This is a genomic window from Mycobacterium sp. 852002-40037_SCH5390672, assembly GCF_001665875.1.
Taxonomy (GTDB): Bacteria; Actinomycetota; Actinomycetes; order Mycobacteriales; family Mycobacteriaceae; genus Mycobacterium.
This window is the reverse complement of record NZ_LZTA01000101.1, coordinates 1-57,671: the sequence shown is the minus strand read 5'-3', so window position 1 is coordinate 57,671 and position 57,671 is coordinate 1. Positions and strand designations below refer to the sequence as shown.

The following is a 57,671-nucleotide window of genomic DNA, read 5'->3' as shown; positions in this document are numbered from 1 at the left end:
GAGCTCTGCCGGGTGATGTCCAGCGCTCCGTAGCGACCCTGACGATCAATTTCGTCAGACGGGACGAGCAGATGTACAGCGGCGGTTGGTTTTCGCAGCGGCTGTCATCGAATTGACGCATCGAGCGACTTTCAGATAAGGGAGGATCGCGGCGCGCGGTGAATTGCCTGCCGTCCGGTTGGCTGCTCCACTATTGGAGGAGGCAAAGGCGTCATGACAGCGTGCAAGCTGCCGCACCGAGTTTGCGGAGCAAAGGAGGACACATGGTGGGAGACCTGCCTTCGGGCCATGGTGAGGGGCTGTCCGCCCAGCCGGCCGCTGGAAGTTGGCCGCCACCACATTTCCCGCAGCTTGTATCTCGTCCACGCCCATGGTTGGCGATCGCAGTAGTTGTGACTGCCGCAGTGGCTGTCGCTGCGTTAGTCGTAGCACTGATGCGACCGACGTCGCCACACACTTCCGTGCATTCTGCGGCGCCGACGCATACCACTTCGGAGCTTGCAACGGCGCAACAGCGGCTCTGTGAGACCTACAAGCTGGCGGCCCGAGCCGTGCAAGTCGATACAAATGGGAGCGACAAAGCGTTCGCACGTATCGCGCTTACAAATTCCGCCATCTTGCTTTTCAGCGTTTCTAATGACCCGGCCCTGGACGAGCAGCACCGTAGCGCGGCTCAGGCTCTTGCGACCGCATACCTGACGGACACGGCGAAAAGCAGCGAGGGGGCCGCTACCGAGGCCGAATTCCAAGAGGCGGTCGCCGACGTAAACGCCAAGGATGCTGCAATGAAAAAGGTATGCGGTGGCGGTTGATCTTCCACCTGGTACCTGGACAGCCGCGCTGATCGGGCCCTGGTGGCCAGCACCATCGGCGGGTTTACGCGCGGGCGCCCAACACTGGAGCCAAGAGTGCGCGGAACAGCAGCTATATTCGCAGAACTTGCGCACCCAGTGGACAGCTTTTGCTGCAAATAATAAGGGGCATACCGCAGATGATCTCATAACGAGATTCCAGCAAGGAGAAAAACTCCATCTGGATCTTGCCGAAAAGTATCAGACAAAGACGTCGGCGTTTAATTCGGGCGCCGATGCCATCGACTATCTACGAAGTCGCTTGTCGGACATAGCTAATACCGGCAACAAAGAAATCAATGAAATCCTCGCATCAAAAAAGCTACCTCCGGAGAAGTTGGCTGAGATACAGGCTGTTCAGGCGCGCTGCAACGCCGACGCCGCGAATGCCAGTCGGGACGCGGCCGACAAGATGATGGCTGCGACGCAAAAGATTCTCGATGCTGAAGGCATTGGTGGTAACGCCCGGAGCTGGGCGCAGGCAAACGGGTTCGATGTTGGCGATGCCAAGCCGCCGAAACCGATCAGCGAGCATGACTTGAATTCGGCAGCCGGCGGTGTGGGTGGTTCCAATCGCGGTGGTGGCGGTGGTGGCGGTGGTGGCGGGGGGTCTCAGCCAGCGCCGGCGGCAGCCACCGTCAATAGGGGAGGCGGTGGAACCAACCCAGGTGGCGTCCACGGTGCGGGGGAGCAACAGGCGCTTCCCGCGGCAGGCGGTTCTAACTGGAATAGTGGCGGCTCGGTGCCAGGCGCACAACCAGCAGCGCCGACTGGCGTGCACATACCCAGCGGTGGCGGAACCGTGTCGCCCGGAATGCCAGGCGTACACGGAGGCGGAATGCCGATGTCACCGGCTGGGCTGGGCCCAGGCAGCCAGCCCGGTTTAGGACAGGCCTTCACGTCCGGCTTAGCGACTGGCCAGGCGACGGGCCCTGGCGGGCAAGCGTTTACGGCCGGGCCGATCCAAGCGATGGAGGCCGGGGGACCTCAAACGCCTCAGGCGACACCCGGAGTGACGCCGACAGTACCCAGTGCGGGAGCGTTCATCCCGACAGGCACTCCGGTGGACGCACCCCCGGCGGCGTCTCCCGCGCCATCGACCACCGGGGGAGGCACTTCAGTTGCGCCGGTGATGACCAGTGGTTCATGGTCGTCGCCCGCACCGAGCCTAGGTGGCGGCTCGTCCATACCCTCTGGATCGTTGCCTGCCTACGGTTCTGACCTGCGTCCGCCTGTGGTGGCGCCCCCATCCGTGCCTTCAACCCCGGCGGGTCCCGTGTCGGGTGCACCGGTAGCTTCTTCGCCGGCATCATCCCCATCCGCGGGCGGCCCACTTGTCTCTCCAGTTGAGCGGACGGCCTCGGGGGCCGCCGCGGGTCAGGCCGGTGCAGGTTCGTCGACGATGGTCGGCGCCTCGGCAGCCTCTGCGGCAACGGGCGCGACCGCCGGCGCGGTATCCGCCAGGACGGCCGAACAACAGCGGCTACAGCGGCTCGTAGACGCGGTGGCCCGTCAGGAACCGCGGTTGTCGTGGGCGGCGGGCCTGCGCGACGACGGAACCACCACGCTGCTGGTCACCGACCTCGCCGGCGGCTGGATTCCGCCCCACGTTCGGTTGCCCGCCCACGTGACCCTGCTTGAGCCGACGGCACGACGCCATGACGCCAACGTGGTGGATTTGCTTGGCGCCATCACGGTCGCGGCCGCCCATCACGCCAACACGTACGTCGCCGAGCCGGGTCCCGACGAGCCCGCACTCAGTGGTGACCGGCCGGCCCGCTCGGCCGCGCCGGAAGTCGATGAGCTTGGGCCCACTCTGGTGGATGCCGTGCGCCGCCGGGACGGCCTTCCTCGTATTGCGCAAGCTGTCGCGGCGCCTGCGGTGCGAAAAACGGGTGTCCTCGAGAGCGAATCCGACCTGTTGCGCGAATGCGTCGCGGAAATTCAGCACTCGGTGCTGACCGCATATCCCAATCACGACCCAGCGGCCGTCGGGGATTGGATGCTTTTAGCGGCGATCGAGGCGCTCATCGACGGACACGGGTACCTCGCGAATTATCACCTGGCCTGGTTTGACGCAATCAGCCACCGAAGCGGTTCGTAACCACCCTCAATTGTTGGGTGAATAGCATTACCGGCGTCTTATGCCAAACTAGGTACTAACGCTCAGCTGCGCCAGCATCAGATGCTCTCGGGCATTGCTAGTGGGATGGAGGTGAGATCGTGGGTCACGGTGCTCCCATCAGCAGTGATCTGAACACTACTACCGGGCTAGCCAACGGAGCGCCGGCGCCGGCGCCGACACCCGGCCCCGGTCATTTGCCCGACAACTCGCCTGCGGGCGGCGGCGGTGGGGGCGCGCTAACAGGCGCCGGCAACGCTAACGTTCCGAAAGACGCAGCCGACGCAGCCGCAGCCGACGCTGACCGCCGCGCCCACGCTGCCGACGCCGCGGCCAAATTCCCGGCGAACGAGGCGAATAGCCAGCAGGACATGCAGATGATCCAACAGATGCTGCAGAGCGTTACGGGTGCGGTCGGCGGCGCGATCGGTGGCGTCATGGGGCCGCTGACTCAGCTTCCGCAACAGGCGATGCAGGCCGGTCAGAGCGCCCTTCAGCCGCTGATGAGCGCGATGCAGGGCGCGCACGGTGCCGGGCTCGCCAGCGACGCGCACCTGGTCGACAGCGTCGGCAGTGGCGGCGGCGCCGGACTGGGCGGCGGTTCCGGTGGCGGTGGCGCCGGCCTCGGCGGTGGCGGCACGACCCCGGCGAGCTCGCTGGGTCCGCCGCCGGTGCCCACGTCGTCCCCGCCGACCACACCCGCGGGCGCGAAGGCGGCCATGATGCCGCCAACCGGTGGCATGCCCGCCATGCCCGGGCAATCCGGAATGACCGGTATGCCGATGATGCCGCCGGGCGCGATGGGCGCCGGAGGCGAAGGCGGCAAGAAAGACAGCCCGGTGGAGAAGCGGGTGGCGGCCCCGGGTGTGCCCAACGGCCAGCCGGTCAAGGGCCGCTTGACGATCCCGCCGAGCGCTCCGGGCACCAAATCCGGCGAAGCCAAGCCGACCGTGGTAACCAACAGGCCCAATCGCCGGATCGTGATCATGCCGTCCGAGGACGAGCCGAAGGAATAGCCCAACCGGATTCCCAGCCCATCTAAAGGTGAGTGGTCGGGTAGTTCGCCGGGCAGTAGGGTCGCTACGTAATCGCGGCCGGCCGATCCCAATGTGCGGGTCAAATTGGGTTGCCCGTTATTGACAGCAGAACTGTCGATACGTGCATGCTATTGGTACGTCTGCAGCGACCGCGGAATACGCGGCCAGGAGGGTGTGGGAGTACTAGCGCGAAGTGCCGGGCATGGATGCGGCGCCCCAAAGGCGCACAGGTGAATCGAGGCGGGGAAGCCGGTGACCGATCCCCTCAAAATGCAAGCGGTCACGGCGTTGTCTCGCGCCCACAATCTGTTCGGAGGAGCCACCACTGGCGACGGCATCGGTGACGCGCCGGCTCAGCTGCAGGCGCGCGCCGAGGCGCTGCCACACCGCACCGGTGGTCTGCCACGCGCGGCGGCGACGCGGTCGGGCGCCTCGATAACGCAATTGAGTCGGCTGGCCCATTCCGACCGGGCGCTGGGACAGATCATCACCGCGGCGAGGGCCGATCACGCGTACGGCCACGCGGCGACGCGGACAGTCCTCGACGCCGCGTTAACCGACGCGACGCCGGCCGCGGATACGCCGATGGGCCGACGCGAGGCCGTCGCCCGCATGGCGACTCGGCTGCGGACCCAACATCGGCATGTCGTCGGATCCCGGCGGCGGGCAAGACTGCTCGCGCTGCGGCTGCGACGCTTGCACTATCTGCAAAGGCGGTCGATGCACAGCAACCAGGGCAGCGGACGCCCGGCAGTACTCGCGGCCATCCGTAAAGCCCTGGACATCAAAGGTATTCACGACCCGGCTGCCCGGGCTCGATGGGAGCGCGGCATGGACCTGGTGGCCCGCCGCGAGTCCAACTACAACGCAAACGCCGTCAACGACTGGGATTCCAACGCGGCACGCGGTACCCCGAGCAAGGGTGCCTGGCAATTCATCGCGCCGACGTTCGCGGCCTATCACCAGCCGGGAACCTCGCGCGACATGCACAACCTGGTGGCGCAGGCATGCGCGTTCATCAACTATGCGATGGGCCGCTACGGCGTATCCGTCGACGCGTCGAATTTGGCTGATCGGATTCAGCAGGCCGATCCTCACCGAGCACCCAAGGGGTACTGAGCATGCCGCTGAGTTTGTCTAACCGCGACCAGAACTCTGGGCACCTCTTCTATAACCGTCGGCTGCGCGCGGCGACCACCCGCTTCTCGGTGCGCATGAAACACGATGACCGCAAGCAGACCGCCGCGCTGGTGTTGTCGATACTCCTGGTGGCCATCGCCTCGGGCTGGATGCTGCTGCTGAACGTCCTGAAACCCACTGGGATCGTGGGTGATTCGGCGATCATCGGCGACCGTGATTCCGGGGCGCTGTACGCCAGGATCGACGGTCGGCTCTACCCGGTGCTGAACTTGACGTCCGCGCGGCTGGCGACCGGGACGGCGAATCAGCCGACGTGGGTGAAACCCGCTGAGATAGCTAAATATCCGACGGGGCCGCTGGTTGGTATTCCGGGAGCGCCGGCGGCGATGCCGGTCCACCGGGGTGCGACGTCGGCCTGGGCGGTGTGCGACACGGCTGGACGCCCGCGCAGCCCGGAACGGCCGGTGGTGACCTCGATCGCCGGCCAACTCAATGGTTTCGACCGCGCCACACCGCTGAGCGATGACGCCGGGCTGCTGGTCACGTTCGAAGGCAACACCTTTGTGATCTGGGGCGGCAAACGCTCCCAGATCGATCCGTCCAACAGGGCGATCACGCTGAGCCTGGGACTCGACCCGGGAGTGACGCTGCCGGTGGAGATTTCGCGGGCGCTGTACGACGCCCTGCCGGCGACCGAACCACTCGGCGTCCCCGCGGTGCCCCTGGCGGGCACCCCGTCGACCTGGGTCTCGGGCTCACAGGTCGGCGCGGTGTTACAGGCCCAAACCTCCAGCGGCGGCAAGCAGTTCTACGTGCTGCTGCCCGACGGCGTCCAGAAGATCACCAGCTTCGTCGCCGACCTGCTGCGCAGTGCCAACTCCTACGGGTCGACAGCACCGCGCGTGGTCGCTCCCGACGTGTTGGTCAACATCCCCGAGGTGAACTCGCTGGCGGTGGACTACTACCCGACCAAGCGCCTGAATTTCATTGATACCGCGGCCGATCCCACCACCTGTGTGGGGTGGGAGAAGGGCTCGACGGACCCGCAGGCGCGCGTCGTGGTGTACAACGGACGCGGACTTCCCACGCCGTCGTACCTGGACAACCGCATCGTCCACCTGGTGCGTGACGACCGCGACCCGGCCTCGGTGGTCGCCAATCAGGTGCTGGTGTTGCCGGGTGCGGCGAACTTCGTGACGTCGACGAGCGGCGTGGTCACCTCCGACTCCCGGGAATCGTTGTTCTGGGTTTCCGACAACGGGGTGCGGTTCGGCATCACCAACGACGACACGACGTTGCACGCGCTGGGACTTGATGCGGGATCGGCGGTGCAGGCACCCTGGCCGTTGTTGCGGACCTTCGCCGCCGGCCCGGCACTGTCAAGGGAGGCAGCGCTTTTGGCGCGGGACACCGTCCCGGCGCTCGGCAAGGTGGCTGTGGTGACGACGTCGGCAAAGCCGGGAGGCTAGAGAATGTCCAAGAAAGCGTTCCCCATCAACCGCGTCAAAATCGAGCCGCCGAAACCGGTTCGGGTGGCGCCCGGCGCGCCGATCGCCCTGCCCGAACGCGAGCCGCGCAACATCTGGGTGATGATCGGCGTCCCGGCGCTGATCGTGGCCCTCATCGGCACCATCGTCATGCTCTACGTCTCCGGTGTGCGCAGCCTCACCACGGGGTTCTTCCCGCTGATGGGCATCGGCGCGTTCAGCATGTTGGCGTTTTCCGGCCGCTTCGGCCGGGCCCGCAAGATCACTTGGGGCGAAATGGAAAAGGGTCGTCGCCGCTATCTTCGCGACCTCGACGGCAACCGCGACGAGATCCAGACCGCGGTGTGTGCGCAACGCGAATGGCAGAACTCCGTGCACGCCGACCCCCGGGGGTTGGGCGCCATCATCGGCGGTCCGCGGATGTGGGAACGCGGCCGCGGCGACGCGGACTTCCTGGAGGTGCGGCTCGGCACGGGTGTGCAGCACGCACCGGACTCGGTGCTGTCGGTGACCTGGCCCGACATCGCCTCCGATGAGGAACTCGAACCCGTCACCGGGCAGGCGCTGCGCGATTTCATCTTGGAGCAGCGCAAGATTCGCGATATCGCCAAGGTGGTGAACCTGCGCTCGGCGCCCGGCTTCAGCTTCGTCGGCGAGGACCTGGACCGGCTGCGGTCGCTGATGCGTTCGGTGCTGTGCTCGCTGGCGGTTTTCCACAACCCTCGCGACGTCAAGCTGATGGTGGTGACCCGCAATCCCGAGGTGTGGTCGTGGATCGTGTGGTTGCCGCACAACCTGCATGACGAATTGTTCGACGCGTGCGGGTTTCGGCGCCTGGTCTTCGCCACGCCCGAAGAACTCGAAGAAACCCTTGGCGCCGAGCTGCACATGAAGGGCAAGCGCGGCGCCTGGACGCCGCTGGCAGCGGCCAGCCCTACCGCGATGGGCTCGGCGCTGGAAAGCGGCACGGACACGGTCGATCTGGGCCCGCACCTGGTGATCGTCGACGACAACACCGGCAGCCCCGACGCGTGGGAGAGCGTGGTCGGGCAGGTCGGTAAGGCGGGAATCACCTTGCTGCGCATCGCCTCACGGGTCGGCACCGGCGTGGGCTTCGCCAATGACCAGGTGTTCGATCTCAGCGAACGCCACAGCTCGCCCAACGGCTCGGTCAACGGCGAAGTAATCCTGCACCGGAACGGCTCCGACGCCGACGACGAAGACAACCGTCCGGCTCCGCTGCTGCGGGTGCGCAACAAGTTCTTCGCCCACGCCGACCAGCTCTCCGTGCACCGGGCCTATCGCTACGCGCGGGCGATGGCCCGTTGGTCACCGACCAGCCGCAGCGAGATCGCCGATTCGGTTAGCGGCGCAACCGAACTGCTGCGAGCCCTGGGCATCAGCGACCCTCGGGATTTGGACGTCGACCGGTTGTGGGCCGAGCGGCGGGGTCGCGGCGACGAGCGCTGGTGCGAGGTCCCGGTGGGCGCCAAGCCCAACGGCGAGCTGCAGAACATCACCATCCGCGCCAAAGACTTCGGCGGCTTCGGGTTCCACTCCGTCGTCATCGGTACCAGTGGCTCGGGTAAGTCAGAGTTCTTCTTGTCGTTGGTCTACGGCATCGCGCTGACCCATTCCCCGGAGACGTTCAACGTCATCTTCGTCGACATGAAGTTCGAGTCGGCGGCACAAGATATCCTGGGCATCCCGCACGTGGTGGCCGCGCTGTCGAACCTCGGTAAGGACGAGCGGCACCTGGCCGAACGGATGCGCAGGGTGATCGACGGTGAGATCAAACAGCGTTACGAGCTGTTCACCTCGGTGGGCGCCCGCGACGCCAACGACTACGAAGAGATCCGGCTTGCCGGGCGCGACTTGCCTCCGGTGCCGGTCCTGCTCGTCATCGTCGACGAGTACCTGGAACTGTTCGCCAACCACGAGAAGTGGATCAACCTCATCATCCACATCGGTCAGGAAGGCCGCGGCGCCAACGTCTTCTTCATGCTGGGCGGGCAGCGCCTGGATCTGTCCTCGCTGCAAAAGGTCAAGTCCAACATCGCCTTCCGCATCGCGTTGCGCGCCGAGTCCGGCGACGACAGCCGCGAGGTGATCGGTTCGGACGCCGCGTACCACCTGCCGTCGAAGGAAAACGGTTTCGGTCTGCTGAAGGTGGGACCGCGTGACCTCGAGCCCTTCCGCTGCTTCTACCTCTCCGCCCCGTTCGTGGTGCCGAAGACCAAGGAGGTCGCCACCACCGTCGACATGACGTTGACCAAGCCGCGGTTGTACAACTGGCAGTACCAGCCGCTGGACGCCTCGGATGCCACGGCATTGGAGGCCGCCGCCGCCGTCGATGCCGAACCCGACGAATTCCTGTACTACGACGACGGTTACAAGAGGAAGAAGGTCGTCGACGTGCTGCGGGAGTCGTTGCACGAGGTGCCGCACCGTTCACCGCGCCGGCCCTGGCTGGAACCGCTGGAGGAACCCGAGTCCATCGACGCTCTGGTCGCCGGATACCGGGGCAAGCCATGGCACGTCGACTACGGGCGCAACGCGGGCCTGATGTTTCCGGTGGGGGTGATGGACATCCCCGAGGAGTCGAAGCAGATCGTGCATGCGGTGGACGCGTTGCGCAGCAACGTGATCGTGGTGGGCGCCAAGCAAAAAGGCAAGACGACCACGCTGATGACGCTGATGTGTTCGGCGGCAGCAATGTACAGCCCGGCGCGGGTGACGTTCTTCTGCATCGGCGGGGCAACCCTGGCCCAGGCCACGTCGCTGCCCCACGTCACCGACATCGTTTCCCCGAAAGACGCCGAGGGCATCGAGCGCATTTTGAGCAGTATGGACGCATTGATCGATGCCCGCGAGGATTCGTTCCGGCGCCTCAAGATCGACCTCGACGGTTTCCGGGAGCGCCGGTTCGCACCGGGCAGCGACGGCCTGGGCGGCACCGATCCCAACGACCCGTTCGGCGATGTGTTCGTGGTGGTCGATGACTACGACGACCTCTACTCGAAAGACACCGTGCTGGGTGACCGCATCATCTCGCTGAGCAGCCGCGGTCCCGAATACGGGGTGCACGTGATGTGCAGCGCCGGTGGTTGGATCCACGGGCAGCGCCAGAGCCTGTTGCAAAATGCCACGGCGCGAATCCAGTTGCGGTTGGCCGACCCGAGCGAAAGCCAGATGGGGCACTCGTCGCTCGAGTCACGCGACGCCGCCCGGCGAACCCTGAACCGACCCGGCTTCGGCCTGACCGACAGCCTGCACGAGCTGCGGATCGGTATGCCGGCGCTGACCGATCCAACCACCGGCGCGATCGTCAGCATCATCGACGTCGGCGCCCGCATCGCGGACGTCGCCGGCGTCACCAAGCACGCCACCCTGCAGCGACTGCCGCAACGGGTGGCGCTGAAGGCGATTCTGGAGTACGAGGCCGCTCATCCCACGGGTGACGACCTCTCGCTCAGCTTCGCCATCGGCGAGCGTCACGAACTGGGGCCGGTCCCCATCAAGCTGCGCGAGAGTCCCGGACTGATGGTCTTGGGACGACAAGGCTGCGGAAAGACGTTGTCGCTGGTCGCCATTGGCGAGGCGATCATGAACCGATTCAGCCCCGAGGAAGCGCAGCTGACGCTGATCGACCCGAAGACCGCGCCGCACGGTCTGCGCGATTTGCACGGACCCGGTTACGTGCGCGCGTACGCCTACGACCAGGACGAGATCGACGAGATGGTCACCGCTTTGGCGCAGCAGGTCCTGTTGCCCAGGCTGCCTCCGAAAGGCCTGAGCCAGGAGGAGCTGCGCGAGCTCAAGCCGTGGCAAGGTCCGCGGCACTTCGTGCTGATCGACGACATCCAGGACCTGCGCCCGGATCAGAGCTATCCACCCAAACCGCCGGTGGGTGCTGCGCTGTGGAAGCTGATGGAACGTGCGCGGCAGATCGGCTTGCACGTCTTCACCACGCGCAACAGTGCGAACTGGGCGACGCTGCAAATGGATCCGTGGATGCGGTTCCAGAACTCGGCGAAAGTGGCCCAGCTTTATATGGATAACGATCCGCAGAACAGGATCAACCGAAACGTCCGGGCCCAAACGCTGCCGCCGGGGCGTGGCCTGCTGGTGAGCGTCGACGGCGACGTTGAAGGCGTCCTGGTCGGGCTGCCGTCGTCGGTCATACCGCCGCAGCAGTAACCGGCTGCGGCTCAGCCGTTTTCACCGTCGACGTGACGGCGCGGCGGGCGAGCGGACGCGGCCACCAGAACCACCGGCCCAGCAGCGCCACGATGGATGGCACGATGAATGCCCGCACCACCAGGGTGTCCAGCAACAGTCCGACCGCGACGGTCGTGCCGATCTGGGCGACGCTGAGCACGCTGCTGGTCAACAGCGCCAGCATGGTCAGCCCGAAGACAATGCCGGCGACGGTGACCACCCCGCCGGTGCCGCCGAAGGCCCGAATGATTCCCGTCTTCAGGCCCGCCGCCGCTTCCTGTTTGATGCGCAACGCCAGCAGCAGGTTGTAGTCCGCGCCGACGGCGATCAGTGCGATAAAGGCGAAAGGTGCGACGGCCCAGTGCAGGTCCTGATGAAGCAGGTGTTGCCAGATCAGCACGCTGGCGCCCAGGGCCGAGGCGTAGGAGGTGACGACGGTCCCGACGACGACCAGCCCCGCGACCGGGCTGCGCAGCATGGTGGTGACGATCAAGAAGATGAGAACCAGTGCGGCGCCTGCCAATAGCGTGGCATCGCTGGCGACGAAGCGCTGCAGATCGGCGGTCACCGGGCCCACTCCGGCCAGGTTGACTTCGGTCGGCATCAGAGTGCCCTCCTTGGTGGCCTCCTTGATGGCGGCGCGCACCTGGTCCGCCCGCTTCGCGCCATCGGCCCCCCACTCCGACCCGTCGCCATAGGCCAGCAGGTAAGCGGCCCGGCCATTCTCTGAGATCAGGTGGCTCAACGCGGTGGTGTACCGCGGGTCGGTCAATGCCCGCTGCGGCATGTAGAAGTCCGCCGCGGCGCTGCCCTGGAATTGCGTGGCGATCTCGTTCATGTAATCGGTCAGCTGACGCATTTGGGGTCCGAGTGTGTCGGACAGACTCAGCAAGTCATGCGTGGCCGAACGAGCCCGTCCCAACGCGTCTTTCATCGACGCCACGTTCTGCGGCAGCGTGGCCATCGCGGTGGCTGCGGTGCTCGAGCCGCTGGTCAGCTTCGTGGCGCCGGAATCCAGGCGCTCGGACGTCTGCACCAGGCTGTCGACGGGTTGCAGCACCCGGTCCACCGTCGAACAGATCGGGTTGGTGGCGCAGTCGGGCGTTCGCCCCACGAAGTCCCGCAATGGGTCGAGGTAACCCGATACCGTCGTGACATTGCGCTGCAGTCCATCCATCCCGGCCCGCATGTCTTCGGCGGCGCCGGACATGTCCGCCAATCCCGCACTGCCACCATGCAATCCGCTTCCCAGCCCGTCAACGGCCCGCTGCGTCTGCGCCAGCGCACTGTCCAGCTCGGAAACCCGCTTGAGGCGCTGCGTCAGCGAATCCACGGTTTCCCCGAACTGGCGGCCGAGCACACCGGCCTGATAGGTCAACGTTGCCTGTTCGGGAACCTTGCCGTCGGGGCGGCTGGCGGACTGCACCGCACGGACCCCCGGAACGGCCATGATGTGGCGCGTGATCCGCTCGATGGCGATCAGACCGGCCGGGTTGCGCAGGTCGTGATCCGCCTGGATCGCGATGACGTCGGGTAGCAGCGAGTTGGCCGCGAAATGCCGGCCGGCACTGGCATAGCCACGGTTGGAGTCGGTGGACGACGGCGTGGCGGCGGGTTCGTTGAAACCGACCCGCATGCCGGTCAACGGCAGCGCGACAAGCAGGCACAACCCCAGCGCGGCCACCAGGATCGGCCCGGGCCAGCGCGCCACGGCCGTCCCGACGCGGCGCCAGCGCCGCGCGGTTCTCGACGGTCGAGGTTCGAGATACCCGCGGCGTATCGCCACGCTCATAAGCGCGGGAGTCACGGTCAACGCCGCGACCATGGTCGCCAGAATGCCGATGGCGCAGGGCAACCCGGCGCTGCGGAACGAACCGACCTTAGCGAACACCAGGCACGCCAGTGCCACCGACACCGTCAGCGCCGATCCGATCACCACGGGTGCGATGGAACGGTAGGCCTGTGTCAACGCCTGGGCCGGCGCGACACCGCGGCGCCGGCCTTCGTGGTAGCGGCCGACCAGGAAGATCGCGTAGTCGGTTCCGGCACCCAGCGTCATGGCAGCCATGAGCGCCACCGAAAACAGCGACACCTCAACCACATTGGTCTGCCCCAGCGCGGCGACGATGGCACGGGCCACGGCCAGGGCGAGCCCCACCGAGATCAAGGGAATCGCTGCCGCGATCGGCGACCGGTACACCATCAGCAACAACAGCAGAATGAGGCCGATGGTGGCCGCCGTGATTCCGAGCATCTGCCGGTCGATCGCGGAGAATTCGTCCACGATCGTGGCGCCGGGGCCGGTGACATGGACCGCCAGGCCAGCCGGCGGGGAGAGTTTTTGGACGGTGCCCCGCACGGCATTCACCGAATCGCGCGCCTGCGCGGTTCCGAGCATTCCGGCGAGCCGCACCATCACGCTGACCGCCTTGCCGTCCGCACTCTGTGCGCCGGCGGCCGTGGCCGGCTGCGACCACAGGTCGGTCACCGCATACACGTGGCGCTGATCCGAACCCAGCGATGTCGTCAATGCGTCGTAAAACTGGCGGTCCCGCGGGGTCAACCGCTGATCGCGTTCCAGCACAACGTAAACGAAGTTATTGCTGGGCGTCTGGTTGAACAACTGGGCTGCCCGGGCCGCTGCGGCCGCGCTGGGCGCGCCGGGCGGCATGAAGGACCGGGCATGGGAGTCGACGACCCGCTCCAGTTGTGGGACGGCCACATTGGCGATCGCCGCCGCCATGACCCAGAGGCCGATGACCAGCACCGCGTACCGAGCGGTCAGGCGCGCAAAGCTTCCCATTCGGTCATGCAACGGTCTGCCGTTCGCTGCTGGGCCCGCCGAACAGCCCCACGGCGACATGCTCACCGCGCGTAAGGGATCGCACTCGCAGCGACCGGCGGGTGCCGATCTTGACCAACGCGTGCAGTCCGGGCTCGGCGGCCTCGAGATCGGCACGCACCTGTTCGGCCGACGCGCCCTCGTGCGCCGCCTGATCCAGCTTGGCCACCAGCATGGTGATCCATCGCTGGCCGAGCGAAAGCATCAAGCCCTCCTCGTCGCCGAACAGCGCGGACACCTCGGATGACTTGTCGATCAATGCAAGTGCCGCCTCGGGGTCCAGATCGGCGGCCTTTATCACTCGGGCCATGAAGGCCATGCGGTCGTGCAGCAGTGTCCATGTCATGGCTCGACGTTAGGAAAACTACCGTCCGTTGCGCGTCGTGCCGAAGTGCAGTCTTTGTGTCCTACCACGGGCGGAGACGGGTGCCGCCCGCAGCAGGATGTGACGAGGCACCGGGCTCTTCTAGGATTGGACGATGTTGCGCGCCGCAGCGGATCACCTGCGGGAACTGCTTCGCCGGCGAAGCGAGCTGATTCCCGTCGGTATCACCTGGGCTGCGCTGATCTCCGTCGATGTCGCCCTGGTGCTCGGCGGCGTGATCGGGACGCTGCAGCGGCCCGTCTCCGACCTGCCCGTGTCGCTGACCGCGTTCGCCCTCGCGTTGTCGCCGTCGTTGGCGTTTTTGGCCTTCAACATGAAGATGACCCCGGGGCCGTTGTGGGCCACCTGGTCGGCCTCCACCGCGATGACGCTGTTCGGTACCTCGGCGCCCATTCACGCCGATTTCGCCCCGGCGTTGTTGGTCTTGATGGTCTTGGTCGTCGCGACATTGGCGTCGGTGTGGGGCGGGATCCTGGCGGCCGTCTCGGCGGCGGCGCTGTTGGTCACCGCCTCCGCGCTGCACCGCCTCGACACCGTGGTGTTGTACCTCGGTTTCATCGCGGTGGGGTGGCTGCTCGGCTACCTGATGCGCACCCAGCGGCTGTTGCTTGCCGAACAGATCGAGGCGCAGGAGATGCTGGCCGAGCACGCCGCCGCCGACGAGCGGCGGCGCATCGCGCGCGAAGTGCACGACGTCATCGCCCATTCGCTGAGCATCACGCTGTTGCATGTGACCGGTGCGCGCCGCGCGTTGCAGCAGGATCGCGACGTCGACGACGCGGTCGAGGCCCTGGAGCAGGCCGAGCGACTCGGCCGCCAGGCGATGGCCGACATCCGTCGCACCGTCGGGTTGCTCGACAACTGGCCGACCAAAACCGCGCAAACCGCGCCCGAACCCGGTATCGACGACGTCGCCGTGCTCGTCGAGGGTTTCCGGCGGGCCGGCCTGGCCGTCGCGCTGTGCGTCGAAGGGCCCACCGATCACGTGTCGGCCACGGTCGGACTGGCGCTGTATCGCCTCACCCAGGAATCGCTGGCCAACATCGCCAAGCACGCGCCCGAATCGAAAGCCGGTGTAGTGCTGGATATTTCGCTGACGTCGGCGCGGCTCGCCGTCACCAACCTGCTTCCGGCGGCGGTGATCGCCGCGCAATCACCCGAAGGGCGCGGCGTGCGCGGCATGCGCCAGCGGGTCGAGCTGCTCGGCGGGGCCATCGACGTCGGCCCCACCCGGGACGGGTGGTCGGTGTGCGCCGAGATACCGCTGCAAGAAGGCGATACCTCCTGGAGGCCCTGGTGGTGCAAGGGGTGATCCCAAATATCCCAGCGACGCCGGAGATCAACGTGCTGCTCGTCGACGACCAGGACCTGGTGCGCTCGGGCCTGCGGCGGATCCTGCGCCGCAAGGACGGTTTCGTCATCGTCGCCGAGTGCGCCGACGGTGACGAGGTGCCCGCCGCGGTGTCCGAGCACCGGCCCGATGTCGTCGTGATGGACCTGCGGATGCGTCGCGTCGACGGCATCGAGGCGACGCGCAGGCTGGGCGGCAGGCCGCCGGTGCTCGCGCTGACCACCTTTAACGAGGACGAGTTGTTATCGGGGGCACTGCGTGCCGGTGCGTCCGGCTTCGTGCTCAAGGACTCGTCCGCCGAGGAGCTGATCCGCGCGGTGCGGGCGGTCGCCAGGGGCGACAGCTATCTCGATCCCGCGGTGACCTCGCGCGTGCTGACCACCTACCGCAAGGCCGCGCCCGGACCCCGCGGCACCGCGATCGGCGAGCTGACCACCCGTGAGCTCGACGTTCTGACGTTGATCGGGCAGGGCCTTTCCAATACGGAGATCGCCGGCCAACTGTGCATCTCGGGCGTCACGGTCAAGAGCCACATCGGACGGATCTTCGGAAAGCTCGACCTGCGCGACCGCGCCGCCGCGATCGTCTACGCATACGACAACGGCATCGTCGCGCCGCGCTGAAGAACTACAGGGGCGCGGATTGCTCCGCCAGGTTGAGCAGAACGTATGCCATGCACATGAGAAAGTTCAGCACCACCATGATCAGGCCCGCGAGCATCAGCGACCGGGTACCACGTTGTTTGATCCGCTTGTATCGCGCGGCGCGAGACTCGCGGTCGAGCCGGATCGCGATCAATGCGAAGTTCACATTGATCACTTCATGAGCGGCCAGCGGTGCGCCCGCCAACATCTCCCGTAGCCGCTCCGGTGCCGTTCGAACACCCACCCGTTCGAAACTCTGGCACAGACGTCGCGCCCGCCGTCGGCGGAGCGTGTGATACGGCAGTCGAAGCTGCCGCGCAAGTTGCCCTCGATCGTCCCCCCAGGGGTAAGACGGGGTCATCACAAGCGGGATTCTAAATCGTCCGGCGCCACTTTCGCCTTCTGAACACGAATTATGTTGCGAGAGATCACGTCGGCGTTCCGCCGCTCATTTGCTGGGATGTGGGCAACTCGAGATAGCGCTCCAGGTTGCGATGCATGTTGATCACGCGGCGTTCCTCGCTGGACAACACCATGTGCGTGAAGCCCGGTTGGTGCAGGCCGCGTTGCAAGCCGGGGAGCACGGCGATGTCTTGGGTGAGCACAACGCCTGGTCCCGACCCGGGCTCGGCCGCATCGGCGGCCACGCGGACGTCCGTTGGCTTGGTGCGCGGCGCACCCGGCGGCGTCCGGGTCATCAGGAACATGACCAACTCACCCTTGTCGGGGCTGGGGTCGGGGGCCGGGCGCGAGCACATGACGGTCAGGTGATCGGCATTGGTCAGAAGCGTCATGTTGGGAAACACGTTGTACTGGTGCAATCGGGTCATCCGGTCGGTGTCGGCCCAACTGAGGTCGACGCCGCGGCCCGCGGCGAATGCCCGGGTTCGATCCGCGATCAGGTCGGCAACCGTCTGCCCGGGCCGGCGTTCATCGGCGGGGAAGGGCGTCCCTTCGGCGGCGCCCATCAGCGCTCCCTGTGTGTAGACGTAGGCGTCCCACACCTCTTCGTCGCTCAGTGCACCGTCAAAGCGTGGGCTCTGCACGCCGTAGGGTTGGTCCGATTTTCCCGTGTGACCCCAAATCTGTTGCGGTGCATGGATATCGTCGACGCAGCGCAGAAGTTCGGGATGCAGGGTCGCGATGTGGTAGGTCTCGCTGTACCCGTCGGCGATGGTTTTCCAGTTGGCGTCGACCTCGACGGTGAGCGTGGCATAGCAGTGGAAATCTTCCAGGTGGCACCAGGCGATGTCGTCGGGCACCGCCTCGAGGTATTCGATCAACGACACCGCGCCCGGATCGAGGTTGACGAAGACGAATCCCGCCCAGGTGTCGACCCGCGCCGGTATCAACGGGAAGTCGGACATCCGCAGCCCGCCGAAGCCCTTGCGATTGGGCACCCGTTTGAGAGCGCCGGCTAGGTCCCAGGTCCAGCCGTGATAGCCGCATTTGAGTTCGCGCAGCCCCGAACCCGATCCGGTGCACAGCGAATTGCCGCGGTGCCGGCAGACGTTCTGGAACGCCCGGAGCACCCCGTCGTCGTCCCGGACGATCAGCACCCCGTACGGGCCGCACCGGTACTCGAAGTAGTCGCCGGGCGCCGCGAGATGGTCGACCATGCAGGCCAGCTGCCACACCCTGGGCCACATCCGCTGCGCCTCGAGCGCGGCGAAGTCGGGGGAGTAGTAGCGGTCGGCGGGCACCAGCGTCGGGTTTTCCGGCGGGGTGCCGATGGCATCCTCGTCGCGGGTCCGCGCCGGATTGCCGGCCGCCGTTGCCATCGAGGGGAGCTCTTAACGCGCTCCGCGGACCAGCCGGCCGGGCCGGGCGCCGGTGTCGACGTCGTTGCGGCGGGTCACTGCTCCGCTGACGATGGTCGCGGCATAACCGCTGGCCCCCTGCAGGATTCGGTTCCCGCCGGCGGGCAGGTCGAACGCCATCGCCGCCGGATGCAGGGTTAGAGCGTCCATGTCGATGACGTTGATGTCGGCCTTCTTGCCGGGCTCGATGGTGCCGCGGTCGGTGAGGCCGAACAGGTGAGCAGTGTCGCGAGACTGCTTGCGGATCACGTACTCCAGCGACAGCTTCTCGCCCCGGTGCCGGTCCCGCGCCCAGTGCGTGAGCAGGAACGTCGGATAGGAAGCGTCGCAGATCATCCCGCAGTGGGCGCCACCGTCGGATAGTCCGAGCACGCCGGCGGGGTGCAGCATCATCTCGCGGATCGCGTCGTGGTTGCCGTCGGCGTAGTTGAACAACGGCAGCATCAGCATGGAGGTCGCATTGGACTCCAGCATGAGGTCGTACAGCGTGGACAACGGGTCGTCGCCGCGGGCCTTGGCGATGGCCGCGACGGTGCGGTCCGGCGTGGGCTCGTAGTCCGGCGGATTGCCGAGCGAATACAGCCGTCCGAGCGAGTGCTGCACCAGGGCGAACATGGCGTCGAACAACAACGTGGGGTCGGCGGGCAGGTCATCCTCGGACAGGATCGCCGCTTTGACCGCGGGGTCGGCCAATTGCTGCACCAGCTCGTCGCGGCTGCACTCGGCCTTCAGCCGGCGGTAGGTGGGCCGGTGGCTGAAAGCGTGATGGCCTTGGAAGCCGATCATCATGCCGAAGGGGCGCGCCGCGATCTGCGGGTACAGCCGGGCGCCCGCGGCGTGCGCGTCCGCGGACAGGTCCAGCATCTCGCGCCACAATTTCGGATCGGCGTCTACCTGAATCAGCGCGAAGGACACCGGCCGGTCGATCTCGCCGCTGAGTCGCCGCATCCAGTCCAATTCCTTTTTGGGCCCGATGATGTCCTCACCCGCGGCCCCCTGCGGGGCCAGCTCGAACACCGCCTGACCGCCGGCCGCCATGGCGCGGCCGAGGCCGAACAGCTCTTCCTCGGCGGCAAACGTGCCCGGGACCGGTTCGCCGTCCATCGCGCGGTGGCCCATCGTGCGCGACGTGGAAAATCCGAGCGCGCCGGCCTCGATCGCCTCGCGAACCAGCCGGCCCATCGCGTCGATGTCCTCGGGGGTGGCCGGTGCATTGCGCGCGCCGCGCTCGCCCATCGCGTAGGCGCGGACCGCGCCGTGAGCGACCTGGCTACCCACGTCGACGGCGAACTTCTGCTTGCCGACCGCGTCGAGGTATTCGGGATAGGTTTCCCAGCCCCAGGTGATGCCCTCGGTCAGCGCGGTGCCGGGGATGTCCTCGACGCCCTCCATCAGCTCGATCAGCCACTGCTCGCTGCCGGGCCGCACGGGCGCGAAGCCGACGCCGCAGTTGCCGGTCACGATCGTGGTCACGCCATGGCCGCTGGAGGGCTCCAGCAGGCTGTCCCAGCTGACCTGGCCGTCGTAGTGGGTGTGGATGTCGACGAAACCGGGGGCCACCACATGCCCTGTCGCATCGATGGTTTCGGCCGCCTCCCCGCTCATCGCGGGGGCGTCGGCGCGGCGGCGCACGACGTCGACGATCTTGCCGTCCAAGATGGCGATGTCCGCGGGATAGCGTTCCGCGCCCGTGCCGTCGACGACCGTGCCACCGATGATCTTCAGGTCGAACATGAGACTCCTCTTCGCCATCGTGGGCTGTCTCTGGAGTGCTGAGCGGTAAGGCGCGCAGCATTTCGCTACGGTAGGTAGCGTAACTCCTGGCGCGCCGAAGGCAATAGCCTCAGCCGAATTCGACCGGCCCTACAGCGAGGCCTGCAGGGCGGCGACGGTTTCCAGGTCATCGAGCGCGGTGACACCGCGACGCAGGCCCTCCATGACGATCTCTTCGACCTGCATCCCACCCATTCCGGCGGTGATCAGCGGGGCGACGTAGGCATACAGCGCGCCCTGGCGGTACCGCAGCCACAGGTCGTCGCGGTCCAACTCGGGTCCGCCGGCCGCCACCAGCGCCCGCCGGTAGTCGTCGAGCAGTTCGCGCTGGGTGGCCTGGCGGTCCTGCGGCGTCAGGCTGGTGATCAGGGTGTAAGCCAGTTCGCGGGAGGGGTGTCCCCGGCGCAGCGCCTGCCAGTCCAGCAGTCCGGCCTTGCCGCCGTGGAAGTACATGTTGCCCGGGTGGGCGTCACCGTGCATGACGGTGTGCGGCGGCGTGTCGATGAGTGCCGCGACGGCGCGGTAGTTGTCGGCGATGAAGCTGCCGTTGTCCGCCGGGATCGCGGTGCGGTCGGCGAGGCGGTTGATCGATGCGTGCATGAGAGAACCGGTCAGCAACGACGTGACGTCACCCGACGGTGTGTACAGCCAGTCCATCGCGCCGCGCCCGCCGCGTGGGAGCAGCCCCCAGAAGGTGGCGTGCAGTTCGGCCAGCAGCTCGATGATCAGGCTGGCCTGGTCGGCCGAGAGCGGATGCAACGTGTCCGGGAACTCGCACGACTCGGCCGGCAGGTCCTCCAGCACCAGCAGGTACCGGCCCGTCCAGGCGTCGAACGCCGCGCCGTAGCAGTAGGGGACGCCGATGACCTGCGGTGCGAGCTCACGGTAGAACCGCACCTCGGTGTGTCCGAGGCGGCCCAGTTCGCCGATCAGCCGGGTGCCGGCGGTCGGTGCGGCGATCTTGACGAACACCGAGTCGGGGACGTTCTTGCCGGTCAGCACCAGCCGGCCACGCGAGGAGGTCCCCGCATCCCTGCTCAGGACGCGGATCGACCGAACCGTGGTTCCCATGACCCGGGACAGCACCGCGGGGTCGATGTCCTCGACCGTCCGTGGCAGGCCGAACCGGCCTCCCACCACCGCGTCGGCGGCCACCCGGCCTGCACCGCGGCCCAGGTGGGCGGCCAGCCCGAGAATAGAGAAAGCGTGTCCCACAGAAGTTTTCATGTCCATCCATCCTGATTTGCCAGCCGGCCGCAGTGCTGTGCTCTTAACACCAGCGGCGTCGGGCAAACCGATCGAACGTCTGGACATCAGACAATATACGATTATTGTCTGATCTGTGGCACCAGGGCCCTCACCACGAACTGCTCGACGAATTCTCGTTTGTCCGCTGCGGGGCGATATCGCCACGACGGCGCCAGCAAAAACAGGGTCGCGGTGTGCAACCACTGGACGATCGAGCGGAAATCCATATCGGGGTAGAGCGACCCCGCCGCTTTCCACCGGTTCAGCAGCGGCCCGTAATGCCGCAGCAGCAGCTCCACAATCGGTTCGGAACCCTTCGCGAGCGCCGAGGCCATCGCGGTGCTCTCGGCGGCGAACAACGCTTCGTTCAGCGCGTTACCGTCCACCGATTCCACCCGGGCCAGCACCATCTCGGGCACCGATCGAATGGGGTCGTCGGGGTCGGGCAGCGAGCGCACCAACTCAGCAAGCGCACTGTCCACCCGCGTCAGCATCAGGCCCAGCAGCACGTCGTCGCGCCCGGGGAAGTACCGGTACACCGTCGACCGTGACACCCCGGCCTCGTCGGCCACTTCGCCCATCCGGAACTGGGTGTTGCCGCGCCGGACGATGCAGCGGCCCGCGGCCTCCAGGATCCGCCTACGGGCCTCCTCGTCGTCGAGGATCGCGCGGTCATCGCCCCAGCGCCGGCTCGGTTCCATGGCGGCGATGTTACGGGATGCGTTGTGCTGCTTTGCTATCGGACATGAACAGATCCGGCGCTGTCCGGATCGGTAACGAATCCCGTTGCAGCACAGAGTCTTAACCAGCCAGAAAGGGCGATCGATGGGGTACTCCGCAGCGGACGAGTCCTTCACCCACCAGCTTCCGACGACGTTCGACCAGGTGCACGACTCCGATCCGACGTGGTCGGATCGGTGTTACTTCTTCGCCGCGTCGCCGGATGGCACCATCCTGCTGGCCAGCGGGTACGGCAACAACCCCAACACCGCCAGCGGGCTGGGTTACGCCAAGGTCAGCCTCGCCGACGGCCGGCACTGGGACCTGTTGTCCGGGCGGCCGGTCACCGGCGACGACCGTGGCGACCTGAGCGCGGGGCCGATGCGCTGGACCTGCGTCGAACCCCTGAAGAAGTGGCGGTTGGACATCGAGCCCAACAACTCCGGAATCGAGTGGGAGCTCTACTACGAACCCACCGCCCCGATGTGGGAACTGTTGCCCATGAAAGTGCATGGAAAGGGCGGTGAATTGCTCGCCGACATGTACCACATGAAGGAGCCGGGACGATGGAGCGGTTGGGTGCAGATCGACGGGGAACGCAGCAGTGTCGATGGGTTCCACGGCGGTCGTGACCGAACCTTCGGGGTGCGGATCTCCGACAAGATCGACTTCTGGTTATGGCTCGACGCCGGCTTCGGTAACCATGCCATCGAAGCCTGGATCATCGAATCGTCCGACGGCACGATCAATTACGTCGACGGTGGTATCACGCACGCCGACGGGACCTTGTCGAAACGATTCGTCAAGATCGAGCACGAGGTCGAATTCGACGGCGACCGCAAGCGGCCCACCCGTGCGGTGCTCGTCTTCACCGACGAGGACGGCAAGGCCCACCGGGTGATCGCCGAGGCGCCGCATCTGGAAGTCAACGCCTATTACGGGCTACCCATGGCACACTGCCAATACGAAGATCTGGGTGGTGGCGCGTACTTCATCCATTTCGCTTGGGACAGCTGCGATCCCGAACAGCTGGCCGAGACCGAGGGTAAATCGATGGCCCTCGACCAGCTGATGCGGTTCGAGCGTGACGGTGAGACCGGCTGGGGCGTCTTCGAATTGCTGCTCGGCGGGCAGGGCTATCGCCGCTACCCCAACTGGACGGCGATGGATATGTCCGCCTTCACCCAGGACAAGACCCCGGTCGACCGACTGCCCGCGGACGGCGAGGGGGTTCGCCAATGACGCTGGGCGCCGAGCTGGAACAACGGTTGAGCGGATGGCTGCGTACGCAGGTGCCCGACGCCGACGACGCCCACCTCGAGGACATCGACCGGGTGAGCTTCGGGCACTCGGCCGAGATGATGACGCTGCGCGTCGTCACCCGGCGCGGCGCTCGAGACGACCACCACGACATCGTGTTGCGTCTGCGTCCCCCACCACCGGCACTGCTGGAGCCCTACGACCTCGCGCGCCAGTTCACGATCTTGCGGGCGTTGGCCGACACGCCGGTCCGCGTCCCGCGGGCGCTGTGGCTCGAACCGACCGGCGACGTCCTCGGCAGGCCGTTCTTCGTCATGGAACGGGTCGCCGGCGACGTCTACGAGATGGAACCCCCGGCCGACGCCGCAGACCACACGGTGGTGCGGATGTGTCAGAGCCTGGTCGAACAACTGGCCGCCATCCACGCCGTCGACCTCGACCGGATCGGACTGGACACGCTCGATGACGGCGCCGACCACCTCGACCGCGAACTCGACCACTGGGCCGCGGAGATGAACCGGGTCAAGCGCGACCGCCTGCCCGCCCTGGAGCGGCTGCACCGCGAACTGCTTGCCGGCAAGCCCGCGCCGTGCCCCAAGATCACGCTGGTGCACGGCGACGCCAAACCGGGCAACTTCGCCTTCACCGGCGGCGAGGTCAGCGCGGTCTTCGACTGGGAGATGACGACGGTCGGTGACCCGCTCACCGACATCGGCTGGCTCGAGATGCTGTGGATGCAGCCGGTCGGGATCAACAGCCACCCCGCGGCCCTTTCCATCGATGCCCTGCTTGCGCATTACGAGTCGGCCAGCGGGATCACGGTCACGAACCGGCCCTGGTACCGGGCTTTCAACGCCTTCAAGATGGCCGTCATCTGCCTGATCGGCGCGATGCTCGTCGAGGACGGCCACAGCGACGATCAGAAACTCGTGCTGGCCGCCTACGGCACCTCGTTGCTGACCAGCGCCGGGCTCGGCGAGCTCGGAATCGACGAATCCCTCGACGACGGTCCGGTGCTGCCGCGCGAGGAACGCATCCAGCAGGTGCTGGCGCAGTCGGGCTGAATCAGGCGGTACAGCCGGGGGGCGTCAGGCCGCGCCAGGTCAATGTCACGCGGGTGCCCCGCGGCGTGCGGTCGATGGCGACTTCGTCGGCGAGCGCCTCCATCAGCGGGATGCCGAGGCCGCGCATCTGCTGTCGGTACTGGACCGGCTTCTTTTGCCGCCACCGTCCGCGGTCGTCGACGATCACCGAGAGGGTGTCCGAATCGCCGTCGTAGGCCGCTCGCACGTCGACCGTCCCGCGCTCCGCGGCACCGACGTAGGCGAATTCCGCGGCATTGGCGATCGCCTCGTTCACCGCCAGCAGCAGATCATTGAAGCGGTCGTGGTCAAGAGAGAAATACCGCTCGAGCCACACCCCGAACTCGGCGCGGGTCCGGGCGGCGCTGGGCGCGTCGGCGGCCACTCGCGTCCGCACGAAGCGGGATGGGTCATCGATGTTCAACACGTGCTGCGGCTGGTCAGAGCGTCCTGTCGTCCCCGGTTGCGTCCCCACCCTGTCGAGGCTCACTCACCGGAAATACCGCTCAGCGCACCGTCAAGGCTGCTGTAGAGCGAGAGCACGCTGTCAATCCCCATGAGTTTGATCGGCCGGCTGGTGGCCGAGCCCTTGGCGACCACCGCGAATTGCGTAGGGGGCTCCACCTCGGCCTGCGCGGTCACCAGGACGGTCATCCCGGCCGAGGCCAGAAAACCGACTTTGGACAGATCAACGATCAGCGCCGCGGGCTTGGTGGCCAGCGCGGTCTGAATGGCGTCGGCCAGCAGCGGCGAGCTGAGCATGTCGATTTCGCCGGAGACGGTGAGCACAACCGCCTGATCTACCTGGTGTTTGCCCACTTCAAAAGCGGTTGGATCAACGAGATCGCCGGATTGTTCGCCCATGGTCTACCACTCACATTCGGTCCCCTGCGGGACACTGCTAGCTTTCGAAAACAGTCACTGCCATATCCGGGGGCTGTTGATTCAACCCCGCGGGAACACGCTTGCCTACGGAGGAGATGCACCCCGTCGATCGGCGCTATCAAATGCAGATACCGCTACAAGTGTTTAGCCAATGGTAGGACACGCGGCGTACCACGCTCAAAACGCTGAACGATTTCGGGCGCCGTGACGTACTCCGGGTGTGCGTGACGGGCAGCGCAGAAGTTGCACAGGGCAGCGGCCCATGCGTGAATTGCTTTCGCCGACTTCGCTGTCAGCCCGCGCGGCGTGGCCTGCACAAACGGGAAGGACGGTGGGCCGTGGAGCCCGGTGATCACGGCTGGCAGCAGCACGGTGGCGAGCAGCCCGGTGACCCCGCAAAAAGCGCAGCCACGCCGTCGCATTCCCTGGCGCTGAACCGGCGCCTGCTGCTCGGCATGGGCGCGGTAGCCGGTGTCGCCGCACTCGAGGTGGGCGGCTTCGCCTATGCCGGCGGCTGGCTGCGGCCCGGGGCGCTGACTCCGCCCCGGTTCACGGACCGTTTCGAGCACGTCTACGGCCGTCATGACGGTTTCCGGCGAAACCACGCCAAGGGCCTCAGCGCCACCGGAACGTTTGTCAGCACGGGGGCGGCCGCCGCGATATGCCGCGCCGCGGTCTTTCGGCGCGGGAGCGTTCCGGTGATCGGCCGGTTCTCGCTGTCCGGCGGCCTACCCGACCAGGCCGACAAGCTCGACACCGTCCGGGGGCTGGGGCTGCTGTTCGACGGACCCGACGGCCGGCAGTGGCGCACCGCGATGATCAACATCCCGGTCTTTCCCGACAGCACGCCCCAGGGCTTCTACGACCGGTTGCTCGCATCCAAACCGGTGCCGGGCACGGGCAAGCCCGACCCGCAGCAGATGGCCGCTTTCCTGCAGCGCCATCCCGAGACCGCCGCGGCCATGCGCATCATCAAGCAGGCACCGCCGAGCACGGGGTTCGCCGACAGCGCGTTCCACGCGCTGAACGCCTTCCGGTTCACCAACGGTGCCGGTGCGACGGTGCCGGTGCGCTGGTCCGCGATCCCCCAGCAAGGTGCCGACGTGACCGCCCCGCCATCCGGGCCAGCGGCCAAGGACTACCTGTTCGACACGCTCATCCGCGCGGTGGCGCGCACCCCGCTGAGCTGGCGCCTGATGCTCACCGTCGGCGAGCCGGGCGATCCGACCCATGACGCCACCAAACCCTGGCCGCCGGAGCGGCGCACCATCGACGCCGGCACCATCACCATCTCCGCGGTCCAGACGGAAGAGGCCGGCAACGCACGCGACATCAACTTCGACCCGCTGGTGCTACCCGACGGCATCGCCGCCTCCGACGATCCCCTGCTCGCGGCGCGATCGGCGGTGTACGCCCGTTCATTCACTCGCCGCGCCGAGGAGCCCAAAGCGCCCAGCGCGGTCGACGTAGGACCGGTGCTCCGGTGAGGGACGAGGCGGCCGGCACGGCGCGGTTCACCCTGCCGTCGCGCGTTCTGCACTGGCTGATGGCGCCGATGGTCATCGCGCAGTTGCTCATCGGCGTGACCATGGTCGCCGCCCTGAGCTACTACCCGCTGTTGCTGGCCATCCATCGGCCGTTGGGTGTGTTGATCCTCGCCGTGGCCCTGGTCCGGCTGGCGAACCGGCTCCGCCACCGGCCACCACCGTTCCTGGCCACCATGAGCAAAATCGAACGCCGCATAGCGACGTGGTCGGAGTACCTTCTCTACGCCTTGCTGCTCGCCCAGCCCCTGACCGGGTGGGCCATGGTGTCGGCGGCGCGTTTGCCGATCACCCTGCTCGGGCCCCTTGCGCTGCCCGGCATCGCGCCGCACAACATCGACCTTTTCGCGGTGCTTCGGGAGTGCCACGGCGCCTTCGCCCTCCTGCTTTTCCTCGCGTTTACCGCGCATATGACGGCGGTACTCTTCCACACGCTCGTCTTGCGCGACAGGCTCCTTGACCGCATGGCGCTGTGGCGCATCAAACCCGGCGCGCCGCAGCCAGACCGGGCCTGAGACCAAAATCGCAGTCCGACGACCTGCCTGCTCGGGCTCGAAGTGGCCGAATATGATCGGCACGATTCAGACTTGAGCGCGCGGTCAGCGGCCGGGCGTGCTGAGCCCCTGAGGGCCATGAGGAAACTGGGAGAGTTCAATGTCGAACCAGCAGCAAGCGGACCGGATGTCGTCGGGGAAGGGATTCATCGCGGCGCTCGACCAAAGTGGCGGTTCGACGCCCAAGGCGCTGCGCCTCTACGGCATCGAGGACAACGCGTACTCCTCGGAGGAGGAGATGTTCGACCTCATTCACCAGATGCGCTCGCGGATCATCACGTCTCCGGCGTTCACCGGTGACCGCGTGCTGGCCGCGATCCTGTTCGAGCAGACCATGGACCGTGAGATCGCGGGCAAACCGTCGACCACCTACCTCTGGGAGACCAAGGGCGTGGTGCCCATCCTCAAGATCGACAAGGGTTTGGCGGACGCGTCCGACGACGTCCAGCTGATGAAGCCGATCCCGGGCCTCGACGAGCTGCTGGACCGGGCCGGCGGCTTGGGTGTCTTCGGCACCAAGGAGCGGTCGGTCATCGGCGGTGCCAACCCTAAGGGCATCGCGGCCGTGGTCGCCCAGCAGTTCGAGCTGGGCCATCAGGTGCTCTCGCACGGGTTGGTGCCCATCATCGAGCCCGAGGTCACCATCTCGATTTCGGACAAAGCCGAGGCCGAAGGCATTCTGCGCGACGAGATCACCAAGCAGCTCGACGCCGTGCCCGACGGCCAGCGCGTCATGCTCAAGCTGAGCCTGCCCACCGAGGTCAACTTCTACCGTCCCCTGATCGAGCACCCGAAGGTGATGCGGGTGGTCGCGCTGTCCGGTGGCTACTCGCGCGAGGAGGCCAACGAATTGCTGGCGAAGAACAGCGGGTTGATCGCCAGCTTCAGCCGGGCGCTGACCGAGGGGCTGACCGCCGACCAGTCCGACGAGCAGTTCAACGCCACCCTGGACAAGGCGATCCAGTCGATCTACGACGCCTCGGTCGCGGGCTGAGCTAGTAGCGGTGCTGGGCCATGCGTGGCGGCCCGGCGTCGCCGTCATCGGAGACCAACGCGGGCACCAGTTCACTGGTCACCAAGCCCTCGTCTCGGGTCAATTCGTCGATGATGTCGAAGGATGCGGCGATGGCGCCCGGGGTATCGATCACGACGGTGATGACGGGCACCCGGCGGGTCAGTGCGAAGAATCCATCGCCGCGGGGCGGGTGGTCGCCGTGAAAGCCCCAGACGCCACGAAGCACCGTCGCGCCGTCGGCGGTTTTGGCTTGGCGCAGCCGCTGGACAATCGCGCGGTGAATCGGCACGCCGCCGTGGTGTGCCGACTCCGAGGTGTAGATCGTCAGCTGCTGGAACAGCGGCAAGCCCCGTTCGTCGACGCCGGGCAGCGCGTGCGGCCGTTCCAGGAATTCGCCGTCGCGCTTGCACACCCGAACCCGTTCGAGGGTGAACAGGGGCCTGCGCAGCAGCTCACCGATCTCCGGTAGCACCCGGCCGATTCGCTCACCGGATCCGACGACCACGATCATCATCGGTACGTCGGCGTTGCGGCCAAAGAAGTTCGCGCGCTGGCGTTCTCCGTGTGCGACGCCGTCCACCCCGAGCAGCACCGTGGCGCCGGCCAGGCCGCGCCGGTACATCAAATCGCAGAGCGCGATATAGGCGGGCGAGCCGTTGACGCGTTGCTTGCGGCCGACGTAAATCGTCAATTTGACGGCGTCGCGCAGCTCCTCGGGCAGCTGCGGCGATCCGATGTCCTGGTGGAGCAGCCGGGCGCGCTCCAGGGTGACCAGGCCCCGCTGCTTGATGGCAAGCACCGGCTCGAGCAGGGCCTCGATCTTCGTTCTCGTGTCGACGGCGACGATCGCCACCGGCGGATCCTCGGACAACGTCAAGGACTCATCGGTGCGCAGATGGTGACCGGTGCCGAACCCGCCGATGCCGCGCAGCAGGACGCCACACGCAACTCGGTGCTGTGCGTACAAGCCGAGCAACACATCGGAGACGAACCTGTCCCCGGTCCGCCTCCGCTCGGCCGAATAGGTGGTGAGCTTCAGGCAATCGTCGTCCATCGCCGCTCCCGTCGCCTTGCGGCGAGCCTACCCCGCTGGGAGACGTCAAGCGCCGCAGCGGTGTTCGAGGCGGGCTACCTCAGCCCGGGGCTGGCCGCTGGCGTGGTCGGCTGATGGGCGGTCGTCAGCTTCGGCTGAGGGCTTCCACGATGAGCCGGGTGGTCCGTTCGGCTCGCCGTCGCGAGTAGGGCTGCGCGCCGGAAAGGATCGGGTACACCACGCCGCCGACGATTGCGTCCGCGGCCGATTCGGCGGCGGCCTCGTTGATGCCGTCGGCCAGGAGCCGGGCCCGCACGCTGTCGTGTAGGGGCGCACTGAATCCGGCGCGCAGTTTGACGGCGGTGTCCTCATGTTCCATGCACGCCACGGTCAGCGTTCGCAGCATGGCCGTACCCCGCGGCGTCGTCAGGCTTGCGAACAACTTGCCCACCCAGCCCACCAGATCGGCGGCCAGGTCGCCGCTGTGGTTGACCGACGCGAGCAGCTTATCGGCGTCTTCCAGCATGACGTCGGCGACCAGCGCGGGGCGAGTGGGCCACCAGCGGTAGATGGTTTGCTTGCCCACCCCGGCGCGCGCGGCGACCGCCTCGATGGTCAGCCCGTCGAACCCGCGCTCGAGCAGCAGTTCACGCGTGGCGGTGACGATCGCCGTGCGGGACTTCTCGCTGCGTCTCCGAGGCGAACCCGCCGGCGCGTTCACCGCGCCGAGATCGGTTGGCATCTGGTGGTCCTCGCTTCTGCGAACTCCGATCGAAAGCCGCTCGCCGGGGAATCGTGCGCGCTTTACATATCCTGATCCACCCCGGTAGTCTGCCACAAGACGAGACGGTCCGTCTTGTAACGCGGCGATCGCCAGCGCTGCGAAAGCGGGTCGCCGCCATCAGCGTCGGAAGGATAACAGTCCGTGCGGCCAACGCCAGTTCTCTCTCGGCCGTCCTCGTGACCCTGGGCCTGAGTCCTGAGCAGCAGGAGCTCGGCGACGCGGTGAGGCAGTTCGCGGCCCGGAATGCCCCCATTGCGGCGACGCGTGACAGCTTCGACGACCTCGCGGCCGGGCGCGTACCCGGATGGTGGGATGCCCTGGTCGCCAACGGTTTCCATGCCGTGCATCTGCCCGAGGACTTTGGCGGGCAGGGCGGAAAACTGATCGACGCCGCATGCGTTCTGGAGTCGGCGGGCACGTCGCTGCTTCCGGGACCGCTGCTGCCGACGGTAAGCGCCGGAGCCGTCGCACTGCTCGCCGATCCGACGCCGAGCGCGCAGTCGTTTCTGCGCGATCTGGCGGCCGGTATCACCGCGGCGATCGTGCTTCCCGACGACGACGGCGGCTTGCGCGCGCGGGCCGAGGACGGGCAGTGGCTGATCAGCGGCGCATCGGAGGTCACCGCGGGCGTGTGCGCGGCGCGGATGATTCTGGTCGGCGCCCGCAGCGACGGCGGCGAAGTCGTCTGGGCGCTCGTCGACGGCGAAAAGCCCACGGCCACCGTCGAACCCATTCGCGGCACCGACCTCGTCGCCGATGCCGGGATCCTGCGACTCGATGACTACCGCGTCACCGATTCCGACGTGCTCGCCGGCATCGACCCGCAGGGCGCCCGCTGCGTGGTCCTGGGGCTCGTCGCCAGCATGAGCGCCGGCATCGTCGCGTGGTGCGTGCAGGCCGTCACCGCGCACCTACGCATCCGCGAGCAGTTCGGCAAGGTGATCGGCACCTTCCAGGCGCTGCAGCACAGCGCCGCGATGCTGTTGGTCAGCAGTGAATTGGCCACCGCGGCGGCCTGGGACGCGGTCCGTGCTGTCGACGAATCACTCGACCAGCACCGAATCGCCGCCGCCGGTGCGGCGATGATCGCGATCTCGCCCGCCCCGGATCTGGTACTCGACGCGTTGACGATGTTCGGTGCCATCGGGTTCACCTGGGAGCACGACCTGCACCTGTACTGGCGGCGAGCCATCAGCCTCGCGGCATCGATAGGGCCGGCCAACCGCTGGGCGCGCCAGTTGGGGCAGCTGACCTGCGGCCAGCAGCGCGACATGGCGGTCAACCTCGGCGACGCGGAATCCGAATTCCGGTCGAGCGTGGCCGAAACACTGGATGCCGCAACGAAGTTGCGCAATGACCAACCGGGGCGACAGGGCGACTACGAAGAGTTCGAGACCGGGCCGCAGCGCACCCTGATCTCCGACGCGGGCTTGATCGCGCCGCATTGGCCCGCACCCTGGGGCCTGGACGCCGGCCCGCTGCGACAGCTGATCATCGACGACGAGTTCGCCAAGCGACCCGAGCTGGTCCGTCCCTCACTGGGCATCGCCGAATGGATCCTGCCATCGGTGATCCGCGCCGCCCCGAAAGACCTGCAGGAGAAGCTGATTCCGCCGACTCAACGTGGCGAGCTCGCATGGTGCCAGTTGTTCAGCGAGCCGGGCGCCGGTTCGGACCTCGCGGCGCTGTCCACCCGGGCCACCAAGGTTGACGGCGGCTGGAACGTCAACGGGCACAAGATCTGGACGTCGTCGGCGCACCGCGCGGACTATGGGGCGTTGCTGGCGCGCACCGATCCGGAGGCCGGCAAGCACCGCGGCATCGGCTACTTCGTGGTCGACATGCGGTCCCCCGGAATAGAGATCCAACCGATCAAGACGGCCACCGGCGACGCGCACTTCAACGAGGTGTTCCTCACCGACGTCTTCGTGCCCGACGACATGCTGCTTGGCGATCCGACCGGGGGGTGGAACCTGGCGATCGCCACTATGGCCGAGGAGCGTTCGGCCATCAGCGGTTACGTCAAGTTCGATCGCGCGGCCGCGCTGCGCCGGCTCGCGTCGGAACCCGGGCCGGACCGTGACGACGCGCTGCGCGAGCTCGGCAAGCTCGACGCCTACACCAACGCGATCAAGGCGCTCGGCGTACGCGAAACCATCCGCCTGCTCGACGGCCAGGCGTCCGGACCGGCGTCGAGCATCGCCAAGGTGGCGATGAACGTGCTGTTGCGGAGGACCTTTGAGGCCACGCTGCAGTTGACCGGGCAGCTGGCCATGGTCGCCGACTCCGATCCCGCCATCGTGGAGCGTTACCTGCATCTCCCGGCCGAATTGATCGGCGGTGGAACGCGGGAGATCCAGCTCAACATCATCGCGCAGATGATCCTCGGATTACCCCGAAAGTAGGGCAAGGCATGGGATTACGCGGAGAAGCCGCAATCGTGGGATACGTCGAGCTTCCGCCCGAGCGGCTCAGCAAGGCCTCGCCCGCACCGTTCGTCCTCGAACAATGGGCCGAGCTGAGCGCCGCCGCACTTGAGGATGCCGGCGTGCCGGGAGACGTCGTCAACGGGGTCGTCGCCTCGCACCTGGCCGAGTCGGAGATCTTTGTCCCCTCCACCATCGCCGAATACCTGGGCGTGGGAGCAAGATTCGCCGAGCACGTCGATCTGGGCGGAGCCAGTGCCGCGGCCATGGTGTGGCGTGCGGCGGCGGCCATCGAACTGGGGATCTGCGATGCCGTCCTGTGTGCGCTGCCCGCCCGCTACATCACACCGTCGTCCAAGAAGAAACCGCGGCCCGTTGTCGACGCCATGTTCTTCGGCTCGTCGAGCAATCAATACGGCTCTCCCCAAGCCGAATTCGAGATCCCCTACGGCAACCTCGGCCAGAACGGACCGTACGGCCAAGTGGCCCAACGCTACGCCGCCGTCTACGGCTACGACGAGCGCGCGATGGCCAAGGTCGTCGTCGACCAGCGGGTCAACGCCAACCACACCGACGGTGCGATCTGGAAGGACAAGCCGCTGAGCGTCGATGACGTGCTGGCCAGCCCGGTCATCGCGGACCCGCTGCACATGCTCGAGATCGTCATGCCCTGCGTCGGGGGTGCCGCGGTGGTCGTCGCCAGCGCCGACGTCGTCAAGCGCTCGCGCAATCGTCCGGTGTGGATCAAGGGATTCGGCGAACACGTGCCGTTCAAGACCCCGACGTACGCAAAGGATTTGCTCAACACCCCGATCGCCGCGGCCGCCGACACCGCATTCGCCATGACCGATCTGAGCCGCGGGCAGATGGACATGGTCTCCATCTATGACTGCTACACCATCACCGTCCTGCTCTCTCTGGAAGATGCCGGCTTCTGCGAGAAGGGCAAGGGCATGGACTTCGTGGCAAGCCATGACCTGACCTTCCGCGGCGACTTCCCCCTCAACACGGCTGGCGGTCAATTGGGTTTTGGCCAAGCGGGTTTGGCCGGCGGAATGCACCATGTCTGCGACGCCACCCGCCAGATCATGGGTCGTGCGGGTGCCGCGCAGGTCGCCGACTGCAACCGGGCCTTCGTGTCCGGCAACGGGGGCATCCTGTCCGAGCAGACCACGCTGATTCTGCAAGGGGACTGACCGATGAATTTCGAACGACCGATGCCCGTGAAAACGCCTACCAGCGCTCCTTTTTGGGATGCGTTAGCCGATCATCGCATCGTCATCCAGTATTCGCCGTCGCTACAGGCCTATGTGTTCTACCCGCGGGTGCGCGCGCCGCGCACCCTGGCCGACGATCTGGAATGGCGCGAGATTTCCGGGATGGGAACGCTGTACTCCTACACCGTCGCCCACCGGCCGGTCAGCCCGCATTTCGCCGACGCCGTGCCCCAGCTGCTGGCCATCGTCGAATGGGACGAGGGCCCAAGGTTTTCCACCGAGATGGTCTTGCCCGCCAGCCGAGTCGACCCAGCCGCCAACCTCAGGGTCGGGATGCGGGTGAAGCCGGTGTTCTGCGACTACCCGGAACACGAAGTCACGCTGTTGCGTTACGAGCCAGCCGACTGAGCCCCGGCCGAAGGTGCGGCCAGACATCCGACACGGATGTGCGACGAGCCGCACATACGCGTGAGGCGCCAATTACGTCTGCGCCCAAGCGATTATCGTCTGCGGGTAGGTCTCGATGCGGGCCGCCGGCCCGCAGGTGCTGTTGTTGGCCAGGCGCCTAACCCCGACCGTGTCCAGCGCGGCGATCGCGCCCCAGTTGGACAGCTTCTTCCAGAAGATTGGCGGCACCGGCAACGCTCTGGGCGGGCGTGGTCATCCGAGCCGCGACCTCACGGGCTCGGCTCATACATCGCGGAGTGAGGATGGAACGCAGGTCGGCGACCAGTGATGCTGCGGTGCTGTCCGAAAAAGCCCGACCGCGGCCCACTTCCAGCCGTTCGACGGCGGCCGCCCACATCGGTTGATCTTGGACCGAGAACCAGAGGATCAAGCTGGGCACGCCGGCCCGCAGCCCGGCAGCCGTGGTGGCCGAACCACCGTGGTGGACCACCGCGCGACAGGCGGGAAAGACGGCCGCGAAATTCACCGCATCCACCGTCTTGACGTGCTCGAAATGGGGGACGTCGCTGAAGTCGCTCCAGCCGGCGCAAACCAGCGCCCGCTCGCCCAATTGCGCGCAGGCCGCACTGATCATGGCGAACACCTCGGCCGGAGATTCGACCGCCATGCTGCCGAATCCGAAGTAAATCGGCGGTGTACCCGAGGCAATCCATGACAAGACCTCGTCGTCGGCATCCGTCCGCGACCCCAGTGTCAGCGCACCGACGAAGGGTAATCGCTCATCCTGTTCCGATCCCGTGGCCACTTCGGGGAAGCAGAGCGCGTCGTATGCCTGGATCTGCAGCGATTCGGCGGGTCCGGTTGTCTCCGCCAGGCCCAGGGCGCGGCGTTGGGCCTCCTCAACGTCCTTGGTTATCTGCCCGAGCACGCCGCCCAAGCGCGACGGCTCCCCAGGGAAGAAACTGAGCACGGCCAGCGGAATGTCGTAATACTCCGCGGCGATGGCGGCCCGCCCCTGCCCGCCCTTGTTCACTACCAGTAGGTCGGCTCCTTGTGCCAGCGCGGCCAGCGTGATGCACCACTGCGCCCAGGCACGGGCGAGATGCTCCATCATGTCGGTCATCACAGCCAATGGAATCTGGCCGTTCGCATCGGGGATGAAATCCCGGTGGCCCTGCCATGGCGTGGAGTTCCACTCAACGACCGAAAGGCCCACCGACTCCACGAAGCCACACATGTGCGGCGGCACCGCCATGCACACGTCGTGACCCCGGCGCAGCAGCTCGCGGCCAACCGCGGCGAGGGGTTCGATGTCGCCGCGAGTTCCGTGAGCCGCCAACAGAACTTTCATCGGCGCACCAGCCTAGCTCGTGGCGTCGGTGTGCTCGGGATCCAAGCCCGAGCTCGCCTCGTGGACGCGGTCAGGTCGAGGACCGCACCACCAGGCGGGCGATGTCGGTCAGCTCGGGCGACGGCGGGGCGGGGTGCCCCAGCCGCTCGAAGACCGCGGCAAGGGCAGCGTCGGCGACCGCGCAGGGATCGAATTGCACGGTGGTCAACGGCGGCGTGCTCACCATGCCCATTGGGCTGGCGTCGACGCCCATCACCGCGAGGTCTCCGGGACAGCGCAGCCGTGCTTGATGAATGCCGTACAGGACGAGGCAGGCGATCTCGTCGCTTTGGGCGCATACGGCGGTCACCCCGGCGCCCACCCAGCCGGTGACCACGTCGGCGGCGTTGTCCAGGGTGACCTCGTCGGCTCGCACCGGTGGAAGGTCGCGCAACCGCGCCGAACGTGAAACACCCTCGAACCAGTAGTCACCCAGCGGGCGCCACCGGGCAATCCCGGTATAGGCGAATGCGATTCGGCGATGGCCCCGCTCGACCAGGTGCTCGACGCGCATCTCGCCCACCGACAGATGCGGGTCTTTGAGCGCGGGCAGTGTCCCGATCTCGATGTGCGGGATGCCCGCGTTCGTCACCGCTTGATGGGCGGCCGCACTCAGCGGGAACAGGCTGGTGACCGCGACGGGGTCCAGATTCTCGATCGCGTCGACCACATGTTGGTCGTCGTCGGTCGCGAAGATCTGCACCTGAAGAAGACCCTCGCGAGCCAATGCGGTGGTCATCCGACTGCCGGCCTGCATCGGCATCTCGCCCACGGCCACGTGCGGCACCACGTAGAGCACCACACCGCTTTTGCCGCGCGCGAGGTTGCGGGCGGCCAGGTTGGGCCGGTAACCGAGCAGTTTGGCCGCGCGGTACACCGCATCCCGGGTTTCCGGGGAGATGCGGCGGCCCTGCGCGTTGTTCAGCACATAACTGACCGTGGCGGTCGATACGCTGGCCAATCGGGCCACGTCGGCGGTGGTCGGACGCGCAGCTCTATTGGTGGTCAACGTGCGTTGCCTTCCCGCCCGGTCATGCCCCATGGTGGCACGCGACGCCAATCGGCATCGCGCGATCCCGCGATCTGCGGGGCTGCCGGCTGACTATGCCCCCGCGCGACGCGCCGGCCCGTCACCGCCGGGCGCACAGACTAATAGTCGCTCACGGGAGGCGGGGTCGAGAATGTCTGACCGTTACGGGCCGCTCCGGTGACCGCATGCTCGGCCACATCCGGGCCGTTGCGGTGCAGGACATTAAGGCGCATAGCATTGTCGGACGGGGCCCGGCGGCCTGGTTGACACTGTGATGCATACCATTGTCTACTAGTCGCTGACGGTCGATCGAGGAGCGGGGCATGAATAAGGACGACCTGATTCTGATCAGCGTGGACGATCACATCGCCGAGCCTGCCGACATGTTCGACGCGCACGTACCCGCCTCATACAGGGACCGCGCCCCACGGGTGGTCGCCGAACCCGACGGCATCCAGCAGTGGTACTACGGCGAGATCCGCGGACGCAACATGGGCCTGAACGCCGTCGCGGGAAAACCGCGCGAGATGTACAACATCGATGCCTCGCGCTACGACGAGATGCGGCCGGGCTGCTTCAACGTGGACGAACGGGTGCGGGACATGAACGCCGGTGGCCAGCTGGCGGGGTTGAACTTCCCGAACTTCACCGGCTTCTCCGGCCAGGTTCTCAACCAGGGCCCCGACCGCGACACGAACCTGGTGATGATCAAGGCCTACAACGACTGGCACGTCGACGAATGGTGCGGGGCGTACCCGGGCCGGTTCATCCCGTGCGGCATCCTGCCGTTGTTCGACGTGGCCGAGGCTGCCAAGGAAGTCGAACGCCTCGCCGGTAAGGGCTGTCACGCCGTCACGTTCTCGGAGAACCCAGAGGCGTTGCAGATGCCCAGCATTCACACCAAGTACTGGTATCCGTTGTTCGAGGCGGTCTGCGAAAACAACACGGTGCTGTGCACTCATGTGGGTTCGGCGTCGCGGTCGCCGCAGGTTTCGTCGGACGCCCCGCCCAGCGTGCAGATGACCGCCTCGTCGATGATGAGCATGTTCACTTTCACCGAGCTGATCTGGGCGGAGTTCTGGGTTGACTTTCCGCAACTGAAGTTCTCGCTGACCGAGGGCGACGTCGGCTGGATACCGTACTTCCTCTGGCGGGCCGAGCACGTCTACAACAGACACTCGGGTTGGACGCTGGCGACCTTCCCACCCGGGTACGACGGTCCCACCGATGTGTTCAAACGGCACTTCTACACCTGCTTCATCAGCGACAAAGTCGGCGTGCAGAACATGAATTGGTTCAACGAGGACATGCTGTGCTGGGAGTCCGACTTTCCGCACTCCGACAGCAACTGGCCCTTCGCCCCGGAGGACATCATCGCCACCATGGGTCACCTCGACGACACGGTCATCGACAAGATCACTCACGAAAACGCCATGGCCGCATACTCATTCGACCCGTTCCGGTACCTCCCGAAGGAGCATGCGCGAGCCGGTTACCTGCGCGGGCAGGCCACCGACGTCGACGTCGTCACCCATGTCGGGCGCCAAGCCAGCCAGCGTGACCGTGACGCGTGGACGCGGATGACGCAGTTCGCTCTGCAGGCACAGGCCTCTGCGCAGGCGCCGGTGACGGTCGAGGCTCCCGACATTTCCGGGCGATCCGCCGGGCGTCGCGCCAGCACCTTGGGCAACTGAACGTGGGAGCCGAGGCGCCGTTCGCGGACTGGCGCGTGCTGGAGCTGTGCAACGGCCTGGCGGCGTCCTATTGCGGCAAGATGTTCGCCGACGCCGGCGCCGACGTGGTGAAAGTCGAATCGCCACGGGGAGATTCACTGCGCGGATGGTCGGCCGGCGGACCGCCCGGGGCGTTGTTCGCATATCTGGCCGCGGGCAAGAAGTCGGTGGTCAATCGGGGCCAGTCCGAGGTCACGTCGCTGTTGGCCGGCGCCGACCTCGTGCTCACCGACCTCACCGACGGATGGACGCTCGACGCCATCACCGCGCACATCGCCGCCTCGGCCGTGGTGGTGTCGGTGACGCCGTTCGGCACCACCGGCCCCTACGTCGAAAACCAGGTCGTCGCCAACGAGTTCATCCTGCAAGCGCTGTGCGGGTCGATCGCCGGCCGGGGCTGGCCGGGCGACGAGCCGGTGCAAGCGGGCGGCCGGCTCGGCGAGTGGCTGGCCGGTACGTTCGCGGCCGCAGCGGCTGCGGCGACGGCCCGGCATGCGGCCAGAAGCGGGTGCGGTGAGGTCATCGATGTCTCGACGTACGAGGCCATGGCGATCGCGATGGGCGGATTGTCCGCCATGTCGGCCAGCGTGCTGGGCGCCGATTCGCTTCTGCACGAACGTAGTTTGGAGCTGCCGTCAATCGTCCCGACGAGTGACGGCATGGTCGGCTTCTGCACCATCACCGCGCAGCAGTTCCAGGATTTTCTGGTGATGATCGAGCGCGCCGATCTCGTCGACGACGCCGAACTGGCGTCGTTCGCCGGCCGGGTCGAGCGCCGCGACGAGTTCCTGGGCATGGTCACCGAATGGACCGGATGCCGAACCACCCAGGAGATCGTCGATCTCGCGGTGGCATTCCGGATTCCGGTCGCCCCCATCGCGACGCCGGAGATGCTCCCCAAGATCGACCACTTCCTGGAACGCGGCGTCTTCGTTGAATCGCGAACCGGGGTGCTAGCGCCGCGGGTGCCGTATCGCAGCGACGCGATGGCGGCCTGGGCGCCCGGCGAACCGCCGCAACTGGGCGCCGACAACGGACACGTGCAGTGGCCGGCGCGACCCGAAACTTCGCGCAGCGCCGACGCCGACGCACTGCCGTTGTCCGATGTCCGGGTAACCGACTTCACCGCGTTCTGGGCCGGCCCGGTCGCCACCCAGCTGCTGGGCGCCCTGGGCGCGGACGTGATCAAGGTCGAGGGTGTGCGCCGGCCCGACGGCATGAGATTCTCCGCCGGCCGCCCACCGGACTGGGACCAGTGGTGGGAATGGGGCCCGATCTTCTTGTGCAGCAACAACAACAAGCGGGGCGTCAGCATCGAGCTCGGCACCGAGGCGGGGCGAAGGCTCGCGCTCGAACTCATCGCCGCAAGCGACCTCGTGGTCGAGAACTTCTCGCCCAGGGTGATGGCGAACTTCGGCCTGGAATGGGACGCGGTACGGGCGGCCAACCCGCGCGCGATCATGGTCCGGATGCCCGCGTTCGGCCTCGACGGCCCTTGGCGCGATCGCGTCGGCTTCGCGCAGACGATGGAGCAGGCGACCGGCATGGCGTGGATGACCGGACATGCCGACGGACCACCGGTGATCCCGCGTGGTGTGTGCGACCCGATCGCCGGGCTGCACGCCGCCTTCGCCGCCGTGGCGGCGCTGGTGATCCGCGACCGGCGGGGCACCGGAATGCAGGTAGAGGCGACCATGGTCGAGGCCGCGCTGAACGTGGCGGCCGAAATGCTGGTGGAGCATTCACGCAACGGAATTTTGATGCGCCGGAATGGAAACCGTGGCCCGGGCGCCAGCCCGCAGGGCGTCTACCGCTGCCGCGGTGACGACGAATGGGTCGCGCTCGCCGCGATGGACGCCGCCGCCCGCGCGTCGTTGGCGGGCATGCTCGGCCAGCCCGGGTTGGAGGAGACCGACTGGGCCGAACGGGCCGACGATATCGACAAACTGATTTCCGCCTGGGCCGCAGGGCATTCGGTGGCCGAGGCCGTCGATGCGTTACGCACGGCCGGGGTGGCCGCCGCGGGGGTCACGGCGGCCGCGGCGCTGCTGAGCGATCCGCAGCTGCAGGCCCGCGGCTTCTGGGAAACGGTCGATCATCCCGTCGCGGGATCCTTTGTGTGCACCGGGATGCCTTTCGCGTTCCTCGGCAGACCGCGGCGCTGGATCCGGCGGGTGCCGCCGCTCTATGGCCAGCACACCGGTGAGGTGCTGACCGGCCTCCTGGGGCACAGCCACGACGAGCTGGCCGCGTTGCGGCGGTCGGGAACCACCAGCGCCCGGCCCGCGGGGTTGTGACATGGCGGTGAGCCTGTGCGTGCCGCCCCGCGCCGGTGAGCTGTGTGCACCGGTGCGCTTCCTGGTACGGCGGGACTCCGTGGTGATGGAGCTGACCGCCCGCCATCGCATCACCAGCGTCGAATGGGACGTGGAGGAGCACGCGGTCGCGATGGTTGTCGAGATCACCGACCCGCAGACGGCGCGTCCGGTGGACGTGCGAATCGATGTCGTGGAAATGGGTGCGGCGGCCGGCGCCGACAAGGGTGACGCCCACGCCACGACCATCGGCATCATCACCCGCGACGGCCGACCATACGAGGTTCGCGGCACCTACCTGGGCGTCGTCGCGGACGAAAACTGAAGGGCTGTAACGGGAATGGAATATCGGTGACAGTGGTGAAACGCACCGCGGCGATCGTCGGAGTGCATAACACCCGGCAAGGGCGGCGGCTGGACGGCGAAACCTCGCGCGGCCTGGCGATCAAGGCGATCCTCGGCGCGCTCGACGATGCCGGCCTGACCCTCGACGACGTGGACGGCATCAATGCGAGCCCACAGTCGACCTCGTTGATCTACGACCTGCGCATCGGCCCGGCCTGGCAGGGGCTGGCTTTCGGGGTCGGCATGATCACCGAGGCGGTCACCGCGATTGAACACGGCATGGCCGAGGTGGTGGTGTTGGTGGCTGCCCAGGCCGGCGAATACCGGGACCACGAGTCCACCGCGCCGTGGACCCGACCCGAAAACGAATTCGTCGCCCCCTGGGGCATGTTCACCACCGCCGAGTTCGCGCTCGTCGCGCGCCGCCACATGCATGTCTACGGCACGACGCGCGAACAACTTTCGTTGGTGGCGGCGACCATCCGCAACAATGGCTCACGCAATCCCGAAGCCGTCTACTACGACCGTGGACCGTTCAGCCCGGAGGACATCACCGCCTCACGGCCCATCGCGGACCCGTTCCACCTCCTGGATTGCGCCACCACCTCCGAAGGAGGATGTGCGCTCGTCGTGGCCAACATCGATGCCGTCGACGTTGCGGGCCGGCCCATCTACGTGCTGGGCAGTGGCGCGGATTTTCACGGCCCGTCCTACCAGCACCCGCCCGCGTACGATCTCGCCGGGCGACGCGGAGATCACGTCAATGGTGTGGTGGGCCGACGGGCGGCCGAGTGTGCGTTCAACCACGCCGGATTGCGCCGCGACGACGTCGATGTGCTCGAACTCTACGACCCCTTCTCTTTCGAAATCGTCCGTCAGCTCGAGGCTTTCGGATTCTGTGGTGATGGTGAGGGCGGTCCGTTCGTCGCCGACGGTCACATCGCCATCGACGGCAGCCATCCGATTACCACCGACGGGGGGACCATGTCGTTCAGCCACGCGGGCGCCAATCCGCAGATGATGCAGCGGGCCATCCGCGCGGTGCAGCAGTTACGCGGACAGGCCGGCGATCTTCAGGTGCCCGATGCGCATGTCGCGCTGTGCAGCAACGGGGGAGCGGGGGCCCTGTTCACGACGGTGCTGATTCTGGGGGACGAACCACGATGACCTCGCATCCATTGCGGCCCCAGGCCGGGCCTGTCCCCCACGCGAGCAGCCATGTCAGCGGCCCGTTCTGGGAGGGATGCCGGTCCCATCAGCTGCGCTATCAGCGTTGCGCGGCTTGCGGATCGGCGAATTTCCCCCCGACCGAACAGTGCCGCCACTGCCTTTCGGAGGACATCGAGTGGCAACAGGGCGGTGGCCGCGGTGAGATCTACAGCTGGACGGTTGTATACCGGCCCGTGACAGCGGAATTCGAACCACCCTATGCACCGGCGATCATCACCATGGACGAGGGCTATCAGATGCTGACGAATGTCGTCGGCGTGCCGCCGGAGGATTTGGACGTCGGTATGCGGGTGCGCGTGCAGTTCCACGCCACCGCGCCCGACGTGACGCTGCCGTACTTCACCGGCGCGGAAACAGACGGTTCGTGAGCCCGCGAACCACCAACGGCCTGCCGGTCACCGCCTACCTGGTCCTGGGGGTGCTGGCGGCCAACGACGAACAACTCACCGCCGGCGAGATCAAGATGCGCGCCGAACTCTCGGTCGGCCACTTCTATTGGTCTCCGTCGGTCAGTCACGTGCGGCGCGAGTTGACCCGCCTGCTGCAGCGGGGCATGGTCAACGAGACCGGCGCGCTGTCCGGCAAGCGTGCCATCACCTTGTACGAGACCACCGACGCCGGCCTCGACGCACTGCGCCGCTGGGTCCAGCACTTCCCGGGCCCGGACCAGGTGGTCATCAAACATCCGGTCATCCTCAAGACGTGGCTGGCCCGCGGGCAGGATCCCGAACACGTCCTCGACGCCCTGGACCGGCATCTCGAAACGACCCGGGCGCGGCTGGACGAGGCGCTGTGGTCGCGGCAGCGGTCGGTCGAACTCGGCATCACCGAGGACCCCGAGCAGCGGTACCCCTTCGCCGTTTTGGACTACGCAATCCGCGGGCTCTATGCGGAGATCTCGAACATCTCCCAGCTGCGCGACGAGATCGCCGGTGGCACCACCCGAGACCCGGTCAAACGGGTGCGACGGCCGAAGGGTCAGATCCGGCGCCGGGTACCGAGGAGCCCGGCCTGATCGTGTAGGCCGTGCCCCGTGATGCGCGCTCCCACAGCACTTCTCCCGGCCCGACGGCCGTTCCCTGGGCGATCAGTTCGCGCTTGAGTACCTTGTGTGTCGCGGTACTGGGCAGGTCGGCGGCGACGCGGACGTAGCGCGGGCGGGCCTTGGGGGACAGGTCGGGCTGCGCGTCCAGGAACGCTTCGAATTCGGCGGGCCCAAGAGTGTGGCCGTCGTTGAGGACGATCGCGGCCATCACCTGATCGCCCACATGACCATCCGCGACGGCATACACCGCGACACGACTGATAGCGCTGTGGCGCAACAGGATTCGCTCGATCGGTGCGGCGGCTAGATTCTCGCCGTCCACCCGCATCCAGTCCGCAGTGCGTCCGGCCAGGTAAATCCAACCGTCGACGTCGCGGTACGCCAGGTCACCCGACCAGTACATGCCATGGCGCATGCGTTCGGCGTTGGCGTCCGGGTCGTTGTAGTAGCCGGTGAAGAAACCCGAACCCGCCGTATTGACCAGCTCGCCGACCGCTTCGTCGGCGTTGAGCAGAGCCCCGTCGGCGTCGAACCGTGCCACCGCACATTCGGTGACGGTGTCGCTGTGGTACACCGCCACCCCGTCGGCGCCCCGGCCGATCGAGCCCTTCGGCGTGCCGGGTTCGCGGATCACGATGACGGCGTTCTCGGTGGACCCGAAGCCATCCTCGACCTGCACGCCGAAGCGGCGGCCAAATTCGTCGATGTCCTTGTCGTTGGCCTCGTTGCCGAAGGCCACCCGCAGCGGATTGTCGGCGTCATCGTCGCGTTCGGCAGTGGCCAGGATGTAGGCGAGCGGCTTCCCGACGTAGTTCATGTAGGTGGCGCCGTAGCGCCGGACGTCCTCGAGGAAACAGCTCGCCGAAAATTTCGCCGGCACGATCGCCGCACCGGAGCACACCGCGGGCGCCCATCCCGCGACCACCGCATTCGAGTGAAAGAGCGGCATCGAGACGTAACAGGTGTCTTGGTCGGTAAGGGTGAAGCGCTGGACCAGATTGAGACCGGCGAACGTGGCCATCAGGTGTGATACCTGTACCGCCTTGGGATTTCCGCTCGTCCCCGAGGTGAAGATCATCATGAAAGGGTCCATCGCGGTGACCGCCCGGTGAGGCTTCAGTTCACCGGCGGCGTCGACGAATTCGAGCCATTGCGGTGTCGACGAATCGAGGATCTGCGTCGCACCGAGGTCCAAGCCGTCCAGCAGCGGACGGTGTTCGGCATCGGTGACGACGAACTGGCAGTCCGCGCGCCGGACATCGGCGGCCAGCGCCTCACCGCGTCGTGTGGTGTTCAGTCCGCACAGGACGTAGCCGCCGAGCCCGGCCGCCGCCATCTGGCTGACCATCTCGGGGGTGTTTCCCAGCAGGGCGCCGATGTGCATCGGCCGTTGCGGGTCGGCGACGGCCAACAGGGCGGCGGCCCGCGCCGCGGCACCTGCCAGATACTGACGCCAAGTCCATTGCACGTCACGGTATTTCACCGCGATCGACGGATCGGACCAGCGCTTGCGCAGCAGCGCCTGAATCGTGTCGTCAGCCATCGGTCGGATTCACCTTCACTCTACCCATGATACGAGACGAGACGGTCCGTCTTATAGTAGCGGGCGCTCAGCGCCACAAAATCGCGGCACGTGGTGTGCGGCCCTTGATACCGCTGGCTGCAGACCGTGCACCACCTCATGTTGCGGAAGTTTTCATGCTTATTTCGCCCAGGATTCCCTATCGAGGACCGCGTGTATAGCCGTTCCGTTCGCATCCGGCGGCCATCATTGCCACATGCTGTTTGAGTTGCACAGGTCGCTGATTCTGCTCAGGAACCGAGCGCGCGAATATCGTCGCGAGGTCGCACAATCGCGGGCGGCGGGCATCTCCGGCCGGCGGCGCCACGGCGGCAAGTCGGCCCCGCCGAAACGCAACGATCAAAGCTGATGCCGCTGACTGCTGTTGGTGACAAAGGTCGCCGCGCGGGACGTTCAGCCTATCCGCCGACCATCATCAGTCCACCGTCCACCGCCAGCAGTTGCCCGGTGATGAAGCCCGAGCCGGGGCCGGCCAGGAACACCAGCATCGGACCGACGTCGCGGGCGGGCTCGCCCAGCGTGCCGCCGAGCGGGATCATCATTTGCATCTGCTGGTCGATCAGTGCCGCGGCGTCCGGACCGAGGAATTCGCGGAGCCGGTCGGCCCCCGCCGTCTGCACCGCGGGGGCGAGGGCGTTAACGGTGATGCCTTGCGCCGCCCAGGCTTTGGCGGCCGACCGCGTCCACGCCTGCACGGCTCCCTTGGTCGCGGCGTAGACGGCCGAGATCGCGCTGCCCATCACGGCTTCGGAAGATCCGAAGTTGATGATGCGACCGCCCTTGGGCGTTTGGTCCTTCATCACCGCGTAGGCAGCCTGGTTGGTGAGAATGGTTGCCTTGATGTTGGTGTCCAGCAGGAACGAGATGTCGTCGGCGCCGATGTAACCGGGAATCCCCGCCTGCCACAGCCCCGCGGCGTTCACCAGGACGTCGAGTCCACCGAGCTGCTGCGCCGCGTCGCGGACCATCGCCGAGACGGCCTCGGCCTCGCGCACGTCGCACTGCAACCACTCGGCCGCGAGGCCGTCCGGCGGTGGCGTCCGGTGATAGGTCGCCGCCACTTGGGCTCCCGCCGCCGTGAGGACCTCGACGGCGGCCGCGCCGATACCGGTGGCGCCCCCGGTGACCAGGATTCGCCGGCCGAGCAGGGGAGGCGTCGCATCTGACATGGCCAAGACGCTACCGCGACCGGCGCGCTCCGCCGCGGTGGCGTCATGTGGGCCGGCGGGTCAGGCGCGCACCGCGATCGTCGACAGCAGATCGGCGAGCCGGTCGGGCTGATCGACCATGGAAAACGTCCTGGCCCCCGCGATGACTTCGAGGCGGGCATTGGGAATGGTTGCGGCCAACCGCGCCCCGTCTTCCTGCTCAAAGAACACGTCGTCGGCCGACCACGCGATGAGCGTCGGCTTGTCGAAGTCGTACAGCCGGGCCGCCACCGTCGTCGTCACCTCGGTGCGCATCGAAAGGGTGAACTGCCGCAGGTCTTCGGCGACCGCCGGGAGCGATAACGCCGGGCGCACCCAGAGCTCGGTGAGCTCGTCGATGTTGCGATGCGCCAGGCCGTCGAACGCGCGCTTGCGCACGGCCGCCACCCGCATGGCCTGCGCCACGATCCGGAACGTCGTCTTGGACTTCGCCGCCAGAATGACGGGCTTGAGGATCGGCGGCGGGAAGTGTTCGAACGCATCACAACTCGTGAGCACCAGCGCACCCAGCCGCTCACGATGGTGCACGGCCACCAACTGGGTGACGACGCCACCGGTGTCGTTGCCGACCAGCACCACGTCCTGCAGGTCGAGCGCGGCGAGCACCTCGGCGACCATGCCGGCGACACCGGTGATGGTCTGATCGGCGCCGCGACGCAGTGGCTCCGGATGCGCGCCCAACGGCCAGGTCGGGGCGATGCACCGCAACCCGCGAGCCGCCAGGCGTTCACTGACCTGGCGCCACAATTGCCCGCCCATCATGTAGCCGTGCACGAAGACGACGGGTCTGCCGTTCTCCGGTCCGGCTGCTTCGTAATGGATGGTTCCGGCACTAATGTCGATCGTCGACATAGCAAACTCCTACTTCAGAGATACACTTACAAACAGGCTGTCTGTTCGTAAGTTACCAACAGGTGGTATGGAAAGCAAGAGACGGACCCAGGAAGAGCGCTCCGCGGCGACCCGCGATGCGCTGATCGCCGCTGCCCGCAAGTTGTGGGGACAACGGGGTTACGCCGAAGTGGGGACGCCGGAGATCGCCACCGCCGCCGGGGTCACCCGGGGCGCGATGTACCACCAATTCGCCGACAAGGCAGCGCTGTTCCGCGAGGTCGTCGAGATTGTCGAGCAGGACGTGATGGCGCGGATGGCCGTTGTGGTGGCCGAGTCCGGAGCCACCACACCGGCCGACGCGGTGCGGGCCGCGGTCGACGCGTGGCTCGACGTCTCCGGCGATCCCGAGGTGCGCCAGCTGATCCTGTTGGATGCGCCGAGTGTGCTCGGCTGGGCCGAATTCCGCGATGTCGCCCAGCGGTACAGCCTGGGCATGACCGAGCAGATGCTCACCGAGGCGATCCGGGCCGGTCAGCTGGCCGAGCAACCGGTGCGGCCGTTGGCGCACGTGCTGATCGGGGCCCTCGACGAGGCGGCCATGGTCATCGCCACTGCCGACGACCCGAAACGGACCCGCCGGGAGACCGGGCAGGTGCTGCACCGGCTCATCGACGCGATGTTCGACGTTCGGTGAGACCACACGGCTGCTGAGCGAAACCAACAGCGCCAGAGCAACTTCCGCTAGCCTCCGCGAACCTCACCGACGCCCGCGATGACGCCCTGGATCAGGCGATCCAGGTGCTCGGGATTCTCGACGGCCGGTTGGCCCGCGACGAAGGTCAGCATGATCCCGTTGATGAACGCCAGGGTGGCGGTCGCCTGGTCGTCGACCAATGCCGGATCCGGCGCGCTGTCGGTGGCATGCCACTGGGTGACGACGTTGCGCGCCAGGGCGTAGAGCCGGTCCGCGGATTCGCTGAGGGCCGCGGCCAGTTCCGGGTCCCGGCCGGCGAGCAAGGCGAGCTCGTAGCGCGCCTTGGCGCGGGTCAGCCAGGGTTCGCTGTTCACGTACATGACGATGCGGGCCAGACCCGCGGTGCCGGCGAACTGTGTGGCGTGGTCCTCGGCGAGTTCGGCCATCATCGAGAAGTCGGCGACATCGAGTTCGGCCAGCCGCGTCGCCATGGCCTGCACCAGTGCCTTGCGGGTCCTGAAGTAGAACGACGTGGTGCCGGCCGGCACTCCGGCGTGCTCGTCGACTTTCGGGTGACTGACGCCGTGCACCCCGTTGCCGCCCAGCAGCTCGATCGCGGCGTCGGCGAGCTGGCGGCGCCGCTCCGGCGCGTTGTGCTTTCTACGTGCAGCGATACGCCTCAGTTTAGAACTGACCGCAGTTCGGTGTGGTGGGCTCCCCGTTGAAGCGCGCGGCAATCCATTGCATGGCCGGTTCACCATCGACCAGCATCGGCAGCGCATGGTTGATGACGAGCTTGTTGAGGAAGGGCGGCTCTTCGTTGGTACGGAATTCCACGTCGGCGTCCTGGGCGCACCAGTCGCGGCCGAGCTGGTTGGCCGCGGTCCATGGCACCAGCGGGTCGTAGCGGTTGCTGTCGATCATCACCGGCGCGTTGGGTTTATAGCGCCCGAGCCGTTGGGCCTCGAACAGGCTGTTGAATGGTTCCTCGTTCACCAATTGATTGATGTCCTCGGTGAAATAGGGCTGAATGTGGCGAAACATGAAGTCCAGCAAGGTCTGTCCGACGCATTGTCGCGACACCGATTCCAGCATCGCCAGCCCACGCGGCGTCATCTTGGAGCGAATGACGTCGGCGAACTCCGGATAGGCGGCCATCACGCTGTTGAGCGCGTACCCGACGACGCCGACGAGTGCGCTGCCGTCCGCGTACGGCAACAGCTCCTTGAGGTTGGCCGGCGGCGCGCCGGCGTAGGTTCCCACGATGTGTAGGTCGGGGGCATATTGCGAAGCGAGCTCGGCAGCCGACGCCGTCGCGCCACCGCCTTGCGAGTAGCCCCAAAAGGCCACCGGCCCATGCGGATCCAACGACGTGCCGGGCAGCCTCATAGCCGCGCGGGCGGCATCGAGCACGGCCTGGCCCTCGGCCACCCGACCCACATAGGTGTGCATCGACGGCGTGCCCAGGCCCTGGTAATCGGTCATCACGATGGCGAAGCCACGGGCGACCATGGTGGCGACGAACAGCTCCTCGTAGTTGAACATGATGTCCCAGCCACCCGAATAGTGGATGCCCTGGTTGAACATTCGCGACGGGGCGCACTGATTGCCCTGGCCTTGGGTGCCCGGCGCGTAGCTGATCAAAGGCCGCGGGCCGCCGCCTGGCCAGTCGTTATAGGGCTCGAAGTAGGTACCGGTGACCGCGATCGGATTGCCCCGGGTATCGGTGCTGCGGTACATGATCCGGGTGCCGGTAGCCATGATCGCGCCCAGCTGCCCGGACGGCTCCAGCACCAGCCGCGACGGCTCGGTGCGGATCACATCGCCGGGCTGTCCGGGCGGCAGTGGTTCCGGTGGGGTGTAGAAGTCCGCGTACTGCGGTTCGTCCCCGCCGTCGGCCCGCGCATTCCCGGCTCCCATGAGTCCGCAAGCCATTACCAGCAGTACAGCGAAAACTCCCCCGAGCCGATGCATTACGGAACGGTAACAATCGTGGACCCGCCAGCGGAAGAGCAATCTCTAATTTTTTAGAGATTGCCGGTGGTTACCGACGTTCTTGACTAAAGAATTGCCAGGCCGTGTCGGTGGCGTCCAGCCCGTCGGCGGCGACGGAATTCGGGCGACCTTTTCCACAAGCGGGCTTGGTTCGCCAGTGAGGCCGAGACGGCACCCGAAAGCGGCCGTCGTTACGGGGTCTTGAGAAAGACGTCGTTGAGGGTGACGGTGCGAAGGTTCCGATCGCGGATGACGTCGACGAGTTGCGGATAGACATGCGTCACCGGCAGATGATTGAGGTGTCCGATGACGATGGCCTGCGGCGTGAAGTACTGATCGGCCATCTGGACGATGTACTCCTCGGTGATCAGTGTCGAATCCGACAGCGAGCCCGACCACAACGTGGGCACCTTGTAACCGAGGTCGGCGGCCACCGCGTCCACGGCGGCGTTGCGCTTCGCGTAGGGCGGCCGCCAATACGGCTTCGCGCCGATGCCGTACGTCTTCTTCAGGAATGCATCGTTGCGGGAGAGCTGTTCGGAGACTTGCTCTTTCGACAGTGTGGTCAAGTCCGGGTGTGACCAGGTGTGGTTGCCCAGTTGGATCTGGCCGCTGTCCACCAATGGCCGAAGCAGGTCCAGGTTATCGGTCCACGAATCGTAGATCCCGTTGACGAAGTAGGTCAGCCGCACACCGGTGTCCTTGGCGAATTGCGTGTAGGCACGCACCACTTCGCTGTTGACGCCGTCGTCGACGGTCAATGCGAGCAGGTCACCTTCGCCGGGGAGCTTCATCAGGGCGCCACCGCCGGGAAGCGGTATGCGGGCGCTAAGCGGCGGGGGTGGCAACAGGGCACGTGGCGCGGTCGGACCGGACGTGAGTACGTCGACCCCTGGGGTTTGGGCAAACGTGCGTGGTTGCGGATCGACGATGAGCCGCGCAGCGCCTACGCCGGCGACGACCGACGCGGCGAGCGATCCAAGGAACTGACGGCGGTTCATATCTGACAAGCGACGGCGTTGATCAAATGATCACGCGGTGACAGGAACAGCGAATCTGGCCCGAATAATCGCACATGCATTGTGGCGCGGTGCGCAACAAGCGGGTCCCCGCAGGAACCGCCGTCGGTGCAAAACATCCAGGCCACAGCAGCGAACCGTACCATTCGCGGCGCCAAGAAGTCGGCTCCGTTACGGGAGGGTCAGCTGTGAATTCTGCCGAACTCGGCTGTCACGGTGAACGCGAGCCGACCAGCGGGAATCAATGCGGTTCCCCGGCGGCCCGTTGCGGCAATTGCACCGGTTCGGCGTTGGGCGTGCCCAGCGCCGAGGCGAGCCAGGGCAGTGCCGTGGCAAACGCTTGGGCGGCGAACGGCCAGTCGTGCTTGCCCGGCTGGGTGACCACCGCGCAGGCGATGCCGTTGGCGGTGCCGACGGCACACAGCGAGTTCGCCGCGGCGTCCTGGCCTTCGGGATTGGCGGCGGGATCGTTGCTGGACGCCGCGAGGGTGGGTGTAAGGGTGGGATGGCCTTCCTGCGCGACGTTGCGTGCTTCCGTCGATGACGGCACGTCGAACCATCCCGACAGGCCGTCGTAGTGACCGTGCTTCGTCATGACGGTGACGGGGTCGAAGGCGGCCCAGGCGTCGTGATTGCCGCCGAACAACCGGGCAACGGTTTGATCCTTGGAGCCGCCGTTGGGCCCGCGGTCACCCGCGATGTCCACGAAGGCGCTGAACAGCTCCGGGTGCATGACGGCCAAATCGACCGCGCAGGTGCCGCCCATCGACCAACCGGCGACGCCCCAGTTGGCCCGGTCAGCGCTGACGCCGAAGTTCGACACCATGAACGGCTCGATGTCCTTGGTCAGATGATCGGCGGCGTTGCCGCGGGCCCCGTTGACGCACTCGGTGTCGTTGTCGAAGGAACCGGTGGGATCGACGAACACCAGCACCGGGGAGAACCCGTGATGTGCGGCCGCGAAGTCGTCGACGGCGGTGAATGCGCCGCCAGGGCCCAGCCAGTCAGCCGGGGTGTTGAAGGCGGAGCTGATCATCATGACCGCCGGTAGCCGCGGTGGCGGGTTGCTGTTGAACCAGGCGGGCGGCAGATAGACCAGCTCTCGGCGGTGGGCGAAGTGGGAGCCGTTGTCGTCGATGTCCACCGGCACCACCACGCCCTTGGTGGGCTTGGTTCCGGCCACCTGCATCTCGGTCACCCGCAGCCGGTCGATCTGGTCGGGCAACGGGACAGATGTCAGTTGATTCCACGCGGCCAGTGCCGTGGGAAAGTAGCCCACCCAGCCGTTCAGCGCCATGCCCGCACACAGGACACACAGCGGTATCGACAGCACCGCCACCCCGCGACGCCACCAGCGGATTCCCCGCCAACCCACCAGGAAGACCGCGGCGGCCAGGCCGCTCATCGCGATCCAGAGCCACAGCGTCGTCGGCGCCGGGTCACCGGCCACCCCGAGCGAGGTGATGTACCACCGCGCCAACAAGGTCACCGCGACGGCCGCGATCAACGCCACCGGCAGTACCCGCTTGAGCCAGCTCCAGGCACGCCACTGGATCGCGACGATCACCACGAGCAGCGCCATTCCCTGCACGGCCGGCGGAAACCAGCCGTGCAGCAGGGACAGTTGTCCGAAGAACTGCTCCAACGGTCGTGACCTTTGCTAGATCGATCGCTGCGCGAGGGTGAGGTGAGTATCGAAGGGCCGGTCGGGGTCACCGAAGACGGCGGCCGGACCAATGATCCCATACGATCGCGGCCCGTCAGGCGACCGTTTCTGCGTGTGGGCCGACTGGATGTGCGCGACCAGGGCCGCTGCGCTCATGCGTCCTTGATCACGCTGGTGAACGACCGCAGCCGCAGGCTGTTACCGACGACGAGAAGGCTGGAGACGGCCATCGCGGCGCCGGCGAACATCGGGTTGAGCATGCCCAGCGCGGCCAGCGGGATCGCGAACAGGTTGTACCCGAAGGCCCACAGCAAGTTGGTCTTGATGGTGGCCAGCGTTCGCCGCGAGAGCCGGAGCGCGTCGACAGCGGCACGCAGGTCATCGCGGATCACCGTGAGGTCCGCCGCCTGGATCGCGACGTCGGTGCCGCTGCCCATGGCCAGGCCCAAATCGGCGGCGGCCAATGCCGCGGCGTCGTTGACGCCGTCACCGACCATGGCGACCACCTTGCCCGCGGACTGCAGGCGTTCGACAGCGGCGACCTTGTCGGCGGGCGTCGCGTCGGCGATGACCCGGGCGATCCCGAGCTCGTCGGCGATGCGGGTGGCGACGGTCGTGTTGTCGCCGGTCAGCAGCACCGGCGTCAGGCCCAGTCTTTTGAACTGCCGCACGGCTTCGGCGCTGGACGGTTTGACGGTGTCGGCGACCACCAGGATGCCCCGGGCCAGGCCGTCCCAGCCGACGGCGACGGCGGTCCTGCCCTCGCCCTCGGCGCGGGCTCTGGCCGCCGACAGCGCGGCGTCGAGGCGCATTCCGCATTCGGTCAGCAGGGTCTCGCGCCCGACGACGACGGCACGACCGTCGACCGTGCCCCGCACGCCTTTGCCGTTGATCGCGGTGAACCCGGCGGGTGTCGGGAGCGCGCCGAGTTGTGCTGTGGCGCCCCGGGCGACTGCCTGTGCGACGGGATGCTGCGAGGCGTCTTCCAGGGCCCCGGCGTAGCGCAGCAGCGTGGTGCGGTCATTGTCGGAGCCGGCGATCACGTCGACCAGGGTCATCTTGCCGGTGGTGACGGTGCCGGTCTTGTCGAGCACGATCGTGTCGATGTTGCGGGTGGACTCCAGCACTTCGGGTCCCTTGATGAGCACGCCGAGCGCAGCGGCGCGTCCGGTGCCGACCAGCAGGGCGGTCGGGGTTGCCAGTCCCAGCGCGCAGGGGCAGGCGATGACGAGCACCGCGACGGCCGCCGTCAGGGCCGTCGTGAGTGAGAAGCCCGCCGCGAGCCAGCCGGCCAGCGTCGCCACCGCCAGGACCATGACAATGGGGACGAAGACCCCCGAGACGCGGTCGGCGAGGCGCTGCACCCGGGCCTTGCCGGACTGGGCGCGCTCGACGAGCTTGGCCATTTGCGCGAGCTGGGTGTCGTCACCGACAACGGTGGCGCGGACGACCAGCCGACCGCCGGCATTGACGGTGGCACCGGTGACGGCGTCACCAGCGCCGACCTCGACGGGGACGGACTCCCCGGTCAGCATGGAGGCGTCCACGGCCGAGGAACCTGCGATGACGATCCCGTCGGTGGCGATGCGTTCCCCGGGACGCACGACGAACTCGTCGCCGACCGCGAGTTGTTCGATCGGAATGCGGGTCTCGAGGCCGTCACGCACCACCGCGACGTCCTTGGCGCCCAGGCTCAGCAGGGTGCGCAGCGCGGCGCCGGCCGTGCGCTTGGACCGCCTTTCGAAATACCGGCCGGCGAGGACGAACAGGGTCACACCGGCGGCGACTTCGAAGTAGACGTGGCACGGGGCGCCATCGCGCCCGATGGTCAGCTCGAAGTCATGCTGCATGCCCGGTTGGCCGCCCGTCCCGAGAAACAGGGCGCAGACGGACCACAGGAACGCCGCCAGGGTGCCGATCGAGACCAGGGTGTCCATGGTGGCGACGCCGTGTTTGAGGTTGGTCCAGGCGGCCGCGTGGAAGGGCCGGCCGCACCACACGACGAGCGGCGTGGTCAGGGCCAGCGAGACCCAGTGCCAGTGGGGGAATTCCCACGCGGGAACCATGGCCATGGCGATGACCGGGCCGCCGAGCACGATCGCGGTGACCAGACGTCGGCGCAGCGAGGTCAGCTCGACGTCGTCCGGAGTCGCTGGGGCCAGCTCGGCGCGGGCGAGCTCAGGCGGCCGTTGTGGCAGGGCGGCGCCGTAACCGGCGTTTTCGATCTCGCCGATGAGAATCCGCTCGTCATAACCGGCGGGGGCCGTGACGGCCGCCTTCTCGGTGGCGTAGTTGACGGTCGCCGCCACGCCGTCCAGCTTGTTGAGTTTCTTCTCGATCCGGGTCGCGCAGGAGGCGCAGGTCATCCCGGTGATCTCTAGCTCGATCTTGGTCGCAGCGGTTGACGCGGTGTGACCGGGAGGGGCGCCCTCATCGATTTGCCGTGGGGGCGTGCTCATGCGACCAGGACGGCCTCATAGCCGGCCTCGTCGACCGCGCCGAGGACGGCGTCCGCGTCGATGGGTTGCGTGCTGGTGACGACGAGCCTGCCCGTGGCGGCGCTGACCGTCACGTCGTCCACGCCCGGGATCTGGGCCACCTCGCTCTGGACTGCGGCCTCGCAGTGCCCACAGCTCATCCCGCTCACCTGATATTCGCTGGTGGGCATGCCGCTCCTTCTCGATTCCCCGGCAGGTCTGGACCACACCATTCTGCCTGCTCGGCCGCGCCGGCTATTGCCGCAGGTGCGATCGGTCGCCGGTGTGGGATCCGAACATCCCTGATTCGCGGGACTAGGCGGGATTACGCTGCCGGGTAGCGGAAGGAGACACCATGACCGTCACTGTCGTCGAGCGCGGGCCCCGCCAGATCAGCCGCAGGGTCGACGTGGCCGCCCCGGCCGCCGAACTGTACGCATTAGTCGCCGATCCACGCCGTCACCACGAACTGGACGGGTCGGGAACGGTGTGCGACAACATCAGTGTGCCATCGCAACTCCTTGAGGGCTCGAAGTTTTCGACGCATATGAAGATGTTCGGCCTTCCCTACCGGATCACCAGCACGATCACCGCACTGACACCGAACGAACTGGTCGAATGGCGCCACCCGCTGGGTCATCGCTGGCGGTGGGAGTTCGAGGCGGTGTCTCCGACCCTGACCCGGGTCACCGAGACCTTTGACTACCGCGATGCCGGTTCGCTCAAGAACAAGCTGAAGTACTACGAGCGGATGGGTTTCGCGAAGGCGAACGCCTCGGGAATCGAAGCGACGCTGAACAAGCTGCGTGACCGCTACGCGGGGTGATCAATCCGTCGCCGGATCCGCTGCGTCCCAAGGCATCACACCGGACACCCAGTGGCTGAGTTCGTTGGCCTGGTCGTTGCGGTGCAGATGGCGTGGCGGCGTCGCGAAGGTGGAGTAGGGGCGACAGCGGATGACCACGCGGTTCTCGCGTTCGCACATTTCCTGGATGTGTGGCCGGGCCTCGTCGCCGAGTGGCTGGCCGGACATCCGGCCGCCGACCGCCATCATCACGTCGACCGCCAGATCCCGGTCTTGGTCGATGGTGGCATCGGCGTAGACCTGCAGATAGGCGAACGGCCACCGCTCGTCGAGCACGCACAGACTCACCTTGCCGTCACGTTCGACGATGCGGGCCTTGCCGCGGCCGGCCATGGTGGAGACGAGCAATTCGCCGCCGTCGGTGGGGATGTAGTACACGATCGACATCGCCGGGCCGTCGTTGCGGCGACGGTAGCCGAAGACGCAGGTGCGGTGCGTCCGCACGAACTCGCGTCGTTCGGAGGGGAGCATGTCGCGGTCGGTGGGCGCGATGAAGGGCTCTGCCGCCAGGGGGAGGAGCATGGCGAATGTTCCTTGCGTTCAGGGGCGTTGAATCACCCGCTAATTATGGTTACAGTGTCTCCGTAATGAATCGGGTTGTCAAGGGTCAGGAGCGCCACCTTGCGTGATGTGAGCGACTGCGACCGGCCTCGCCGTTCTCGCGGCCGGCCCGCGATGCCGATGGAGCGCATCCTGAGCGCGGCCGTCGAACTCCTCGACGAACACGGCCCGGAGGCATTGTCGATGCGGTCGCTGGCGCAGCGCCTGGAATCGGGCACCGCCACGCTGTACCGTCACGTCTCCAACCGATCCGAATTGGTTTCCCTGGTCATCGACCAAATACTCGGGGAGGTCGGCCTCGACGCGGAAGGACTCGCCGCGATGCCGTGGCAACGCGCTTGTACCCTGTTCGCCCAGCACATGTTTGACGCACTGAGCCGGCATGGCAATGTCGCGCCCCTGTTGATCGAGTACACCCCGATGGGACCGAACGCATTGGCCAATCGGGAGCGCTGCCTGGCAGTTCTCCTCGACAACGGATTTTCGCCGGCGGTAGCGGCCCACGCATACGCGACGCTGGCCCGCTACGTCCTGGGCTTTGCGATACAACTGTCGGGAGCCAACGCCGACGGCGGGCAACGCGACGCCGAGCTCTCGGCGGCGTTTCACCGGCTCGATCCATCGCGCTTTCCCGCGACGGTCACCGTCGCCGACGACCTGCCCGTCCCGCTGGCGGACGAATTCGCTTTTGGGTTGCGGCTCATCGTCACCGGACTCGAACGGTTGCGAAAGTGAACGCAATCGTGCCCTGAACCGTGGGTTGGGTGGACGCCCGCACTTCAGCTGAAAGGACTTCACCCGATGATCAATCCAACTCTGGCGCCGGCCGCAGCGCCGACGTTGACCCGGTGGGGCCAACTCGTCAGCCGCTACGGCCTGGTGCTTGTCCTGGCGTGGATCGGATCGGGCAAGTACGTGAAAATGGAATCCCGCGTGCTCATCCAGCACAGCCCGCTGATGAGTTGGGTCTATGACGTATTCAGCGTCACCTTCGTCGCGCGTGCACTCGGAACGATGGAAATCGTTGCCGCCCTTCTCATCGCGGTACGCCCGCTGTGGCCGCGGATCTCAGCGGCCGGCAGCGCATTGGCGGTGGTGCTGTTCTTGGGCACGCTGAGTTTTCTGTTCACCACCCCCGGGGTGATCGTGACGTTCGCCCACGGCGTTCCGGTGCTGTCGGCGCTGCCCGGCCAATTTCTGATCAAGGATCTGGTTTTGCTGGGGGTTGCGTTGTCGACGTTGGGCGATTCACTGACTGCGGGCACCGCCGCGGGTAAAGAGCGTTCCCCGCAGTAGCCCCTTGGCCGAATCGAGCGTTGCGGCGTACTCGTCCGGACCCAGACTTGCCGCCCGTTCCGTCAGACCGCGCGCCAGCGCATGGAGCGCATTCACTGCGGCGCCCGGATCGGTGCCGGCAGGCAGCGTCCCCTGTTTCTCGGCATCCCGGACGACCTCGGTGATGCTGTCGCGCAATGCTTTCAGTCCGGGGTGCTTCATCCGGTTGCCGCTGTGGTGTTCCTGGCGGGGCACGCGCATCGCCCGCTCGAAGGCAGCCAGATAGGGATAGTCGCGCATCAACCGGCTTGACTCGTCCAGCACCGCAGCGAGGCGATCGACGACGCCGTCGTACCGGGCGGCGGCGGCCAGCAGCCGGGGGAACGCGATCTGGTCCATCTCGCCGACGGCGGCCTCGAGCAACGCGGACTTGTTCGGAAAGTAGTGATACAGGCTGCCGCTGGTCACGTCGGCGGTGCGGGCGATCTCTCGGATCGTCGCCCGGGCGTACCCCACGGTCGCCACGCACCGCATGGTGGCGATGATGATCCGCCGGCG

Annotated in this window: 51 protein-coding genes; 26 read left to right on the top strand and 25 right to left on the bottom strand. The window is 66.9% G+C overall.

Annotated elements, in window-relative coordinates:
• Positions 1 to 263: 263 nt before the first annotated feature.
• The gene (locus tag A5782_RS19010; RefSeq protein WP_067103468.1) at positions 264 to 812 is read left to right on the top strand and encodes a hypothetical protein; all 549 of its coding nucleotides are present in this window, start codon (positions 264 to 266) and stop codon (positions 810 to 812) included.
• Positions 813 to 1,173: 361 nt separating this feature from the next.
• On the opposite strand, the gene A5782_RS26905 is transcribed toward A5782_RS19010, so the two are convergent.
• Complete coding sequence (locus A5782_RS26905) at positions 1,174 to 1,530, bottom strand: hypothetical protein (protein WP_231986726.1); 357 nt, start codon at positions 1,528 to 1,530, stop codon at positions 1,174 to 1,176.
• A gap of 723 nt (positions 1,531 to 2,253) precedes the next feature.
• On the opposite strand from A5782_RS26905, the gene A5782_RS26900 reads away from it, so the two are divergent.
• The 5 genes from A5782_RS26900 (at position 2,254) to eccCa (ending at position 10,837) form a co-directional block, all read left to right on the top strand.
• Positions 2,254 to 2,955 carry a DUF5631 domain-containing protein gene (locus A5782_RS26900; protein ID WP_067103466.1) on the top strand — a complete coding sequence of 234 codons (702 nt, stop codon included), beginning with the start codon at positions 2,254 to 2,256 and terminating at the stop codon, positions 2,953 to 2,955.
• Between the two features lie 215 nt (positions 2,956 to 3,170).
• Positions 3,171 to 3,989 carry a hypothetical protein gene (locus A5782_RS19000; RefSeq protein WP_067103464.1) on the top strand — a complete coding sequence of 273 codons (819 nt, stop codon included), beginning with the start codon at positions 3,171 to 3,173 and terminating at the stop codon, positions 3,987 to 3,989.
• A 291-nt stretch (positions 3,990 to 4,280) separates the two neighbouring features.
• Positions 4,281 to 5,129 carry a transglycosylase gene (locus A5782_RS18995; RefSeq protein ID WP_067103502.1) on the top strand — a complete coding sequence of 283 codons (849 nt, stop codon included), beginning with the start codon at positions 4,281 to 4,283 and terminating at the stop codon, positions 5,127 to 5,129.
• Between the two features lie 2 nt (positions 5,130 to 5,131).
• The gene (gene eccB / locus A5782_RS18990; RefSeq protein WP_067103462.1) at positions 5,132 to 6,619 is read left to right on the top strand and encodes a type VII secretion protein EccB; all 1,488 of its coding nucleotides are present in this window, start codon (positions 5,132 to 5,134) and stop codon (positions 6,617 to 6,619) included.
• A gap of 3 nt (positions 6,620 to 6,622) precedes the next feature.
• Entirely contained in the window at positions 6,623 to 10,837 is a 4,215-nt protein-coding gene (gene eccCa, locus A5782_RS18985; protein ID WP_067103460.1) for a type VII secretion protein EccCa, read from the top strand.
• Here the strand turns inward: eccCa and A5782_RS18980 are convergent.
• Together A5782_RS18980 and A5782_RS18975 are read right to left on the bottom strand one after the other, a co-directional pair.
• Positions 10,818 to 13,661: an RND family transporter gene (locus tag A5782_RS18980; protein WP_197694279.1), complete on the bottom strand. Its 2,844-nt coding sequence runs from the start codon at positions 13,659 to 13,661 to the stop codon at positions 10,818 to 10,820. The genes eccCa and A5782_RS18980 overlap by 20 nt on opposite strands.
• A 4-nt stretch (positions 13,662 to 13,665) precedes the next feature.
• The gene (locus A5782_RS18975; RefSeq protein WP_067103456.1) at positions 13,666 to 14,046 is read right to left on the bottom strand and encodes a hypothetical protein; all 381 of its coding nucleotides are present in this window, start codon (positions 14,044 to 14,046) and stop codon (positions 13,666 to 13,668) included.
• Positions 14,047 to 14,179: 133 nt separating this feature from the next.
• Between A5782_RS18975 and A5782_RS18970 the strand changes: the two genes are divergently transcribed.
• Together A5782_RS18970 and A5782_RS18965 are read left to right on the top strand one after the other, a co-directional pair.
• Positions 14,180 to 15,397 carry a sensor histidine kinase gene (locus A5782_RS18970; protein WP_067103454.1) on the top strand — a complete coding sequence of 406 codons (1,218 nt, stop codon included), beginning with the start codon at positions 14,180 to 14,182 and terminating at the stop codon, positions 15,395 to 15,397.
• An 8-nt stretch (positions 15,398 to 15,405) separates the two neighbouring features.
• Positions 15,406 to 16,059 (top strand): response regulator transcription factor, encoded by a 654-nt coding sequence (locus A5782_RS18965; protein ID WP_067103500.1) that lies wholly within the window; start codon positions 15,406 to 15,408, stop codon positions 16,057 to 16,059.
• Positions 16,060 to 16,063: 4 nt separating this feature from the next.
• Here the strand turns inward: A5782_RS18965 and A5782_RS18960 are convergent, their stop codons facing one another.
• The 5 genes from A5782_RS18960 to A5782_RS18940 all read right to left on the bottom strand — a co-directional run bounded on the left by A5782_RS18960 (position 16,064) and on the right by A5782_RS18940 (position 21,622).
• Positions 16,064 to 16,324, bottom strand: coding sequence for a hypothetical protein (locus tag A5782_RS18960; RefSeq protein WP_067103452.1), 261 nt, complete (start codon positions 16,322 to 16,324; stop codon positions 16,064 to 16,066).
• A 184-nt stretch (positions 16,325 to 16,508) separates the two neighbouring features.
• Complete coding sequence (locus tag A5782_RS18955) at positions 16,509 to 17,861, bottom strand: SRPBCC family protein (protein WP_067103450.1); 1,353 nt, start codon at positions 17,859 to 17,861, stop codon at positions 16,509 to 16,511.
• A gap of 12 nt (positions 17,862 to 17,873) precedes the next feature.
• Positions 17,874 to 19,634 carry an amidohydrolase family protein gene (locus tag A5782_RS18950; protein ID WP_067103448.1) on the bottom strand — a complete coding sequence of 587 codons (1,761 nt, stop codon included), beginning with the start codon at positions 19,632 to 19,634 and terminating at the stop codon, positions 17,874 to 17,876.
• A 129-nt stretch (positions 19,635 to 19,763) separates the two neighbouring features.
• Entirely contained in the window at positions 19,764 to 20,900 is a 1,137-nt protein-coding gene (locus A5782_RS18945; RefSeq protein ID WP_197694278.1) for a phosphotransferase, read from the bottom strand.
• Between the two features lie 101 nt (positions 20,901 to 21,001).
• Positions 21,002 to 21,622, bottom strand: coding sequence for a TetR/AcrR family transcriptional regulator (locus tag A5782_RS18940; RefSeq protein WP_067103444.1), 621 nt, complete (start codon positions 21,620 to 21,622; stop codon positions 21,002 to 21,004).
• Between the two features lie 124 nt (positions 21,623 to 21,746).
• Here A5782_RS18940 and A5782_RS18935 point away from each other — a divergent pair, with 124 nt between their 5' ends.
• Positions 21,747 to 22,883: a hypothetical protein gene (locus A5782_RS18935; protein WP_067103442.1), complete on the top strand. Its 1,137-nt coding sequence runs from the start codon at positions 21,747 to 21,749 to the stop codon at positions 22,881 to 22,883.
• Positions 22,880 to 23,965, top strand: coding sequence for a phosphotransferase family protein (locus A5782_RS18930; RefSeq protein WP_067103440.1), 1,086 nt, complete (start codon positions 22,880 to 22,882; stop codon positions 23,963 to 23,965). Before A5782_RS18935 ends, A5782_RS18930 begins: the two co-directional genes overlap by 4 nt.
• Before the next feature lies 1 nt (position 23,966).
• Here the strand turns inward: A5782_RS18930 and A5782_RS18925 are convergent, their stop codons facing one another.
• The gene (locus tag A5782_RS18925) at positions 23,967 to 24,410 is read right to left on the bottom strand and encodes an ATP-binding protein (RefSeq protein ID WP_067103436.1); all 444 of its coding nucleotides are present in this window, start codon (positions 24,408 to 24,410) and stop codon (positions 23,967 to 23,969) included.
• A 59-nt stretch (positions 24,411 to 24,469) separates the two neighbouring features.
• The gene (locus A5782_RS18920) at positions 24,470 to 24,847 is read right to left on the bottom strand and encodes an STAS domain-containing protein (RefSeq protein WP_067103434.1); all 378 of its coding nucleotides are present in this window, start codon (positions 24,845 to 24,847) and stop codon (positions 24,470 to 24,472) included.
• Positions 24,848 to 25,206: 359 nt separating this feature from the next.
• On the opposite strand from A5782_RS18920, the gene A5782_RS18915 reads away from it, so the two are divergent.
• The 3 genes from A5782_RS18915 to A5782_RS18905 all read left to right on the top strand — a co-directional run bounded on the left by A5782_RS18915 (position 25,207) and on the right by A5782_RS18905 (position 27,960).
• Complete coding sequence (locus tag A5782_RS18915; RefSeq protein WP_369815652.1) at positions 25,207 to 26,355, top strand: catalase family peroxidase; 1,149 nt, start codon at positions 25,207 to 25,209, stop codon at positions 26,353 to 26,355.
• On the top strand, positions 26,352 to 26,927 hold the full coding sequence (locus A5782_RS18910) for a cytochrome b (RefSeq protein WP_067103432.1): 576 nt from the start codon (positions 26,352 to 26,354) through the stop codon (positions 26,925 to 26,927). The genes A5782_RS18915 and A5782_RS18910 overlap by 4 nt, the downstream gene beginning before the upstream one ends.
• Before the next feature lie 139 nt (positions 26,928 to 27,066).
• Positions 27,067 to 27,960, top strand: coding sequence for a fructose bisphosphate aldolase (locus A5782_RS18905; protein ID WP_067103430.1), 894 nt, complete (start codon positions 27,067 to 27,069; stop codon positions 27,958 to 27,960).
• A 1-nt stretch (position 27,961) separates the two neighbouring features.
• Here the strand turns inward: A5782_RS18905 and A5782_RS18900 are convergent, their stop codons facing one another.
• Positions 27,962 to 29,035 (bottom strand): DUF190 domain-containing protein, encoded by a 1,074-nt coding sequence (locus A5782_RS18900; RefSeq protein WP_067103428.1) that lies wholly within the window; start codon positions 29,033 to 29,035, stop codon positions 27,962 to 27,964.
• A gap of 124 nt (positions 29,036 to 29,159) precedes the next feature.
• The gene (locus tag A5782_RS18895; RefSeq protein WP_067103426.1) at positions 29,160 to 29,756 is read right to left on the bottom strand and encodes a TetR/AcrR family transcriptional regulator; all 597 of its coding nucleotides are present in this window, start codon (positions 29,754 to 29,756) and stop codon (positions 29,160 to 29,162) included.
• A 218-nt stretch (positions 29,757 to 29,974) separates the two neighbouring features.
• On the opposite strand from A5782_RS18895, the gene A5782_RS18890 reads away from it, so the two are divergent.
• From A5782_RS18890 to A5782_RS18880, 3 genes are read left to right on the top strand one after another with little or no spacing between them, the layout of a single operon-like run.
• Positions 29,975 to 32,203: an acyl-CoA dehydrogenase gene (locus tag A5782_RS18890; RefSeq protein WP_067103425.1), complete on the top strand. Its 2,229-nt coding sequence runs from the start codon at positions 29,975 to 29,977 to the stop codon at positions 32,201 to 32,203.
• 8 nt (positions 32,204 to 32,211) lie between these two features.
• On the top strand, positions 32,212 to 33,420 hold the full coding sequence (locus tag A5782_RS18885) for a thiolase family protein (RefSeq protein WP_067103423.1): 1,209 nt from the start codon (positions 32,212 to 32,214) through the stop codon (positions 33,418 to 33,420).
• A gap of 3 nt (positions 33,421 to 33,423) precedes the next feature.
• The gene (locus tag A5782_RS18880; RefSeq protein WP_067103421.1) at positions 33,424 to 33,849 is read left to right on the top strand and encodes a Zn-ribbon domain-containing OB-fold protein; all 426 of its coding nucleotides are present in this window, start codon (positions 33,424 to 33,426) and stop codon (positions 33,847 to 33,849) included.
• A 157-nt stretch (positions 33,850 to 34,006) separates the two neighbouring features.
• Here A5782_RS18880 and A5782_RS18875 read toward each other — a convergent pair whose 3' ends face one another.
• Both A5782_RS18875 and A5782_RS18870 read right to left on the bottom strand, forming a co-directional pair.
• On the bottom strand, positions 34,007 to 35,200 hold the full coding sequence (locus A5782_RS18875; RefSeq protein ID WP_067103419.1) for a glycosyltransferase: 1,194 nt from the start codon (positions 35,198 to 35,200) through the stop codon (positions 34,007 to 34,009).
• Positions 35,201 to 35,270: 70 nt separating this feature from the next.
• Positions 35,271 to 36,248 carry a LacI family DNA-binding transcriptional regulator gene (locus tag A5782_RS18870; protein ID WP_156624024.1) on the bottom strand — a complete coding sequence of 326 codons (978 nt, stop codon included), beginning with the start codon at positions 36,246 to 36,248 and terminating at the stop codon, positions 35,271 to 35,273.
• 344 nt (positions 36,249 to 36,592) lie between these two features.
• On the opposite strand from A5782_RS18870, the gene A5782_RS18865 reads away from it, so the two are divergent.
• The 6 genes from A5782_RS18865 to A5782_RS18840 are packed head-to-tail and all read left to right on the top strand — an operon-like array spanning position 36,593 to position 42,907.
• Positions 36,593 to 37,963 (top strand): amidohydrolase family protein, encoded by a 1,371-nt coding sequence (locus tag A5782_RS18865; RefSeq protein ID WP_067103415.1) that lies wholly within the window; start codon positions 36,593 to 36,595, stop codon positions 37,961 to 37,963.
• A 2-nt stretch (positions 37,964 to 37,965) separates the two neighbouring features.
• On the top strand, positions 37,966 to 40,299 hold the full coding sequence (locus A5782_RS18860) for a CoA transferase (protein ID WP_067103413.1): 2,334 nt from the start codon (positions 37,966 to 37,968) through the stop codon (positions 40,297 to 40,299).
• 1 nt (position 40,300) lies between these two features.
• Entirely contained in the window at positions 40,301 to 40,642 is a 342-nt protein-coding gene (locus A5782_RS18855; protein WP_067103412.1) for a hypothetical protein, read from the top strand.
• Positions 40,643 to 40,674: 32 nt separating this feature from the next.
• Positions 40,675 to 41,829 carry a thiolase family protein gene (locus tag A5782_RS18850; protein ID WP_369815654.1) on the top strand — a complete coding sequence of 385 codons (1,155 nt, stop codon included), beginning with the start codon at positions 40,675 to 40,677 and terminating at the stop codon, positions 41,827 to 41,829.
• Entirely contained in the window at positions 41,826 to 42,260 is a 435-nt protein-coding gene (locus A5782_RS18845) for a Zn-ribbon domain-containing OB-fold protein (RefSeq protein WP_067103408.1), read from the top strand. Before A5782_RS18850 ends, A5782_RS18845 begins: the two co-directional genes overlap by 4 nt.
• The gene (locus A5782_RS18840; protein WP_067103406.1) at positions 42,257 to 42,907 is read left to right on the top strand and encodes a PadR family transcriptional regulator; all 651 of its coding nucleotides are present in this window, start codon (positions 42,257 to 42,259) and stop codon (positions 42,905 to 42,907) included. Before A5782_RS18845 ends, A5782_RS18840 begins: the two co-directional genes overlap by 4 nt.
• Here A5782_RS18840 and fadD1 read toward each other — a convergent pair.
• The 3 genes from fadD1 to A5782_RS18825 form a co-directional block, all read right to left on the bottom strand.
• Complete coding sequence (gene fadD1 / locus A5782_RS18835) at positions 42,846 to 44,480, bottom strand: fatty-acid--CoA ligase FadD1 (protein ID WP_067103404.1); 1,635 nt, start codon at positions 44,478 to 44,480, stop codon at positions 42,846 to 42,848. The two genes, A5782_RS18840 and fadD1, sit on opposite strands and share 62 nt — an antisense overlap.
• 437 nt (positions 44,481 to 44,917) lie before the next feature.
• Complete coding sequence (locus A5782_RS18830) at positions 44,918 to 45,688, bottom strand: SDR family NAD(P)-dependent oxidoreductase (RefSeq protein WP_067103402.1); 771 nt, start codon at positions 45,686 to 45,688, stop codon at positions 44,918 to 44,920.
• 60 nt (positions 45,689 to 45,748) lie between these two features.
• Positions 45,749 to 46,579: an alpha/beta fold hydrolase gene (locus tag A5782_RS18825; RefSeq protein ID WP_067103400.1), complete on the bottom strand. Its 831-nt coding sequence runs from the start codon at positions 46,577 to 46,579 to the stop codon at positions 45,749 to 45,751.
• 67 nt (positions 46,580 to 46,646) lie between these two features.
• Here A5782_RS18825 and A5782_RS18820 point away from each other — a divergent pair, with 67 nt between their 5' ends.
• On the top strand, positions 46,647 to 47,255 hold the full coding sequence (locus A5782_RS18820; RefSeq protein WP_067103398.1) for a TetR/AcrR family transcriptional regulator: 609 nt from the start codon (positions 46,647 to 46,649) through the stop codon (positions 47,253 to 47,255).
• 47 nt (positions 47,256 to 47,302) lie between these two features.
• Here the strand turns inward: A5782_RS18820 and A5782_RS18815 are convergent, their stop codons facing one another.
• The 6 genes from A5782_RS18815 to A5782_RS18790 form a co-directional block, all read right to left on the bottom strand.
• On the bottom strand, positions 47,303 to 47,992 hold the full coding sequence (locus A5782_RS18815; RefSeq protein WP_369815651.1) for a TetR/AcrR family transcriptional regulator: 690 nt from the start codon (positions 47,990 to 47,992) through the stop codon (positions 47,303 to 47,305).
• Positions 47,940 to 49,229, bottom strand: coding sequence for a lipase family protein (locus tag A5782_RS18810; protein ID WP_197694277.1), 1,290 nt, complete (start codon positions 49,227 to 49,229; stop codon positions 47,940 to 47,942). Before A5782_RS18810 ends, A5782_RS18815 begins: the two co-directional genes overlap by 53 nt.
• A gap of 212 nt (positions 49,230 to 49,441) precedes the next feature.
• Positions 49,442 to 50,251: a polysaccharide deacetylase family protein gene (locus A5782_RS18805; protein ID WP_067103394.1), complete on the bottom strand. Its 810-nt coding sequence runs from the start codon at positions 50,249 to 50,251 to the stop codon at positions 49,442 to 49,444.
• Positions 50,252 to 50,510: 259 nt separating this feature from the next.
• The gene (locus A5782_RS18800) at positions 50,511 to 51,914 is read right to left on the bottom strand and encodes an alpha/beta hydrolase family protein (protein ID WP_067103391.1); all 1,404 of its coding nucleotides are present in this window, start codon (positions 51,912 to 51,914) and stop codon (positions 50,511 to 50,513) included.
• Positions 51,915 to 52,087: 173 nt separating this feature from the next.
• Positions 52,088 to 54,394, bottom strand: a complete 2,307-nt coding sequence (locus A5782_RS18795) for a cation-translocating P-type ATPase (RefSeq protein ID WP_067103389.1) — start codon at positions 54,392 to 54,394, stop codon at positions 52,088 to 52,090.
• Positions 54,391 to 54,603 (bottom strand): heavy-metal-associated domain-containing protein, encoded by a 213-nt coding sequence (locus tag A5782_RS18790; protein WP_067103388.1) that lies wholly within the window; start codon positions 54,601 to 54,603, stop codon positions 54,391 to 54,393. Before A5782_RS18790 ends, A5782_RS18795 begins: the two co-directional genes overlap by 4 nt.
• 164 nt (positions 54,604 to 54,767) lie before the next feature.
• Here A5782_RS18790 and A5782_RS18785 point away from each other — a divergent pair, with 164 nt between their 5' ends.
• Positions 54,768 to 55,238 (top strand): SRPBCC family protein, encoded by a 471-nt coding sequence (locus tag A5782_RS18785; protein ID WP_067103386.1) that lies wholly within the window; start codon positions 54,768 to 54,770, stop codon positions 55,236 to 55,238.
• Here the strand turns inward: A5782_RS18785 and A5782_RS18780 are convergent, their stop codons facing one another.
• Positions 55,239 to 55,799, bottom strand: a complete 561-nt coding sequence (locus tag A5782_RS18780; protein ID WP_067103384.1) for a pyridoxamine 5'-phosphate oxidase family protein — start codon at positions 55,797 to 55,799, stop codon at positions 55,239 to 55,241.
• A 159-nt stretch (positions 55,800 to 55,958) separates the two neighbouring features.
• On the opposite strand from A5782_RS18780, the gene A5782_RS18775 reads away from it, so the two are divergent.
• Positions 55,959 to 56,573 (top strand): TetR/AcrR family transcriptional regulator, encoded by a 615-nt coding sequence (locus tag A5782_RS18775; RefSeq protein WP_067103494.1) that lies wholly within the window; start codon positions 55,959 to 55,961, stop codon positions 56,571 to 56,573.
• A gap of 66 nt (positions 56,574 to 56,639) precedes the next feature.
• Entirely contained in the window at positions 56,640 to 57,134 is a 495-nt protein-coding gene (locus A5782_RS18770) for a DUF417 family protein (protein WP_067103382.1), read from the top strand.
• Here the strand turns inward: A5782_RS18770 and A5782_RS18765 are convergent.
• On the bottom strand, positions 57,087 to 57,671 hold a 585-nt coding region (locus A5782_RS18765), incomplete at its 5' end, for a TetR/AcrR family transcriptional regulator (protein ID WP_156624023.1). The genes A5782_RS18770 and A5782_RS18765 overlap by 48 nt on opposite strands.

Coding starts and splice junctions, on each gene's coding strand:
- A5782_RS18950 (WP_067103448.1), bottom strand. CDS start 19,634: ATGTTCGACCTGAAGATCATCGGTGGCACGGTCGTCGACGGCACGGGC.
- A5782_RS18880 (WP_067103421.1), top strand. CDS start 33,424: ATGAATTTCGAACGACCGATGCCCGTGAAAACGCCTACCAGCGCTCCT.
- A5782_RS18930 (WP_067103440.1), top strand. CDS start 22,880: ATGACGCTGGGCGCCGAGCTGGAACAACGGTTGAGCGGATGGCTGCGT.
- A5782_RS18865 (WP_067103415.1), top strand. CDS start 36,593: ATGAATAAGGACGACCTGATTCTGATCAGCGTGGACGATCACATCGCC.
- A5782_RS18920 (WP_067103434.1), bottom strand. CDS start 24,847: ATGGGCGAACAATCCGGCGATCTCGTTGATCCAACCGCTTTTGAAGTG.
- A5782_RS18935 (WP_067103442.1), top strand. CDS start 21,747: ATGGGGTACTCCGCAGCGGACGAGTCCTTCACCCACCAGCTTCCGACG.
- A5782_RS18775 (WP_067103494.1), top strand. CDS start 55,959: ATGGAGCGCATCCTGAGCGCGGCCGTCGAACTCCTCGACGAACACGGC.
- A5782_RS18830 (WP_067103402.1), bottom strand. CDS start 45,688: ATGTCAGATGCGACGCCTCCCCTGCTCGGCCGGCGAATCCTGGTCACC.
- A5782_RS18785 (WP_067103386.1), top strand. CDS start 54,768: ATGACCGTCACTGTCGTCGAGCGCGGGCCCCGCCAGATCAGCCGCAGG.
- A5782_RS18885 (WP_067103423.1), top strand. CDS start 32,212: ATGGGATTACGCGGAGAAGCCGCAATCGTGGGATACGTCGAGCTTCCG.
- A5782_RS18810 (WP_197694277.1), bottom strand. CDS start 49,229: ATGCATCGGCTCGGGGGAGTTTTCGCTGTACTGCTGGTAATGGCTTGC.
- A5782_RS18875 (WP_067103419.1), bottom strand. CDS start 35,200: ATGAAAGTTCTGTTGGCGGCTCACGGAACTCGCGGCGACATCGAACCC.
- A5782_RS18905 (WP_067103430.1), top strand. CDS start 27,067: ATGTCGAACCAGCAGCAAGCGGACCGGATGTCGTCGGGGAAGGGATTC.
- A5782_RS18805 (WP_067103394.1), bottom strand. CDS start 50,251: ATGAACCGCCGTCAGTTCCTTGGATCGCTCGCCGCGTCGGTCGTCGCC.
- A5782_RS18940 (WP_067103444.1), bottom strand. CDS start 21,622: ATGGAACCGAGCCGGCGCTGGGGCGATGACCGCGCGATCCTCGACGAC.
- A5782_RS18780 (WP_067103384.1), bottom strand. CDS start 55,799: ATGCTCCTCCCCCTGGCGGCAGAGCCCTTCATCGCGCCCACCGACCGC.
- A5782_RS18980 (WP_197694279.1), bottom strand. CDS start 13,661: ATGGGAAGCTTTGCGCGCCTGACCGCTCGGTACGCGGTGCTGGTCATC.
- eccB (WP_067103462.1), top strand. CDS start 5,132: ATGCCGCTGAGTTTGTCTAACCGCGACCAGAACTCTGGGCACCTCTTC.
- A5782_RS18895 (WP_067103426.1), bottom strand. CDS start 29,756: ATGCCAACCGATCTCGGCGCGGTGAACGCGCCGGCGGGTTCGCCTCGG.
- A5782_RS18855 (WP_067103412.1), top strand. CDS start 40,301: ATGGCGGTGAGCCTGTGCGTGCCGCCCCGCGCCGGTGAGCTGTGTGCA.
- A5782_RS18820 (WP_067103398.1), top strand. CDS start 46,647: ATGGAAAGCAAGAGACGGACCCAGGAAGAGCGCTCCGCGGCGACCCGC.
- A5782_RS18795 (WP_067103389.1), bottom strand. CDS start 54,394: ATGAGCACGCCCCCACGGCAAATCGATGAGGGCGCCCCTCCCGGTCAC.
- A5782_RS18945 (WP_197694278.1), bottom strand. CDS start 20,900: ATGAAAACTTCTGTGGGACACGCTTTCTCTATTCTCGGGCTGGCCGCC.
- A5782_RS18970 (WP_067103454.1), top strand. CDS start 14,180: ATGTTGCGCGCCGCAGCGGATCACCTGCGGGAACTGCTTCGCCGGCGA.
- A5782_RS18845 (WP_067103408.1), top strand. CDS start 41,826: ATGACCTCGCATCCATTGCGGCCCCAGGCCGGGCCTGTCCCCCACGCG.
- A5782_RS18955 (WP_067103450.1), bottom strand. CDS start 17,861: ATGGCAACGGCGGCCGGCAATCCGGCGCGGACCCGCGACGAGGATGCC.
- A5782_RS19010 (WP_067103468.1), top strand. CDS start 264: ATGGTGGGAGACCTGCCTTCGGGCCATGGTGAGGGGCTGTCCGCCCAG.
- A5782_RS18900 (WP_067103428.1), bottom strand. CDS start 29,035: ATGGACGACGATTGCCTGAAGCTCACCACCTATTCGGCCGAGCGGAGG.
- A5782_RS18995 (WP_067103502.1), top strand. CDS start 4,281: ATGCAAGCGGTCACGGCGTTGTCTCGCGCCCACAATCTGTTCGGAGGA.
- fadD1 (WP_067103404.1), bottom strand. CDS start 44,480: ATGGCTGACGACACGATTCAGGCGCTGCTGCGCAAGCGCTGGTCCGAT.
- eccCa (WP_067103460.1), top strand. CDS start 6,623: ATGTCCAAGAAAGCGTTCCCCATCAACCGCGTCAAAATCGAGCCGCCG.
- A5782_RS18825 (WP_067103400.1), bottom strand. CDS start 46,579: ATGTCGACGATCGACATTAGTGCCGGAACCATCCATTACGAAGCAGCC.
- A5782_RS18790 (WP_067103388.1), bottom strand. CDS start 54,603: ATGCCCACCAGCGAATATCAGGTGAGCGGGATGAGCTGTGGGCACTGC.
- A5782_RS26900 (WP_067103466.1), top strand. CDS start 2,254: ATGGTCGGCGCCTCGGCAGCCTCTGCGGCAACGGGCGCGACCGCCGGC.
- A5782_RS18770 (WP_067103382.1), top strand. CDS start 56,640: ATGATCAATCCAACTCTGGCGCCGGCCGCAGCGCCGACGTTGACCCGG.
- A5782_RS18975 (WP_067103456.1), bottom strand. CDS start 14,046: ATGACATGGACACTGCTGCACGACCGCATGGCCTTCATGGCCCGAGTG.